The sequence below is a fragment of the Alkalihalobacterium sp. TH-98 genome, from assembly GCF_057473385.1.
This window is the reverse complement of the sequence record NZ_JBYCKM010000055.1, coordinates 1-41,228: the sequence shown is the minus strand read 5'-3', so window position 1 is coordinate 41,228 and position 41,228 is coordinate 1. Positions and strand designations below refer to the sequence as shown.

37 protein-coding genes are annotated in these 41,228 nt (G+C 36.9%); 10 read left to right on the top strand and 27 right to left on the bottom strand.

All coding sequences use genetic code 11. The features are described 5' to 3' along the window. Positions 1 to 256 precede the first annotated feature (256 nt). The 4 genes from ald to AC2VNP_RS21105 form a co-directional block, all read right to left on the bottom strand. Positions 257 to 1,375, bottom strand: coding sequence for an alanine dehydrogenase (gene ald / locus AC2VNP_RS21120; protein ID WP_486919274.1), 1,119 nt, complete (start codon positions 1,373 to 1,375; stop codon positions 257 to 259). A gap of 136 nt (positions 1,376 to 1,511) precedes the next feature. Next, the gene (locus AC2VNP_RS21115) at positions 1,512 to 1,886 is read right to left on the bottom strand and encodes a hypothetical protein (protein WP_486919272.1); all 375 of its coding nucleotides are present in this window, start codon (positions 1,884 to 1,886) and stop codon (positions 1,512 to 1,514) included. 166 nt (positions 1,887 to 2,052) lie between these two features. Next, entirely contained in the window at positions 2,053 to 2,817 is a 765-nt protein-coding gene (locus tag AC2VNP_RS21110; RefSeq protein WP_486919271.1) for an SDR family oxidoreductase, read from the bottom strand. 253 nt (positions 2,818 to 3,070) lie between these two features. Further along, positions 3,071 to 3,220 (bottom strand): hypothetical protein, encoded by a 150-nt coding sequence (locus AC2VNP_RS21105; RefSeq protein ID WP_486919270.1) that lies wholly within the window; start codon positions 3,218 to 3,220, stop codon positions 3,071 to 3,073. 179 nt (positions 3,221 to 3,399) lie between these two features. On the opposite strand from AC2VNP_RS21105, the gene AC2VNP_RS21100 reads away from it, so the two are divergent. Beyond that, positions 3,400 to 3,840 carry a universal stress protein gene (locus AC2VNP_RS21100; RefSeq protein ID WP_486919268.1) on the top strand — a complete coding sequence of 147 codons (441 nt, stop codon included), beginning with the start codon at positions 3,400 to 3,402 and terminating at the stop codon, positions 3,838 to 3,840. Positions 3,841 to 4,192: 352 nt separating this feature from the next. Beyond that, a complete protein-coding gene (locus tag AC2VNP_RS21095) occupies positions 4,193 to 4,990 on the top strand; it encodes an ATP-grasp domain-containing protein (protein WP_486919267.1) in 798 nt (265 codons plus the stop codon). A gap of 95 nt (positions 4,991 to 5,085) precedes the next feature. Here AC2VNP_RS21095 and AC2VNP_RS21090 read toward each other — a convergent pair whose 3' ends face one another. Then, a complete protein-coding gene (locus AC2VNP_RS21090; RefSeq protein WP_486919266.1) occupies positions 5,086 to 5,673 on the bottom strand; it encodes a DUF421 domain-containing protein in 588 nt (195 codons plus the stop codon). Between the two features lie 203 nt (positions 5,674 to 5,876). On the opposite strand from AC2VNP_RS21090, the gene AC2VNP_RS21085 reads away from it, so the two are divergent. Then, on the top strand, positions 5,877 to 6,077 hold the full coding sequence (locus AC2VNP_RS21085) for a hypothetical protein (RefSeq protein WP_486919265.1): 201 nt from the start codon (positions 5,877 to 5,879) through the stop codon (positions 6,075 to 6,077). An 81-nt stretch (positions 6,078 to 6,158) separates the two neighbouring features. On the opposite strand, the gene argH is transcribed toward AC2VNP_RS21085, so the two are convergent. Together argH and AC2VNP_RS21075 are read right to left on the bottom strand one after the other, a co-directional pair. Then, positions 6,159 to 7,538: an argininosuccinate lyase gene (gene argH / locus AC2VNP_RS21080; RefSeq protein WP_486919264.1), complete on the bottom strand. Its 1,380-nt coding sequence runs from the start codon at positions 7,536 to 7,538 to the stop codon at positions 6,159 to 6,161. Then, on the bottom strand, positions 7,535 to 8,758 hold the full coding sequence (locus AC2VNP_RS21075) for an argininosuccinate synthase (protein ID WP_275117359.1): 1,224 nt from the start codon (positions 8,756 to 8,758) through the stop codon (positions 7,535 to 7,537). Before AC2VNP_RS21075 ends, argH begins: the two co-directional genes overlap by 4 nt. 377 nt (positions 8,759 to 9,135) lie before the next feature. Between AC2VNP_RS21075 and AC2VNP_RS21070 the strand changes: the two genes are divergently transcribed. Continuing rightward, the gene (locus tag AC2VNP_RS21070; RefSeq protein ID WP_486919263.1) at positions 9,136 to 9,450 is read left to right on the top strand and encodes a hypothetical protein; all 315 of its coding nucleotides are present in this window, start codon (positions 9,136 to 9,138) and stop codon (positions 9,448 to 9,450) included. A 129-nt stretch (positions 9,451 to 9,579) separates the two neighbouring features. On the opposite strand, the gene AC2VNP_RS21065 is transcribed toward AC2VNP_RS21070, so the two are convergent. From AC2VNP_RS21065 to AC2VNP_RS21040, 6 genes are all read right to left on the bottom strand, one after another. Continuing rightward, on the bottom strand, positions 9,580 to 11,040 hold the full coding sequence (locus AC2VNP_RS21065; protein ID WP_486919261.1) for an NADP-dependent isocitrate dehydrogenase: 1,461 nt from the start codon (positions 11,038 to 11,040) through the stop codon (positions 9,580 to 9,582). Positions 11,041 to 11,262: 222 nt separating this feature from the next. Continuing rightward, positions 11,263 to 12,096 carry an EcsC family protein gene (locus tag AC2VNP_RS21060; RefSeq protein WP_486919260.1) on the bottom strand — a complete coding sequence of 278 codons (834 nt, stop codon included), beginning with the start codon at positions 12,094 to 12,096 and terminating at the stop codon, positions 11,263 to 11,265. Then, on the bottom strand, positions 12,087 to 14,540 hold the full coding sequence (locus tag AC2VNP_RS21055) for an AAA family ATPase (protein ID WP_486919259.1): 2,454 nt from the start codon (positions 14,538 to 14,540) through the stop codon (positions 12,087 to 12,089). Before AC2VNP_RS21055 ends, AC2VNP_RS21060 begins: the two co-directional genes overlap by 10 nt. Before the next feature lie 32 nt (positions 14,541 to 14,572). Beyond that, complete coding sequence (locus AC2VNP_RS21050) at positions 14,573 to 15,499, bottom strand: 3'-5' exoribonuclease YhaM family protein (protein WP_486919276.1); 927 nt, start codon at positions 15,497 to 15,499, stop codon at positions 14,573 to 14,575. Positions 15,500 to 15,845: 346 nt separating this feature from the next. Then, positions 15,846 to 17,033: an acetate kinase gene (locus tag AC2VNP_RS21045; protein WP_486919258.1), complete on the bottom strand. Its 1,188-nt coding sequence runs from the start codon at positions 17,031 to 17,033 to the stop codon at positions 15,846 to 15,848. A gap of 552 nt (positions 17,034 to 17,585) precedes the next feature. Then, positions 17,586 to 18,581: a class I SAM-dependent methyltransferase gene (locus AC2VNP_RS21040; RefSeq protein WP_486919257.1), complete on the bottom strand. Its 996-nt coding sequence runs from the start codon at positions 18,579 to 18,581 to the stop codon at positions 17,586 to 17,588. Between the two features lie 233 nt (positions 18,582 to 18,814). Here AC2VNP_RS21040 and AC2VNP_RS21035 point away from each other — a divergent pair, with 233 nt between their 5' ends. Further along, complete coding sequence (locus tag AC2VNP_RS21035) at positions 18,815 to 19,636, top strand: nuclease-related domain-containing protein (RefSeq protein WP_486919256.1); 822 nt, start codon at positions 18,815 to 18,817, stop codon at positions 19,634 to 19,636. Positions 19,637 to 20,049: 413 nt separating this feature from the next. Here the strand turns inward: AC2VNP_RS21035 and tpx are convergent, their stop codons facing one another. The 5 genes from tpx to sppA form a co-directional block, all read right to left on the bottom strand. Continuing rightward, a complete protein-coding gene (tpx, locus tag AC2VNP_RS21030) occupies positions 20,050 to 20,550 on the bottom strand; it encodes a thiol peroxidase (protein WP_486919255.1) in 501 nt (166 codons plus the stop codon). A gap of 218 nt (positions 20,551 to 20,768) precedes the next feature. Continuing rightward, on the bottom strand, positions 20,769 to 21,248 hold the full coding sequence (gene ytfJ, locus AC2VNP_RS21025; protein WP_486919253.1) for a GerW family sporulation protein: 480 nt from the start codon (positions 21,246 to 21,248) through the stop codon (positions 20,769 to 20,771). Between the two features lie 94 nt (positions 21,249 to 21,342). Continuing rightward, complete coding sequence (locus tag AC2VNP_RS21020) at positions 21,343 to 21,999, bottom strand: DUF2953 domain-containing protein (protein WP_486919252.1); 657 nt, start codon at positions 21,997 to 21,999, stop codon at positions 21,343 to 21,345. A gap of 92 nt (positions 22,000 to 22,091) precedes the next feature. Continuing rightward, on the bottom strand, positions 22,092 to 22,586 hold the full coding sequence (locus AC2VNP_RS21015) for an RDD family protein (RefSeq protein WP_486919251.1): 495 nt from the start codon (positions 22,584 to 22,586) through the stop codon (positions 22,092 to 22,094). Positions 22,587 to 22,596: 10 nt separating this feature from the next. After that, entirely contained in the window at positions 22,597 to 23,595 is a 999-nt protein-coding gene (gene sppA, locus AC2VNP_RS21010) for a signal peptide peptidase SppA (RefSeq protein ID WP_486919250.1), read from the bottom strand. A gap of 158 nt (positions 23,596 to 23,753) precedes the next feature. Here sppA and AC2VNP_RS21005 point away from each other — a divergent pair, with 158 nt between their 5' ends. Together AC2VNP_RS21005 and AC2VNP_RS21000 are read left to right on the top strand one after the other, a co-directional pair. After that, entirely contained in the window at positions 23,754 to 24,551 is a 798-nt protein-coding gene (locus AC2VNP_RS21005; RefSeq protein WP_486919248.1) for an NAD kinase, read from the top strand. 14 nt (positions 24,552 to 24,565) lie between these two features. Then, a complete protein-coding gene (locus tag AC2VNP_RS21000) occupies positions 24,566 to 24,724 on the top strand; it encodes a hypothetical protein (protein WP_486919247.1) in 159 nt (52 codons plus the stop codon). Between the two features lie 327 nt (positions 24,725 to 25,051). On the opposite strand, the gene AC2VNP_RS20995 is transcribed toward AC2VNP_RS21000, so the two are convergent. The 5 genes from AC2VNP_RS20995 to AC2VNP_RS20975 form a co-directional block, all read right to left on the bottom strand. Next, positions 25,052 to 26,695 (bottom strand): amidohydrolase, encoded by a 1,644-nt coding sequence (locus AC2VNP_RS20995; protein WP_486919246.1) that lies wholly within the window; start codon positions 26,693 to 26,695, stop codon positions 25,052 to 25,054. 234 nt (positions 26,696 to 26,929) lie between these two features. After that, a complete protein-coding gene (gene mbcS, locus AC2VNP_RS20990; protein ID WP_486919245.1) occupies positions 26,930 to 28,516 on the bottom strand; it encodes an acyl-CoA synthetase MbcS in 1,587 nt (528 codons plus the stop codon). Positions 28,517 to 28,659: 143 nt separating this feature from the next. After that, positions 28,660 to 28,872: an alpha/beta-type small acid-soluble spore protein gene (locus tag AC2VNP_RS20985; RefSeq protein WP_486919243.1), complete on the bottom strand. Its 213-nt coding sequence runs from the start codon at positions 28,870 to 28,872 to the stop codon at positions 28,660 to 28,662. A gap of 318 nt (positions 28,873 to 29,190) precedes the next feature. Beyond that, on the bottom strand, positions 29,191 to 30,405 hold the full coding sequence (gene thiI / locus AC2VNP_RS20980; protein WP_486919242.1) for a tRNA uracil 4-sulfurtransferase ThiI: 1,215 nt from the start codon (positions 30,403 to 30,405) through the stop codon (positions 29,191 to 29,193). 4 nt (positions 30,406 to 30,409) lie between these two features. Next, entirely contained in the window at positions 30,410 to 31,555 is a 1,146-nt protein-coding gene (locus AC2VNP_RS20975) for a cysteine desulfurase family protein (protein ID WP_486919241.1), read from the bottom strand. A 713-nt stretch (positions 31,556 to 32,268) separates the two neighbouring features. Between AC2VNP_RS20975 and brnQ the strand changes: the two genes are divergently transcribed. After that, complete coding sequence (gene brnQ / locus AC2VNP_RS20970) at positions 32,269 to 33,591, top strand: branched-chain amino acid transport system II carrier protein (protein WP_486919239.1); 1,323 nt, start codon at positions 32,269 to 32,271, stop codon at positions 33,589 to 33,591. Between the two features lie 76 nt (positions 33,592 to 33,667). Here the strand turns inward: brnQ and AC2VNP_RS20965 are convergent, their stop codons facing one another. Together AC2VNP_RS20965 and ezrA are read right to left on the bottom strand one after the other, a co-directional pair. After that, positions 33,668 to 33,961 (bottom strand): hypothetical protein, encoded by a 294-nt coding sequence (locus AC2VNP_RS20965; protein WP_486919238.1) that lies wholly within the window; start codon positions 33,959 to 33,961, stop codon positions 33,668 to 33,670. Positions 33,962 to 33,987: 26 nt separating this feature from the next. Then, entirely contained in the window at positions 33,988 to 35,688 is a 1,701-nt protein-coding gene (gene ezrA / locus AC2VNP_RS20960; protein ID WP_486919237.1) for a septation ring formation regulator EzrA, read from the bottom strand. A 186-nt stretch (positions 35,689 to 35,874) separates the two neighbouring features. On the opposite strand from ezrA, the gene hisJ reads away from it, so the two are divergent. Further along, positions 35,875 to 36,702 carry a histidinol-phosphatase HisJ gene (gene hisJ, locus AC2VNP_RS20955; RefSeq protein WP_486919236.1) on the top strand — a complete coding sequence of 276 codons (828 nt, stop codon included), beginning with the start codon at positions 35,875 to 35,877 and terminating at the stop codon, positions 36,700 to 36,702. Here the strand turns inward: hisJ and refZ are convergent. Both refZ and AC2VNP_RS20945 read right to left on the bottom strand, forming a co-directional pair. Beyond that, complete coding sequence (gene refZ, locus AC2VNP_RS20950) at positions 36,694 to 37,338, bottom strand: forespore capture DNA-binding protein RefZ (RefSeq protein WP_486919235.1); 645 nt, start codon at positions 37,336 to 37,338, stop codon at positions 36,694 to 36,696. The two genes, hisJ and refZ, sit on opposite strands and share 9 nt — an antisense overlap. A gap of 293 nt (positions 37,339 to 37,631) precedes the next feature. Further along, positions 37,632 to 39,929: a sensor domain-containing diguanylate cyclase gene (locus AC2VNP_RS20945; protein WP_486919234.1), complete on the bottom strand. Its 2,298-nt coding sequence runs from the start codon at positions 39,927 to 39,929 to the stop codon at positions 37,632 to 37,634. Positions 39,930 to 40,369: 440 nt separating this feature from the next. On the opposite strand from AC2VNP_RS20945, the gene rpsD reads away from it, so the two are divergent. Further along, positions 40,370 to 40,972, top strand: coding sequence for a 30S ribosomal protein S4 (gene rpsD, locus AC2VNP_RS20940; protein ID WP_486919233.1), 603 nt, complete (start codon positions 40,370 to 40,372; stop codon positions 40,970 to 40,972). The last annotated feature ends 256 nt before the right edge of the window (positions 40,973 to 41,228 follow it).

Here is a 41,228-nt window from a genome sequence, read left to right as displayed (position 1 = left end):
CACCCCAGACACCCTTGTCTTAAGCTAACTGTTACTACTGCCTTCACAGTTCGGGACTTGAACCCTAGAGAATGTGCGCATGCCTGGCGCACATAAAGAAAACTCGCCGTTTGGCGAGCCTTAGGCGCTGATAAAGGAGCAGTTGCCCTTATACTAAATTTTATGTCCAATACATTAAATCAACAGTCTCTCTTACAAGTTTGACCTAAAACAAAAAAAAGCTAAAGAATGTCCTCTTTAGCCTCTTTTAATATCATTATTGTTGAAGAAGTTCCTGTGCATTCTTGTATTCTACTCCTTGGGCTTCAGCAACAGCTTGATACGTTACATACCCATCTAGTGTGTTAATTCCTTTGAGTAGCGCTGAATTATCAATACAAGCTTGACGATATCCTTTATTCGCTATTTGTGCAGCGAACGGGATGGTAACGTTCGTTAAAGCAATCGTTGACGTTCGAGGTACAGCCCCTGGCATATTCGCCACTGCATAATGTAAAACACCATGCTTTTCATATGTTGGATCATCGTGAGTCGTAATACGATCTGTTGTTTCAAATATTCCACCTTGATCAATCGCCACGTCAACTACGACAGAACCAGGTTGCATCGATTTAATCATTTCTTCTGTAACTAGACGCGGTGCCTTAGCGCCTGGAATAAGGACCGCTCCGATTACTAAATCCGAATCGCGAACAGCATCAGCAATATTCATTGGGTTAGACATCATTGTGTTGATTTCTTTTCCGAAAATATCGTCAAGCTGTCTTAAACGATCTGGACTTAAATCAAGGATCGTAACATTGGCTCCTAGCCCAATTGCTATTTTCGCTGCGTTGGTTCCGACAATTCCTCCGCCAATAATGGTAACTTTTCCGCGGCTAACTCCTGGAACTCCTGATAAAAGCGTTCCTTTTCCACCGTTCGGTTTTTCTAGAAATTGGGCACCGATTTGCGACGCCATTCTACCTGCCACTTCACTCATCGGAATAAGTAGAGGAAGTGAACCATTTGGTGGCTGTACCGTTTCATAGGCTATACCAACGACTTTTCGATCCATTAATGCCTGAGTTAACTGTCGTTCAGGTGCTAAATGTAAATAAGTGAATAAGATCTGACCTTCATAAAAATAATCAAATTCCTCTGCAAGTGGTTCTTTGACTTTCATGACCATTTCTTGAGACCACGCTTCTTTTGCTGTATCAACGATTTTTGCCCCAGCATTTATATACTGTTCATCCGTAAAACCAGAGCCGTTTCCAGCACCTCTTTGGATATAAACCTCATGACCGAGATTGACGAGTGTGATCACACCAGCAGGCGTCATTGCTACCCGGTTTTCATTATTCTTTATTTCAGTCGGAACACCAATTCTCAAAGCTCACACCTCATTTGTATTAGTTAATCCTACTTAATCTTCTATGTCATCATTCTTCAGAAGCTACATTTTAGTCATTCCCAACTCTTTATTTCCCATTACGAATTGACCTCGATACGATTGAGCTCAAATTCGATTAATCTTTGTTCCATACCCACGTAAACAACTTTCCTTCACCGTTCATCATTCGTATATCGAGTCGCTCGATATCTTTGTAGCCATTTTCCTTTAATTGTTTGACCATAAACTCTACTTTTGTGTCTTCACGAAGTTGAATAAGGGAAATCATTGATTGTACCTCTTTTTCTGCCTCTTTCCCTCTTTTTATAACATTACCGGTTTCAAATTCGAATTTATCTGGGTTATCATACTCCCACTCATATATAATCCCATTTTCGATGACTGTAATGCGAATAGCAAATTTATCCATAAGCTCCGATGCTAATCCAGCCGATTGAAATGAGAATAAAACTGTTAGTAAAACCATTAATAAGAGTAGCCTTTTTTTCATGATTATCACCTCTAGTATTAAGGTGTTCAGTTTATGGAAAATAATACATATTTTCCGCTTAAAATTAACATCATTGCTACACAATAAGAACTTCTTTACGTGCAAATAAATCGAGGTGAAAATCACTAACGATTTTCACCTCGATCAATTACGATCACTTCTCTAACTATCTGTGGCTGTTAATGACATCAAGACCACCCGTGATCTCTAGTACTGTTCCAGTGATCATATCGGAATTATCTTGACAGAGGAAACTTATAGCTCTAGCAATATCTTCACCAGTCCCCGAACGACCAACTGGTGTCTTCTCGTCAAAAAATTGACGTGACTGTTCAATGGTTGCTTCTTTCATTTCCCCTAGTATATTGCCTGGACAAACCATATTTACAGTAATGCCGTGTTCCGCTTCTTCAATTGCTAACGTTTTCATCAATGATACGAGACCTACTTTTGCAGCTGCATAAGCTGAACGATAAATCCACCCTGGTGCATCGTTTGCTCCTTGAAATCCATAGGCAATAATTCGGCCAAACTTCTGTTGTCTCATTATTGGAATTACACCTTTTGCAATATGAAAAAAGGAGCTCAAGTTACCCTCTACCATTTCATACCACTCGTCATCTGTGTAATCTACAAGCTTTTTCCGCTCAAAAATGTAGGGGCCGGCATTATGTATAAATATATCTATCTTGTTGAATTTTTGTAATGAAGATTGGATGAGTTCGTCTAAATCCGCTTTATTCGTAACGTCAGCTCTTACAAACTGAAGCTGATCAGCTTTAGCTTCCCAGCGTTTTTTTAGCTTTTCTACTGCACTAACACCGCTGCGGTAACTAACCGTTACAGAGTACCCTTCTTCTAATAATTGTTCAGTAACTTTTAGGCCAAGCCCTTTCGTACCTGCAGTAACAATCGCGTGTCGCATAAACATCCCACCTTCCACCTATTGAAACTACCTCTTCTATACTATTGATCATACAATGAAAGGGACATGAAGTAAAAAAGATTGCACTCTGTTTATATTAAGTTTATGTAAAAATATATGCTATGTTGTTGCTCTTTACTTTTGACCGTAACTGAAGCGGATCTTTATCTCTTTTTTCAACTCACAGTTTGAAAAGATTAAACGACAAACAACAAGATAAAAAAAGGCTGACTTCTAATTGTCAGCCTCATCCCCAATCTTACCCTCTAAGTTCATCATTGTTACGCTGTTGTCCATTGGCTCGTTCATCTTCAGTTGTACCGACACGATAGGAATCCATGATTTGTTCTAGCACCATCGATTCGCCTTGCTCATCATAAATCGTACCCGTTAACTTATGTTCTTTCATACGAATACCCCCTTCTGGTCATTGAAACAAATTTATTATTTAACAATTCATGAACTTTTATTACCAGCTATATTATTATTAGAATGTTTTGATACAATGTTATTGTGGTAAACATAACAACAAGAGAAGCCACATGGTTAAATTGTAATTTCACAATTTATTTAGGGGAGTAGATATCAATGGAAAATAATTATACTAATGTATTAGTAGCGGTAGACGGTTCTGAAGAAGCAAAATTAGCTTTAAATAAAGCTTTTACTATTGCCAAAAAGGAAAATGCACATTTATTTATTGCACACGTAATTGACACTCGTACTTTTGCTACAGTAGAACAGTATGATCGTACAGTTGTCACTCGTGCGGAAAATTATGCAAAGGAACTTCTTGAAGAATATAAAGCAGAAGCTGAAAAAGCTGGAGTTGCAAACATTACAACAGTGCTTGATTTCGGCTCACCTAAAGTTAGAATTCCTAAAGATATCGCTACCAAACATGAAATCGACCTAATTATTACTGGAGCTACAGGTTTAAATGCTGTAGAACGTATTTTAATTGGAAGTGTTTCTGAGTCTATTACAAGAAATTCGAAATGTGATGTATTGATCGTAAGAAATCAATAGACCTAATTAAAAATTAAATCAAAGAGGATGGCTCCTTCGCCATCCTCTTTTTATGTAAACAGCCTCGTCTACAAGACTTATCTATACAATGAAGCAGGGAATAGTTAACATTAAAAAATTATCCTTTTTTTCCATTAAAAAAGTTGTTGAAATTCTTCTCCGAATCAGTAAAATTAGATTAGATAAATACGCTTTTTATTTTACTACCGTAACTTTAGACTTCCATACTCTTAACACAAAAACCTTTTTAGTTTTTTGAATATTGAAAATAATTATTCAAATGGTTTTTATTTACGTAATGATTTAAAAAAATTTTTACAACAGAATATTGTTTAGGGAGAGAACTGAAGAAATGAAACATATTACATTTAACCCTTATCGTACGATAGGTATTAAGAATACTACCTATTTAAAACCTGATTCTATGTTTCAACATATTAATCAAATCAAAGATTCTGATTGGGTTTTGTTTCCTGAGTATTGGCAAGTGAATTCACTCGTTTACGGTTTAAATAAAAAGATTTTTCCTAGCGTTAACTCATATCATTTAGGACATGACAAGATCGAAATGACACGTTCTTTACTATCTATTTGTCCACAAAATGTGCCTTATACACTTATCTTACCTAATAATGAGTCGGGGTTTGAAACCGCTCTTAATGAAATGCCATTTCCGTTTATCGCTAAAGAAGTTAGAAATTCAATGGGCAAAGGTGTATATCTGATTAATGATGTCAGTGAGTTCCGTGAGTATGCATCTATTAGTAATGTTTTATATGTACAAGAGCAACTCCCTATTGATCGTGATATGAGAATTGTCTATGTTGGTGATGATGTCGTAGCTGCTTATTGGCGTGTTGGGAATGGAGAGAGCCACTTAAACAACGTGGCTCAAGGTGGAGAAATTGTTTTGGAGCTTATCCCGCGAGAAGCTATTGATCTCGTAAAACATGTAGCTCAAACTTTAGGAATTAATCATGCTGGCTTTGATGTTGCGATGGTCGGTGATCAATTTTATATATTTGAATTTAATATTTTATTTGGAAACGTCGGATTTCAAAAATTAGATGTTTCGGTAGAAGATAAAATCGTAGAGTACATGCAAAAAGAAGATAGCAAATTAAATATAGATACGATGTTTGTTTCTTAAACATAAAGTAAAGGTTGTAAACTTCAAAAGTTTACAACCTTTTCATTTCGTTTTGAAAGCAGTCAAGGAATAGTAATTTCCCGTTTGCTTCCTATTTACTCTAAATCTTTAGGATGAGGTGTAGGGTGCTTTTTATTAATAACCTCATAAAAAAGGCTTCCATCGATGTCAGGCGATTGATTTTGTTGTTGAACCATTGCCCCCATTAACTTTTTAAATTCTCCAACTGTTAATGGTCTCGCATCAGGCTTTAGCTCATACCCTAGTTGACCATTGGCTTCAATTGTCGCATTTTTTATATCTGAAATATTCGAAATTCCATTTTGCCGAATTTGCATCTCCAGTTTATCGATCGTTAATCTGATCTTTTTTAAATTCTCTAAGTTGACTTGTCCATTTTCAATCACGGAAATCGCTTTTCCGGTAAACAGCTTTTCAAGTGCGTTATATTTTACTTGAAGAAATTCGATAAGAATGAGGACACCAATAAAAATACCAATCGATATTATCGTTTTTGAAACGCTATCTTCAATAATAGGCTGTACGATAATGGCACCGATTGAGATCATCACAATGGTGGTCGTAATGGTCATTTGCGCAATTGACTTTCTCCCTGATACCCTTAGAAATAAAAATCCCGTCAGAACTAACAATACCGACTTCCATATAAAATCAAGCTCCATAGCACATACTCCTTTTATAGGCTATCCCTTTATCCAATTTTCTCTATAGTTAGTATGTATGCCTCTACTGAACTTATTCAAAGCATGTTATTTGTTTTCCATAAACCATAATATAGCCCATTAAAATTACTACTTTTATCAAAATACTTTATGTAAAATGAAGGAAAATATAAGTTTATGGTATTTCTAGGAGGAGTAACAAAGTGATAATTTTAATGCAAGTAATTTATTATGGAATATTAATTTTCTTTGGAGCCCTAGCGTTACTTTTATTTAAAAAAGCAAAATTACTAAGTAATCAGGACAAAAGACTTTCATATATCATTCTTAGCATTGGAATAAATGTAATATTTCTTCCCTTAGCTTACTTTATTGGCACAATGGCTATGGCTCATAAAGTTTAAAGAAGCAAAAAATAATGTTAAAAGGTAACGGAAAATTTATTCCGTTACCTTTATTACGTCTATTATTAGATATAGCAGGTTTTATTTATTATTTAATAATGTTCCAGCTTTTTCTAGCGCAAGTTGAACTTGAGCAAAGCCTGTACCACCAGCACTATTTCTACGAGCAACTACTGTTTTTGGCTGCAGCACTTCATAGATATCTTCTTCAAATAGTGAACTTGCTTCTTTATAGTCCGCAAATGGCAAGTCTAACAGGAAATGCCCTTGCTGGATACAATGAAGAACAAGCTTTCCTACCACTTCATGAGCTTCACGGAATGGCATTCCTTTACTTGCTAAATAGTCAGCAAGCTCAGTAGCATTTGAGAAGTCAGAATGCGTTGCTTTTTCCATCACATCTGTATTTACAGTCATTGTCTCAATCATACCCGTAAAGATCTTTAGTGAACCTTTAACCGTTGTTACCGCATCAAACATGCCTTCTTTATCTTCTTGCATATCTTTGTTGTATGCAAGTGGCAAACCTTTTAAAATCGTTAACAAAGAGAATAAACTTCCGTAAACTCTTCCTGTTTTTCCACGAATTAGTTCTGCCATATCTGGATTTTTCTTTTGTGGCATAATGCTGCTTCCAGTTGCAAATGCATCATCTAGTTCGATAAAGCGAAACTCTTGTGATGACCAAAGTATGATTTCCTCACAAAGTCTGGATAAGTGCATCATTAAAATCGAAGAACTGCTTAAGAATTCTAAAATAAAATCACGATCACTCACTGCATCTAGACTATTTTCATAAATTCCATCGAATCCTAATAGTTCTGCACTGTAATGGCGGTCAATCGGAAACGTAGTACCAGCTAACGCCCCTGCACCAAGTGGCGAAATGTTGACCCGCTTCAGGCCATCTGCATAACGATTATAGTCTCGTTCCAACATCCAGAAATAAGCCATTAAGTGATGGGCAAACGATACAGGTTGCGCACGTTGCAAGTGTGTATAGCCTGGAATTAACGTCTCAACATGCTGTTTGCCTTGTTGAACTAACGCATTTTGCAGGTTTTTAATCTCTGAAAGAATGCCTTCTATTTGCTTACGTAAGTATAGATGCATATCTGTTGCTACTTGATCATTTCGACTTCTACCTGTATGAAGTTTCCCACCGACTGGACCGATCTCATCAATTAAGAACTTTTCCACATTTAAGTGAATGTCCTCATTTTGAACAGAATATTCAAGTTCACCGTTTTGAGCTTTTACTAAGATCTTCTGTAAACCTTCAGTAATTTTATCAACCTCGTCTTCTGCTAAAATTCCACACTTACCGAGCATTTTAACATGTGCAAGACTGCCTTCGATGTCTTCTTCTACGAGTAGTTGGTCGAAGCCGATAGAGGCGCCGAATTCATCGACCCACTCCTCGGCTGTTTTTGTAAATCGACCACCCCAAAGCTTACTCACAGTTTGACCCCCTTATTGCTGTTAACGTCCTTGTTTACTTTACTGCTTACTTTTGTTGGTAGGCCCCAAAGTTTAATAAATCCTACTGCTGCATTATGGTCAAACTCATCATCAGTAGAGTATGTTGCTAATTTCTCATCATATAAAGAGTACTCAGATTTACGTCCTTCGACAATAGCATGCCCTTTAAATAGTTTTACACGAACAACACCAGTAACATTCTTTTGAGTTTCAGCTAAGAATGCTTGAAGTGCTGGAGTTAATGAAGAGAACCATAATCCGTTGTAGATCAGTTCAGCTAGTTTTTGGCTGATCACTGGTTTAAAGTGTGCTACATCTTTAGTTAATGTTAAATCTTCTAACTCTTTATGGGCTTTAATAAGTGTCATTGCACCTGGGCACTCATACACTTCACGAGATTTAATTCCTACTAGGCGGTTTTCAACATGGTCGATACGTCCAACCCCATGTTTACCAGCGATTTCGTTTAATTTTAAAATAAGTTCGTGCAGTTCATACTTCGTTCCATCTAAAGAAACCGGTACACCTTGCTCAAAAGCAATTTCTAAGTACTCTGGTACATCAGGAGTTTTTTCAAGAGGTGCTGTCATTTCGTATGCACCTTCTGGTGGAGTTGCCCAAGGATCTTCTAGTACTCCACATTCGTTTGCACGTCCCCAAAGGTTTGCATCAACTGAATACGGATTATCTAAGTCAATTGGAATAGGAATGTTATTATTTTTTGCATATTCAATTTCTTCATCACGAGACCAGCCCCACTCACGAACTGGAGCAAGTACTTCTAAGTCTGGGTTTAAAGCTTGAATAGAAACTTCGAAACGAACTTGGTCGTTCCCCTTACCAGTACAACCGTGAGCAACTGCGTCTGCCCCTACTTGCTCCGCAATTTCCACTAACTTTTTGGAAATTAATGGACGTGATAACGCTGAAACAAGCGGATATTTTTGCTCATATAATGTATGAGCTTGAAGTGCTGGTAATACAAATTCTTCTGCAAATTCTTTCTTTGCATCTATTGTATATGACTGAATAGCTCCTACTTTAAGTGCCTTTTCTTTAATAAAATCTAAATCTTTACCTTCACCAACATCTAACCCAACTGCTACAACATCGTATCCTTGATCGCTTAACCATTTAATGGCTACGGATGTATCTAATCCTCCAGAATATGCTAACACCACTTTTTTCTTACTCATGATATTCCCTCCAATAATGTATGAATATAAATTCTCTGTTTATAATTTTTATGCATTGATGTTTTAAAAAATAAGAGGATCAATCTCCTCTGTTAAATGAATAAATTTAAATAAAAACTAATTATTATTCATTACTTTATCAACTATCTTCCTTTTTGGCAATAGGTTAATTTAAAAAAATGTATATTCTTTTTCCTCAGCTGTGTTCGTATATATTCAAAGCCTTTATGTTAATCGTGAGGAATCATACATTTGTCCGCTGAGGTATAAGAATAAGCACCATACTCTCTAGAAAAAGAGCCTTTTCTTTTTGCGTTTTCACTATCTATATGTTTAAATCTCAAAAAAGTTCATGTAAAATTACTATAGGGGGTGGAGAAGTGGAATATCAATTTATTTATGATGAGCGTTTAGGAATAAATCTTCCCGACTTTGATAAAGACTGGGATGAATATACATTTTCTACACAAACAGAAATTTTACTTCAATGGGAAAAAATACGTGGAAGTATACCTGATAGAATTGCTGATTTAGAAGTATTAATTAATAAGAAACAAGCTGCATTAAATAATGAAGAGAACTTCCAAAAGTCATGTGAGTTAAACAGTGAAATCTCAGAATTAGCTTCTATTATTAATGATTTATGGATTTGGTATCGTACCAATCAAAATATAAGTGATAAAATCCATCAATAAAGTGAAACTTCTTTTTCAGAGGGGGTTTTTTCATCCCCTCTGAAAATTAGTTGAATCTATCTGGGTGTTACCAGCGCTTCCTCAAAGGCTTGCAAGTGGAGTCTTAGCGCGAGTTAAACGCAAGAATCATTATTGACCTTGTCCTAAAGAGTATCCTTTTTCACCATTAAATGTATAAAGGTTTTCAGTTTTTATACAATGCAGCCCCGCATCATCTATCCGTTGTAATAAATTTAGGATTCCTTTATTTGTTTTATCAGCATTTGCTTTAAATTGAAAACGGCATCTCCAATGATCCGTTGTAAATGTTTCTGGAAACCCTCCTGGATAGACTTTAACTCCTCGATTTGTAATGACAATTAACTCCAAATCAGATCCAGCTAATGACTCTAATTGCTCACCTAACTCGTCTGAGGTATATGTATTATTTAGTACAAAAACATCTACCCCGTCTAATTCTTGGACAACATCAGCCCTTACACGTTCTTTTGCTAATGGCGAAATCTGCATTTTTACTTCATCCTCTTCATTTACTTTCTTATACATCACAGGAGCAAATGACGTTGGACTTTGACCTAATCGTTCAATAACAGATTCTGCAAACTCAACTGTACCCACAGATGGTCCACCTTTTGCAATGTCTGCTGTAAATACTCCGTCCTCTATTGTTTTTAACCAAGCATTGTGTATTTTCGTTGCTGCCTCGGCCTGACCGATATGAACTAACATCATAATAGCTCCGTGAAGTAAACCAGACGGATTAGCTATTCCTTTTCCTGTGATATCCGGAGCACTTCCGTGAATAGCTTCAAACATAGCTACGTGATCACCAATATTCGCTGACCCCGCAAGACCAACACTTCCAGTAATTTGAGCAGCTACATCGGAAGCAATATCACCGTACAGGTTCGGCATCACAATCACATCAAAGTCTTGCGGTGTATCGGCAATCTTTGCAATTCCAATATCAATAATCCAATGATCCGTTTCAATTTGTGGATACTCTTCAGCAATTTCATTAAATGTCTTGTGAAAAAGTCCATCCGTTAGCTTCATAATGTTGTCCTTGGTAAAGCAAGTTACTTTCTTACGGTTATTTTTAACCGCATATTCAAATGCATAGCGAATAATTTTTTCACAACCAGGTTTCGTAATTAACTTTAAACATTGGACAACTTCTGGTGTATGTTGATGCTCAATACCTGCATATAGATCTTCTTCATTTTCTCTAACGATGACAAGGTTTACGTCTGGATGTTTCGTTTTTACAAACGGATGATAAGAAATATTAGGACGAATATTAGCATATAATCCTAAAGTTTTCCGAATGGTCACATTCAAACTTTTGTAGCCTCCACCTTGTGGAGTCGTAATTGGAGCCTTTAAGAACACTTTTGTTCTGCGCAGCGACTCCCATGCTTCTTTACTAATTCCGGCTGTTTCGCCCGACAAATATACTTTTTCTCCAATATCAATAAATTCTGGTTCAATCATTGCTCCAGCAAATTCAAGGATTTTTAAGGTAACATCCATTATTTCAGGTCCTATTCCGTCTCCGCGAGCTATTGTAACCTGTCTTTTTTCACTCATAAAAACACTCCTTCATTGAATAAGCGTAAAGGTTGCTTCTAATAATTTGTGCCTAAACCTGAGGAATAATCATAGTAAAAGCGAAAACCTCACTCATAAAGTCTGAGGAAATGTTTTTGTCGCCTGCACGTGACTTTTCTTCAAAAAGAAAATAAAAAAAAGAGATCTACTATAATAAGTAAATCTCTTCACAATTAAGGTTGTTAAAAAACTAATTTAATTTTAATTTCTTTCAAGTAATAATCGTTTTTGATAAAAACGCTGCGCTACTTCTGTTACTTGTCTAGAAAACTGATAGTTCATCGTCGCTCCAAAAGCCATACCGATGAGTGGTACCCCTTGAATTAATTTTTTTCGCAGTAACATAATGACCATTACTTTTACTAATTGTCTTAATGGTTGCTGGATCCAAGAAATGTCTGCAATTTCCTCATTTCCTGTATAAAACCACTCATCATAGTCTGCTGTCTGCACTTCATCCCATAATGCATCCCATGCACCACCTTGTAAGTCTTTAGGTAGTGAGGCCACATGGAAAACTTTTAGCGCAATCATCATTTCGGATGGACGTTTTACATCATAACCGTACGATAAGGCAATAAGTTGAATCGCGCGCATATTTATAGCGATCATTGCTGGCAGGTCTATACCTAATAAAACAATTCCTCCCATACCAGAAACGCCGCCTTGCCCTAAAGACAATAAGCGCTGTTTAGCCATTTGCTGTTTGGCCATAAAGTTAAGCTTTTCAATTGATAACTGTCTGATATCTTGAATGTCTTCAATTTCTCCATCAAACACTTTGGCTTGATCTAAAATTCTCTCTCGTGCCTCTTCATGAAATCTAGAGTTTTGAATCATCGCATGTAAATGGAAAAGAAAATTATCAATCGTTTCTAAAACTTTCGAGCGTTTTTCTGTACCTAGTTGATCGAGACTAACATTCAGCCATTTTTGATACATCATTTCAAAATCTGTAGGATCATGTTCAAAAAAAGTTTGTTCCCAACGTTCTACTTCAAGTAACAAGCGTTCTTCCTGTACCTTTAAAGACACTCGCTTTGCCTCCTTTCGTTTGAACCGTTTTTGCGAAACCATTGGACCATTTCATTTAATCGTCCCTCAACGCGGTGATAGATCGTTCCTTCTGGATAGCCATGTATTGGATCGTATGCCCCTGCTTCATATCCCGTTAGAAGTTCAATGCCTTCTTGGATCGATTCAATTGCCCAAATGGAAAACTGACGATCTTTTACTGCCGTAACCACTTCTTCATCTAACATTAAGTTTTTTACATTTTGTATAGGGATGATGACACCTTGAGTTCCTGTTAAGCCTCTTAACTTACATGTGTAATAAAATCCTTCAATTTTCTCATTCACCCCACCAATTGGCTGGACTTCACCGAATTGGTTGACAGACCCTGTAACAGCAATTCCTTGGTTAATTGGTAGATCGGCCAAGGAAGATAGGATCCCATAAAGTTCTGTACTAGAAGCGCTGTCACCGTCTACCATATCATACGACTGTTCAAATGTAATGCTAGCAGCTAAAGGTAGCGGATGGTCTTTTGCAAATTCACCTTGCAAGTAACCTGATAAAATAAGTAGTCCTTTGGAGTGAATAGGCCCGCTCAAGTAAGACTCACGGTCAATATTAATAATTCCTTTTGACCCAATATACGTTCTAGCTGTTATTTTATTCGGTTGACCAAACGTATAATTCCCGGTGCTTAATACAGATAGGCCATTAATTTGGCCGACCTTCTCTCCTTCTGTTTCAATCATAATCGTTCCGTCTTCGATAGAGCTATTAATTTTTTCTTCAATTAAGTTTGAACGTTGCTTACGTTCTTTTAAAGCTTTATCGACATGAATTTCGGTCACATACTCAGCCTTTTCTAGTGTCGCCCAATAATTCGCCTCTACTAGCAACTCTGTGATTTCATGAAAACACGTAGTTAGTTTGTTTTGATTGTTACTTAATCGCGTACTATAATCAATGACTCTTCCAACAGCCTCTTTTGTATAATGTAATAAATTTTGAGTTTTACAATAAGTATGGATAAATGATGCATACTTCATACAATGCTCATCATTTCTTTCCATTTCCACATCAAAATCTACTTTTACTTTAAAGAACTTTTTAAAGTCTTCATCATAAGTAAAGAGAAGTCGGTAGATATCGATCGTCCCTATTAAAATTACCTTCATTTCAACGGGGATCGGCTCTGGTTTCAGCCCTGCAGAAACGACAGAATTACCGCTGTCTTCTAACAAATTCTCAATGCGCAATTCACCTGTTTTAAGCATGCGTTTTAATGCATTCCAAGAATACGGATTCGTGAGCAAATCGGATGCCTGAAGAATGATATATCCTCCATTGGCCAAATGAAACGCACCTGGCTTCATCATCGAAAAACTAGTCATCAATGATCCAAAGGCACTTTTAAAGTCAAACTTCCCAAATAAGTTCGTATATGTAGGGTTGTTTTCGTGGATTACCGGTGCCCCTTTTACCTCACTATTATCTATAAACACATTCACATGGTAGCGAGACTCGTCTTTCTTCTCATTTTTTTGTAATAAAGATGCAAACAAGTCTTCTTCTTCATCCATAGGTGAGTCAATCAAGTCCTGCCAGTTTTTGATAATATCTTTTTCTAAACTCATTATATATTCAGCCAGTTTTTCTTGGCCTGGATATTTTTTTACTAACAGTTCAATATAAGGGTGGATTGTCTCCAGGATCGTATTTTCTTCAAGGTCTTGAATACTTTTCTTTAAATCACGTTCTAATAGAGCTGTTCTTCGGTTAATCTCAGTCAAACGTTTATTAAGCTCTCTCGTCTTTTCAGCAATTTGTTGTTTTTGTTCATTCGAAAGATTGCGATAAGTTTCTTCCGTGTGTGCTTCTCTATTTTCATCTAATGGAATTGCCATCAGGCTCGAAGAATTTCGTTCAATCTGAAAATATTCATTGTAAGCTAAATCATCTAAGTCTTGCCACTGCAAGTTAATGGTTTCTTCGTAATATTGAATGATGTCTATTTTCGATTGCTCAAATTCTTTACTAGAAAGCACCTTTTCAATCTCTTGACGAACTTCCGTTATAAATTCAGAAATGTCTTGCTGAAAAACAACGCCTTGTCCTGGCGGTAGCGATATCGCAATCGGTTGATCCGAATGCGCAAAATTATAGACATAAATCCAGTCTGATGGAGTCGATTTCGTAGAAGCAACCTCTTTTACCTTTGATTTTGCAAACGTTGTTTTGCCAGTACCACTTGGTCCTACTAAAAATAAATTATAACCTTCTTGTTTAACGGTTAACCCAAAATCAATGGCTTGAACTGCTCTTTCTTGTCCGATCATTTCCCCTGTTAAACTGCCTGCATCTGCTGTCGTTTCGAATGGAAATTGGCTTGGATCCATACGATTCGTTAATTGATCATATGTTAGCTTTTTTTTCTCTATTTTTTCTAGCGATACTCGGTTCATCTCTTGGTTCCCCCTCAGTTGTCAATCCAACTTTACTTTCGATTGGTATACATTCTTCTCTTAAACATCGGTGAAAAGGTCCAATCTTCATTCGCTTCATTTCCTATCATAAAGAGAGCATTCAATTGATTATCTAGCTTATTAATATGTTGAAAAAATATAGCTTCTGCTGTTTTGCTGCTTAACCCGCTTTGCAGGCTGTCATTTACATGACTAGATAGGATACAATGCTTTACTGCTAAAACTTCGTGATCATCTGTCGAAATTCCTGCTTCTATGGCTCCTTCTAGTATCATTTCTATACTTAAAACAACATGACCAATTAATTCACCATTCGTTGTATAGTCTGGTACAACCGGATCAGTTAACGCTTTTGTTTTTCCGATATCATGTAAAATACAAACTGTCATAATGACATCTTTATTTAATTGCGGGTATACTTGCAAGAGTTGAGCTGAGACATGACATAGTGTAACAATATGTTCTAGCAACCCGGCATAATAGGCATGATGATACTGCTTCGCTGCAGGAATGGTTGTTAATTTTTCACGGATCTCTTTCTTCCTTAACAGTGTCTTTACTAATTCTCGAAGCGTTTCACTGTCAATGTCTTCGATAAACATTCGTAACTCTTGCCATAAATCTTCACGTGGAATGTTCGCATGGTTTAATAAATCATTAATTTCAATTGCATCTTCTTCCGTTACTAAGCGAACGCGCTGGATCGTTAATTGACACTGCCCGCGATAAAATGTAATCAGTCCATCGATTTTAATGAGCGCTCGTTTAAGCAACCATTCTTTTTCTTTTTCTGTTACATCCCATAATTTCGCTCGTATAATTCCATCCTTATTACTTAAAGTGAGAGATATATATTCGCTTCCATTCGTCGCAATACTCGTTTCACGTTCTCTCACGATGAAATAGTCGACGATACGTTCTCCTTCTTGTTTGTTCACCCAAGTCAATTATGAACACTCTCCCAATAATTCTAAGTTACTTCCATTGTATGCGATCTAATTCGGGAATAAAAGGGTTTTACGTTGGGATGTAGAGGGAGCCCATTGTAAGACGAGAGAGATTAAATGGTAGTCAAATATGAGGATTTATTTGGGTTTATTAGGTTTTAAAAAAGTATTTTTCGTATACTTTGTTGCATTTGTTACGTTTTCGCTTCACACAAGGCGTGAAGCGTTAAGCTTTTACTTGGCTCGATCCAGAAGCAAAGAGCAACATTCTTTAAGCAAACTGCAAAGTAAAAGAGGCTGACCATTTGGATAGGCCGCCTCTTTAAACTAAACAGTATTATTGTGCTAATCTTACCGTATCTCTTGCAATCATCACTTCTTCATTTGTCGGGATGATTAGTACTTTTACAGGAGAATGAGGATAATTAATAAACGCTTCTTTTCCTCGTACTTTATTTAATGTTGGATCCCAATACACACCCATGAACTCTAATCCACGAAGTACGCGTTCACGAATGACATCACTATTTTCACCGATACCTGCTGTAAAGATGATCGCATCAACGCCGTTCATACGCGCTGCATAAGAACCAATATATTTGTGAATTCGTGAAGTGAAAACTTCTAGAGCTAATTCTGCACGCTCATTACCGTTTTCCGCTTCAGTCTCAATATCACGAAGGTCACTTGAAAAACCAGAAACTCCAAGCATCCCACTGTTTTTATTTAATACGTCTAGCACTTCTTGAGCTGTCTTTCCTGTCTTCTCCATAATGTACGGAATTAAGGCAGGGTCAATATTACCAGAACGAGTTCCCATCGTTACCCCTGCTAGAGGTGTAAAGCCCATCGATGTATCAATTGATTTACCTCCGTCAATCGCAGCAATACTCGCTCCATTTCCTAAATGACAAGAGATCAAACGAATTTGTTCTAACGGACGGTCAAGTAATTCTGCTGCACGTTGAGATACATATTTATGGGATGTCCCGTGGAAACCGTATTTACGAATGCCGTATTCTTTGTAGTAATCGTAAGGCAAGCTATATAAAAACGATTTTTCCGGCATCGTTTGGTGGAAGGCTGTATCGAACACACCAACAGCAGGTACATTCGGTAACACTTCTTTAAAAGCTTTGACTCCAACAATGTTAGCTGGGTTATGTAATGGTGCAAGTTCAGAAACTTCCTCAATACCCGCTAATACTTCATCTGTTATTAAAACGGAGTCATTAAATTTTTCACCACCGTGAACAATACGGTGACCAATGCCTTCAATTTCATCTAATGACGAAATAATGCCAAGAGTTGTTAACTTATCAAGTAACATTTTTACGGCAAACGAATGGTCAGGGATATCTGTTGTTTCTTTTTTCTTATCACCGTCAACCTCAATTGTAAAAATACTATCACCCAAACCTATTCTCTCAACGATACCTTTCGTTAACACTGTCTCTTCTGGCATCTCTAATAATTGAAACTTTAGTGAGGAACTACCTGCATTGATTGCTATTATCTTTGCCATTATTATGAACCGCTCCTTCTTTATCGTACTGAGTTGATAAAAATATCACTCATATCTATAATCAAGTCTTATTCGTGGTCATGAAGTGCTACTGTAAAGCTAAATGATCATATGATGACCATACCTATTTAAACATTCAAATTCAGCAATTTCAACTATCTATAGTAAAGTCTTTAAATTCAGAAATGAATGCGCTTTAATACTGTTTTTATACAGTAACCCATCACTTAATGTAACCGAATGCCAATACTTTTATTTTCGATTTTAGTGGCTTTGTTAACTTTTTGGCTTGAACGTTACAGAATTTACTTTGATTCATTTACTTTTCCACGTTTGGTTGCGAAAAATAGGTTTGTTTTAGCATGATCTTCGTTGCAATTTTCTGTTGTGGAAGAATTCCTTTTTATACGAAAATAAAAAGGCCCCTTAAGATATTGTGGAATTAGAAACCATGAATTACTAATCACGGTTTCGTGAACATCAAATATCAAGGAAGCCTTTATTATTGCTTTTTCCAGAAATTCATTTTTGTAGGTAAAGTATTCGAGGGTCCTATGAGAGGTTTAATTCCTCTTTAAACCAACGATCAATTTGCTTTAACATATCTGCCAATGCGTCTTGGCGTGAAAAAGATGGCATTTCTGCGAGTAACGCTTGGCGTGGTTGAATTGCGTCTGGTCCTTTTTTCTGCAAGATTAAAATACTTTTTCCAGATTTTGAGTTTTTAAACATCGTCTGTGGCAATTGTAATAAGCCCAAGATGATTGATTTTTCTTTAAGGTATGCATTAAGTGCAGGTGCTTGATCACTTTCAAATAAAAAGTTAGGAATTAGAAAAATGAGATAGCCATTTTCTTTTGTCAACTCCAGTGATTTTTCAATCATTAAATGGTGAACAAACGACCGTCCTTCTTTCGCTCTCAACTCATAATTAGCTGCGATGTCATCGTTTGGATAATAACCCACTGGTAAATCCGAAATCATTACATCTACAGGAGCCAAGCTTAACGGACGAATGCTGTCCTGGTGATACAATTCAATTTCCTGTTTCTGTAAATTCGCACTCACAAACGCTAGATGTAGTAGTGTTTCATCCGCTTCTAATCCGTAGCTTTTTGATTTCTTCGGAAGCCCATTCATTACAGCCGTTAATAAGTTTCCTGTTCCAACAGCTGGATCTCCTATTGTCACTTCTTTCATGTTGCTGGTCACTTTATTAACTAAATAACTGATAAAAACAGCTACAGTATCCGGCGTTAAGGCATGATTCGGTTGGGTCGCTTCTTTCATGCCTTTTAGGACTGCTAGCTGGAGCGCTTTTCGTACTTCTTCTTTATGTAATGAATCTACATCGACTTGTTCTAAACGTTGTTCTAATTGCTTTTTAGTAGAAGAAGTGAGTTCCTGTACAACTTCCCCTTGAAAAAAGTTTTCACCTGCTTCCGCTAAAGCTTCTAGGTACGTAACGTCAAGCTCTTCTTTTAATAGTTCCGCACTCTCATCTAGTACTACGAAGAGTTTTTCTAAATTAGTTTTCGCTTCTAACACGATTTCTCCTCCGTTCTATTTTTTGTCCATTCGTATATTTTAGCAAAAACAATGAAATAATAAACCTTTTGTGGTGATTTTTTATTAGTTTAGCGTATTTGACAATATAATCAGCTTTACTAAATTATAAGATCTGATAAGTAGAATTCTTCTTTAAACTAAAATGTTAATTAATACTTGTCCTTATAGCGTATTTTTCTTAAGATTAACTTATTAGGAAAGGAGCCTCTGAAATGATTATTAAAACTCGTGATGAACCTGTAGAGTTGACCTTGTGGAAATATTTAAAGAGAAGGATGAATTTTTCTGAAAGCGATGAGAGTTACTACTTAAATATTCAAAGGGGGTTTATTGGAGAACAACAATTTGACACTTGGTTAAATGCTATTACTGTTGATTGTCTAATTTTGAATGATTTATTACTAGAATGTAATAATACAATTTTTCAAGTTGACAGCTTATTAATTACAGCAGAGACTATTTACCTTTTCGAAACAAAAAATTATGAGGGCGATTTCTTTATTTCTAACGATACTTGGTATACTTCCGCTAAAACAGAAATAAAAGACCCGCTACTCCAATTAAAAAGAAGTAATTTTTTATTTCACCGCTTACTGCTAGATCTTGGATTTAGCTCCTTGATACCTACTCTTAAAACTTACCTTATCTTCATCAACCCTCAGTTTCAACTTTACCAAACCCCTCTTAGCCTACCTGCAGTTTTTACAACTCAACTTAACCGCTTCATCAAAGATATTAATAAAAAGAATACATTAAAAATTAAAGATAGTCATACACGGTTAGCGAAACAATTGACAACCCTAAATATTAAAGAGTCTCCATACAAACGGCCACCGATATTTTCATATGAGCAATTAAAAAAAGGAATCCTCTGTAATTCATGTAAGTCAATTAATACTCAACTTGCTTCTAGAAAGTTAGTTTGTAAAGAATGCGACTCAAAAGAGGAAATTGAAACTGCAATTTTACGGTCCGTTGAGGAATTTAAGATTTTATTTCCTAATGAAAAAGTTTTCAACAAACATAATTCATGAATGGTGTAAAGTCGTCCATTCCAAGAAAACCATTCAACGCATCCTCTCGAAGAATTATGAAACGATTGGTCACGCAAGAGTCTCTTATTATGTTTAGCAACCGTTTTCTAATTCCATACTACTCCTCATGGTCCCAGTGTATATGTATACCGTTTTTTCCCGTTCTCTAGATTTTCGGGCGTCAACACCTTCTTTGATTACCGTTTTTTTCGGTTCTTCAGTTTTTCGGGCGTCAACTCCCTCTTTGACTACCGTTTTTTTCGGTTCTTCAGTTTTTCGGGCGTCAACTCCCTCTTTGACTACCTTTTTTCGGTATAATATTTTGCTGTCACCGTCTTGTTTAATTATTTTAACAGGAGTTTAGTTTATTGAAAAAAGAGGCTGAACGCTTCAGCCTCTTCTCATTATGTTATTTATTGAGCTGCTTTTACAGCTTCGATTGCTGCTTCGTAGTTAGGATGGTTTGTTGCTTCGGATACATATTCCACATACGTTACTTTATCGTTAGCATCAATGACAAACACTGCGCGAGCTAATAAACGAAGCTCTTCGATTGCTACACCAAATGCTTTACCGAAAGATAAATCACGGTGGTCAGAAACCGTTTGAAGGTTTTCGATACCAGCTGCTGCACACCAACGTTTTTGAGCGAATGGCAGGTCAACACTTACTGTTAAAACTTGTACATCACCTAGACCCGCTGCCTCTTCGTTAAAACGACGAGTTTGTTGGTCACAAACTCCAGTGTCCACAGACGGTACTACACTAATTAAACGTACTTTGCCTTTGCTGTCTGCAAGTGTTACTGGAGATAAGTCGTTAGCAAGTACTGTAAAATCTGGTGCTGTATCACCTACGTTTACTTCGTTACCTAATAATGTTACTGGATTACCTTTAAATGTTACGTTTGCCATAATTAATTTCCTCCCTTAGTTATTAACATATGTACAGTGTTAATCATAATTTTTTTTAGCAAAATTTTCAACCTATTTGTATTTCGTTATTTACTTAAAAATACCTGCTCAAATAATTTGAGTTCAAAATTAAATCATATTTAAACCCATCTTAACAACAAAGATTTGTTGCACAGAAAAAACGAAGGGTAAGATGGTACCCTTCGTTTTCTAACTTTTTAAGTTAAACGATCTGGATCAATATCTTCTAACGTTGATGTCGTTGAAGTTGTTGTAGTGATTTTTGTTTCCTCTTGGTTTTGATTTCCGCCACCACTGTTTACCATTTGCTGGATTTTTTCAACAACTTGTGGTGCAAAATCAAGAAGTTTTTCATAAAGGTGGGTATTGCTGTCTAAATGAACCATTTTAACACCTGTTGAACTTACAACTAAGAAAGCGATTGGTGTAATGGAAACACCGCCCCCGCTACCTCCACCAAAAGGATGCAACGTTTCAGTTGTACCTGTAGCTGTTTTATGGTCAACTACGAATTCACTACCACCCGCAGCAAATCCGAAGCCTACTTTTGAAATTGGCATAATGACACTGCCGTCAGGAGTTTCAACTGGGTCACCAACGATTGTATTTACATCAACCATTTCTTTTAAATTTTCCATAGCTGTTTTCATTAGACCTTGAATAGGATGATCTGACATAATAAATACCTCCTGTCATTTTTGTTATATTTCTATTGTCCCCAATTATCAACCTTTTATATCTTAAGTTTTGAATTATGTAGTTGAAATTGAGCTACGCCTTTTCTTCACTTGGTTTAAGTGATGCTGGCCGTCTTTTCCAGTGTCTTAATACAAGAAGGCCCGCGATGATAGAATGTCCGATTCTAAAGGAAATTATACATTTTAAATCGGTTTGAGACAGGGTTTGTTGAAAATGTGGATTAATCGTTAGCTTTGGCATATTTCTCATTCTTGTGTAATTCGCAATTAAGCCGACAATACCACCTTTTACAGACCAAGCCATTCCTGAAAGAAAGCCTGTTATAGCTGCATCAGATACTCCAACATTTGTCGTCCATCTTAAATCTTTAACAGAAACATGTTTTAGAAACCGGCGTACAATCTTATGGAACCCGACAACTTGCTGTAAAAAATCCTTTGCCCTTTCAAGTTCTCTCATGATCCTCTCAAATGTTATTTTTACTTTTTTCTCATCTTCTATTCCACCGATTTCTTGTTCTTCTTCCACAATTAATGATGGAGAATCTTTATCAATTTTAATTAACGGTGCCTTAAACGTATAAGAGAGCACTTTCCACATGCGGACACGAACCATTAATTCATCATCATCGCCATTATGATAATAACTGATAAAGATCGTTAATTTTGTTATACAAATAATAAATAAGAGCAAAAAAGTTATTAATACAACGAGAATGAAGATATTCATTCTAATCACCATTTCATTTTAAGATTATTAATAAGTCGTAACCTTTTCCATTATTGACCAATGTAAAAAAAATAAACCTGCCGAATGACAGGTTATCTTTCTTCATGTATGACATAGGTATCAGCAATTCGATCATGTAGCCCTTGTTTTGTTTGTGAAAAAGGGATGATCAAATAAAGCAACTTCAAAGGTAAAAAAGGATGGTGCAAATATCTGCCGATCACTTCTCGAAATACAGCCGTTTTCCATGAGAGACTTTCACCATTGGTTTGCACTACTTTTAGACCAAAGACTTGTTTCCCTAACGTTTGCGAAAACCACTTGGTCAACAGCGTGAAATATATAAATCCAACCAGCGTTGTTAAAGCCCCGGCAACTGAGAATAACCAAATCGTTTCCCTTGTAAGGTCTAACCATCTCAAAACAGGGGTAATTAAAATTCCGTTAATACTAAAAACGATAATACTGTCTAACAAAAACGCCCATAGCCGCATCCAAAATCCGGCATAGCGATATTCTCGTCCTGCATAGTTATCGGTCACGTCAATTTTTTCTTCTTCTTGTAATTCGTTATAGTTATTTTCCATAAACCTACTCCTACTTCGTATATAAATACATTAAGGACGGGGAATTTGTTTGTCGCAATAATTGTTGCAGTCCAAGTAAATCACCTTGATTTGTCGTTAACCTTTGTGCCGATAATTGAAGTAAATCATTAAAGCCTACAGATGTCTCATATCTGATCACTCGTAAGTTTCCAAAGCCTAAATCTTCAATTAATGCATCAACTGTTTCTTCATAACTTCCAATTTCATCAACTAGATCTAGTTGTTTCGCTTGAGCTCCGCTGTATATTCGACCGTCAGCAATATTTCTTACTTCAGCTTCAGTTAAATCTCTTCCTTCAACGATGACATTCACAAATTCATTATAGGCATCATCAATAATCGACTGGAGGATCTCTCTCTCATCTTCCGTCATATCTCTGGTCGGCGACATAATGTCTTTAAATTCACCGCTTTTAATGGTCTGTTCTTTAATACCAATTTGTTCAGCCAATTCAGAGACATTATACGACTGCATAATAACTCCTAAAGATCCTGTAATTGTTGAGGTATTTGCAAAGATTTTATCAGCAGGAGCAGCTATGTAATATCCACCAGAAGCGGCCATACTCCCCATTGAAACATAAACTTTCTTAAAGTATTCCTCTTGAATACTACGGATTTTATCATAGACCTCAGCACTTTCAACGACTCCACCACCTGGCGAATTCACACGAATAATAATTCCTTCTACATCCGGATCTTTCCCAGCATGCTCAAGCATTTGTAAAAAGGTTCGATGTCGGTATCCAGGAGTTTGAAATAGTAATGAGCTATCCTCTTGGTCTTGAATTACACCATTGACATCCAACACAACAATCTTTTCTTTTCTGTCTCCTTCACGTATTGTTCGTTCTACCCACTTACGATCTACGCCTGTAAAAACTTCATCCCAATTCGTTGTTGTAGTTGCTGTCCTAAAGTTAATCGTGGTGGAAAGGATAAATAGTACTACAACTGCTAATAGCGCAAGCCATCTTTTTTTACTCATATTCACAAACACTCCTATACATTAAATACATTGTTAAATTTTAGCATATTGTTTGAAATTATGAAACGAATGTACATTAAAAGAGATGACAATACTACGTATGAAAAAAATATTGTACTATAAGAAGGTAGTATATTTTTGAAAGGAAGTTACATATTATGCCCAATCGTAAAAATCTTTTTTTCTTTTATAAAAGGACCCCAGAAATGGAGGATAAAATCTCTTCTTTAAGAGATTTAGCTCATCAACACGATTTTGAAATCGTTGATGAAGTCGACAAAGCCAACATCATCGTTTCTGTCGGGGGTGACAATGCGTTTTTGCAAGCCTTACGAAAAACAAATTTCAAGGATGATTGCTTATACGTTGGAGTCAACACGGAAGACATTGGGTTTTATACCGATTTTACCATCCAAGAAGTAGATAAAATGATGGCTTCGATGAAAAGTGAAGAAGTGGAAGTAAGAAAATATTCAACTATTGAAGTAAAAATCGATGAAGAAACGCCATACTATTGTATTAATGAATGCAGTATTCGCTCCAACGTAATCAAAACATTAGTTATCGAAGTATATATTGATAATGAGCACTTTGAAACATTTCGTGGTGACGGAATTATCGTTTCCACTCCCACAGGTAGTACAGCTTATAACAAGTCAGTTCGCGGAGCCATCGTAGATCCACGTCTACCTTCAATGCAAGTAAGTGAAATTGCTTCTATTAATAATAACGACTATCGAACACTCGGAACCTCATTTTTATTGAGTAATACTCGTACGTTAAAGCTTGAAATTGTTCAGGATGGGAATGACTTTCCGATTATCGGCTTAGATAACGAAGCGATGAGCATTCGTCACGCAAAACAATTAGAGATAAAAGTATCACCACGTCAAATTAAAGTATTAAAGTTAAAAAACAATTCATTCTGGGAAAAAGTACAGCGCAAGTTTCTTTAAATAATAAAAAAGGAATGCGGAAAGTGCCGCTGATCAGTGACAAGAGCTGGAGGTCCATCAAAAGTGTTCGAGTCTTTGGACACAGTGGATGGACTGAAGCGACCTCGAGCCGATGGACAGCGGAAGGTACCGTTTTAGGAATAAGTGGAGCATCTATCCACCAAATCGTTTAAATAAGCGGACTGAGAGGCCCTTATTTTAACAAAAACACTGCTTTTTAGCTTTTAACGGACTCAGGAGCCCTTATTTGCTTAAAATTTCTGAGAAACAACATGAAAATTAGCAAATAACGGCCTCTCAGACCATTAAACTTCAAACAGAACCCCCTCTGAAGAAAATAAAGGCCTGTGAGTCCGCTAATTTCCATTCACTATTTTAATGGTTGATTCCGGTCTGCTACATATTTTTAGCAACATTCAACACGCTCGAATTCCTCTAGACGCTGCCCCGAGAAAACCAGTTTCATCCTGTTTTCGTTTTATATTAAGGCTGACATTGCGTCAGCCTTTTCCTTGTTCATACATGACTGTCTCATCAACGACGGTCATGATTGGATTGGCATCAATAATATCATTTCCTTTTAACGTAAAAAGATCTTTTTCTAAAATGGTGAAATCAGCAGCAAATCCTTCTTTAATGAGTCCAAAACGATCTTGTTTATTGATTGCAGCCGCACTTCCTAATGTATATAACTGTATCGCTTCAAACATGGTTAACTTTTGATCTGGCAAATATCCTTCATGATCCTCAAATAGTTTTCTTCTCGTTACAGCAGCATGAATTCCTACTAATGGATTTACACTTTCAATTGGTGCATCTGACCCACCCGCACATACGAATCCATGATTTAATAGCGCCTTCCACGCAAAGGCTAGAGGTAGTCTATCATATCCAAGCCTTTCTTCTACCCATGGAAAATCGGCAGCAACGAAAGATGGTTGAATGTCTAATATAAGTGGTAGCTTTTGCATTCGCTCGACTAGCTCAGGTCTTAATACTTGTACATGGATTAATCGGTCTGGCAAGTCACCAATAAGCGGATATTTCTCTATAGCATTCAATGCATACTCTACGGCTAAATCACCGATTGTATGGATGGCAACAGGTCTTTTTATAGATCTGGCAAACTTAATGATTTCACCTAACTCCTCCTCAGAATGAATCGCGACACCATTTGTTTCAGGTGCATCATTGTATGGAGAGCTAAGTAATGCGGTCCGTCCGCCTAATGCCCCGTCAGCAAAAATTTTTACAGCGCCTAATTCGATATAGGGATGTTCAGAAAATTTCTTAGCAAACTCTTGTTCAACGGTTTTGGCTACTTGATGATGGACGAGTAGATGGGCTCTAAACTTTCTTTCCTGGCCATCGACAACCTCTTCAAATGCTTGAAGCGGCCGGTCTGGAGAACCGTAATAAGATAAGTCTTCTGTATGCCCGCCAACTAATCCAAGTTGAAGCATGTCATCGACCGATTTCGTTAATGCTTTATGTAAATATTTCCTGCTGTCTTCTGGTACAGCTTGCTTGATTAATTCTTGCGCTTCATCAAGAAAATATCCTGTCGGTAAACCATCCGTATCACGAACGATCACACCGCCTTGTGGATCGGGGGTTTCTGCTTGAACATTAGCGAGTTCCATCGCTTTACTATTGGCTAATAAAGCATGACGACAAATTCTTTTCAATAACATCGGATGACCAGGTGCGATTTCGTCTAATTCAGTAAAATGAAAGATTTTTCGATCAGAAAAATTATTTTCATTCCAACCTTCCCCAATGATCCAGTCCCCTTCTCCTGCTTCTCTCACTTTTTCCAGCAATAACTCTTTCATTCTCATTGCAGAATCGACTTCTGATAAGTCAAGACGTATTAAGCGTTCACCGTGGCCAATCATATGTAAATGGCTGTCAACGAAACCTGGATAAGCAAATCCACCTTTTATATTCACCTTATTAGTAATGCCACTCCCAAAAGTTTGTTCCAATTCAGAAACATTCCCAAGCGCTTTAATGAACCCGTTTTCCGTTACAACTGCCTCGACTTTTTCCCCTTCTCTATTCATCGTATAGAAGGTACCGCCAAACCATAATGTCGCCATTGTATCACTCACTTTCTGTTTCGTTTCCATCACTTCCAACATCTTCACAAAACTCCGCATAAATTGCAAGGGGTAGACTAATACTCTTATACATAAAAGAAAACGCACCGATTAGCAAGCCCTTACGCGTAGTTGCACTTATCATAATTCTTAAAAGCGAGCCCTACGTCAAATGAACTTGGTGCTACGCTTTATACTTTCTTAACCTGAAACAAAAGGTAGGAGACGGATCTCCTACCTTTTAATAAACGAGCGCTCGCTCATTTTATACTATATTTATGCGTACATTTCCTTTTCACGTTGACGTAACTCAACACGACGAATTTTTCCTGAAGTTGTTTTAGGTAAGTCTTGAACGAACTCAATACGTCTTGGATACTTATATGGTGCTGTTAACGTTTTAACGTGATCTTGTAAGCTAGCAATTAAGTTTTCATCTTTTTCATCTTCTGGATTTCTTAAGACGATAAATGCTTTTACTACACTTCCGCGAATTTCGTCTGGGCTTCCTACTACTGCACATTCCTTTACAGCAGGGTGTTTAGTAAGTGCATCTTCAACTTCAAATGGCCCAATCGTATAACCAGAACTAATGATGATATCATCGCTACGACCTTCGAACCAGAAGTAACCATCTTCATCTTTTTTCGCTTGGTCACCAGTAATGTACCAATCGCCACGGAATGCCATAGCTGTACGCTCAGGATCCTTATAATACTCTTGGAATAAAGCAGGTGTACTACGGTGAACCGCGATGTCTCCTACTTCACCTGGCTTTACAGGATTTCCATCTTCATCAATAACTTCTACTTGGTTTCCTGGTGTAGGTTTACCCATTGAGCCTGGTTTAATTTCCATTCCCATTAAAGTACCAACTAATAATGTGTTTTCAGTTTGACCATAGCCATCACGAACTTCTACATTAAAGTGTTTCTTAAATGTATCGATAACTTGACGGTTTAATGGCTCACCCGCTGATACCGTACTGCGTAAAGCTGGTAATGAATACTCTTCAATGTTATCTACTTTTGCCATCAAGCGGTATTCAGTTGGTGTACAACATAATACGTTGATTTCATGGTCTTGAAGTAATTGTAAGAATGTATTTGGACTAAATTTACCGTGGTATACAAAAGCCGTTGCTCCCATACCAATTGTCGATAAGAATGGACTCCAAATCCATTTCTGCCATCCTGGAGCAGCAGTTGCCCAAACCGAATCTCCTTCTTGAACACCTAACCATTTTTTAGATGCTGTTTGTAAATGCGCATATGCCCATCCGTGTGTATGCACAACCGCTTTAGGGTTTCCTGTTGTTCCTGATGTATATGGTAAGAATGCCATTTCATCGCGTTTCGTTTTAGCGCCCTCGTATACATCACTTGAATCAGCAGCCAATGCATCAAGAGAGATCCAGCCCTCTTCTTCAGCACCAACGACAAACTTATGCGTTAATGATGGCATTTCTTCTTGAATAAGATTCACTTCAGTAGTGAATTGATAATATGCTATAACTGCCTTTGCTTCCGCATGATTAATACGGTAGATTAAATCTTTCGCACGCAGCATTTCTGAACATGGAATAATGACTAAGCCTGCTTTTAGACAAGCTAGATAAGTAAAATAGGCCTCTGGTAATCTTGGCAGAAGTAATAATACTCGATCACCCTGTTTTAACCCTTGGCTAACGAAAGCGTTTGCAATCTTATTTACATTTTTTACTAATTCTGCATAAGAAACATTACGAGTTTCCCCTGCTTCGCTTAACCACTTGATTGCTAATAAGTCCTCATTCTGCGCAAATTTCTCTACTTCTTGTGATAAATTGTAATACTCTGGTGCAATTAAATCTTCGCGTTTCATGTAGTTTCCCCCTCATCAAAAGTATCGGACAATTCTATTATAACAGAATTCGACTATTTTTTTGAATATTTTTTTAAATAAAAAAATAAAGGGTACGGTATAAACCGTACCCTCATCAGCCATGATATAAATGGTAATTTAGATTATTGTTGTTGATAACCACCCATTTGTTGCTCTGCCATTTGTACTAAACGTTTAGTGATTTCACCACCGACAGAACCGTTAGCACGAGAAGTTGCATCTGGACCAAGTTGAACACCGAACTCAGAAGCGATTTCGTATTTCATTTGGTCTAATGCTTGTTGTACTCCAGGTACTAGTAATTGGTTTGAGTTGTTGCTGTTGTTGTTTGCCATGTGTCTCACCTCCTTTGTTAACTATAGACTGTGTCAGATGAGGTGTTTTAATGCAAATTTCTCACTGGTAATTGTTACATTTAACTTGACAATCTGATTTTAGTTAAGTAAAGGACGGTATTATCCAAAAGCTACAACGACGATAAAACGCAAAGAAAACTCGCCGATTGGCGAGCCTTAGGGGCCTAGACAGCGTTGCCCTTATATTTTGTACTTTAAAATTTTCACCCTCATCGAGTACCATTATGCTAAAATTTTATACTTTCCTCATGTGCAAAAAGACCGCCATTCGGCGGCCTTTTTTGATAAATAGTGAAATTAAAATAAGTCATCTACACTTTGTTCTTCTTTAGTTGGTTGATTACGAATAGTGATCACTTCTGTTTCAGCTACTGCTTTATCAACTAATGATGTAAAATCAAAGTTACCTTCAAATTTATTTGCTAATTCTCTTCTAGGCCTTGTCTTAGAATTAGGAGGCAAGAAGATAGTACAGCAATCTTCAAAAGGTAAAATCGACGTTTCGTACGTACCAATTTTTTTGGCGATTTCAATAACTTCTAACTTATCCATCGTAACTAATGGACGTATGACTGGTAAATTTGTAACTTCATTTATTGCATTCATACTATGGAGTGTTTGACTCGCTACTTGTCCTAAACTTTCCCCTGTAGTAATAGCCAACGCTTCTTGTTTTTGATTATTTGCAATCTTTTCACTGATTCGCATCATCATTCTTCTCATAATCGTCATCGCATAGTCACCAGGTACTTTTTCATGGATGGTCGTTTGCATTTCTGTAAATGGAACAAGGTGCAATTGGATCGTTCCACAATATTTCGTTAAAATTCTGACCAAATCTTTTACCTTTTCTTTTGCACGTTCATTTGTATAAGGCGGGCTGTGAAAATGAATAGCGTTTATTTTCACCCCGCGCTTCATTGTTAAATAACCAGCGACCGGACTATCAATTCCACCAGATAACATAAGCATTACTTTCCCGCCTGTACCAACCGGCAACCCACCAGCGCCAGGAATGTTTCCACATGTAATATAAGTTGCCTGTTCACGAACTTCGACTCTTATTTCTACATCTGGTTCATGAACGTTAACTGTTATATCGTCCGTATTTTGTAATACATATCCACCGATCAAAGGATTTAATGATTGTGAACCAATTGGAAAATTTTTATTCGGTCGCTTTGCTGTTACTTTAAAAGTACGAACGGGTTGATTTCTACTATCCATAAGCGCGGCAAGTGCACCTTTTTGGATCGCTTCTAATTCGTTTTCAACTTTTAAAGCTAAGCTAAATGAATGAATACCAAATACATCTTTTAATTTCTCAATAATTTCTTCTTCGCGTGCATCATGTAATTCAATCATAATTCTTCCAAACATTCTATGCACTTTTATATCATAGCCCTTTAAAACAACATTAATATTACTTGCCAGTGCTTTTTCAAATACTGAACGGTTTTTTCCTTTTAATGCCAGTTCACCGACACGAACTAATATATGATCATATTTCATTTTTCTACCTCATCACTTGTAATAATTTTGGGACTTCCTTTTTCATCACTTGAATAAATGCTTCAACTTCTTGATCTTTCGTTTCATAAGAAAAACTTATGCGAATCGCACTCTCAGCTCGCTTTTGACCTAAGCCCATTTCTAATAAAATTCGACTTGGTGAAGATAATTTCGACGAGCATGCGGATTTAGTTGAAACATATATTTGTTGATGCGATAACGCTTGAATGACCACTTCAGGTTTTGCACCGGGAATCGAGAAATTTACAATATGCGGCGCATGACCATCACCAGATCCACTATTAAGGACTATACCATTGATTTCTTTTAATCCGGCAATCGCTTTTTGTTGTAGTTGCATCAGGTTTAATTTTCTTTCTTCTGCCTTTTCAATCGTCATTCGAAGAGCTTTTGCTAAAGCCGCAATACCAGGTACATTTTCTGTTCCAGCTCTCAACCTCGCTTCTTGAACACCACCATGCAACATTGGACTTAGAGTAATTCCCTCTCTTACATATAATGCACCAGTTCCTTTTACCCCATGAAATTTATGACCCGATATCGTACAAAGATCGATATGATTTGCTTTAAAATGAACTGGAACTTTTGTTACTCCTTGTACATGATCCACATGAAAAAATACTTTTGGATAATCTTTAAGTACTTCTCCAATTTCTTGAATGGGCTGGACAGCCCCTGTTTCATTGTTGACATGGATAAGGGATACTAAAATCGTATCTGAACGAATAGCTTGTTTGAGATCGTCAAGCGAAACGTGTCCTGATTGATTGACCGGTAAATACGTCACATCAAAGCCTTTATTTTCTAATTCGGCAAAGGTTTCATATGTTGATGCGTGCTCTATTACCGATGTAATGATATGTTTCCCCCTAGATTGATGCTCTAAAGAGACTCCTTTTATAGCTAAATTATTTCCTTCTGTTCCCCCAGAAGTAAAAATAACTTCTTTAGCTTTGACACCTAACAATTTGGCTATTACCTCTCGAGAACGTGTTAACACTTTCTCCGCTTCTAATCCTAGTGTATGAAGAGAAGACGGATTACCAAAATATTGCTCAGAAACAGTCAAATACGTCTCAAGAACTTCTTTATAGGGTTTTGTTGTAGCACTGTTGTCTAAATAAATCATACACAATTACCCCTTCTAAACGACTTCATTTTACAACTAATTATCATAACACATAAAAAAGCAGAATGGTAATAAGAAAAGCGAAAGGCGCCTGCTTATTGGCGACAAGCGCTGGAGGGCCAGCAACTTGTGTCTTGGTTTTGGACACAATTGATGGACCGAAACGACCTAGAGCCGATGGCGCCTGCAGCTAGACAATAAGAAAAGCGGAAGCGTCCGTTTAGCGGCGTATGGACTGGAGCACCCCGTATGAGATGAAAGATACTCGGCAAGTGCTAACGAGCCGATGTTGACTTATCGTAAGGAGGGGAGCGAAGTACACCAGCCGCTGGATGCTGCAGCTAGACAATAAGAAAAGCGAAAGGCGCCTGCTTATTGGCGACAAGCGCTGGAGCGCCAACAACTTGTGTCTTGGTTTTGGACACAATTGATGGACCGAAGCGACCTCGAGCCGATGGCGCCTGCAGCTAGACAATAAGAAAAGCGAAAGGCGCCTGCTTATCGGCGACATGCGCTGGAGGGCCAACAATAAGTGTCCTGGTTTTGGACAGTTCTTTTACTTGATATATATTAATACGAGCATTGCAATACTTTTTTGAAATTAGAGAATAATTTTAATTTTAGATCTTGTTTTATGCTGATATAATTTTTAAAAAATTATGATAGTATGGGTTACAGATATAAAGAAAACGTTTTCACCGGAGGTTAACGATATGAATACACTCTCAACAAAAGAAACGGTCGCCATAGGCTTAATGACGTTTGCGTTATTTTTAGGTGCCGGAAATTTAATCTTCCCACCAGCTATGGGTCAAGCAGCGGGAGAAAATGTGTGGGTAAGTACACTAGGATTTTTAATTACGGGAGTCGGGTTGCCACTACTTGCCATTATTGCGATAGCTCGAGCAGGAGGAAATTTACAATCTCTTTCAAATCGCGTTCATCCGATCTTTGGCGTGATTTTTACATTGACGATGTATTTAGCAATTGGACCTTTTTTCGGCATTCCTAGAACAGGTACGGTAGCTTATGAAATTGGGGCAGTTCCATTCTTAAGCCCATCGGTATTAACTTCTAGTATGCCCTTATTTTTATACACAGTTATCTTTTTCGGACTTACGTTTTGGTTAGCGCTCAACCCAACAAAACTGGTTGATCGAGTAGGAAAACTTTTAACGCCTATCTTATTATTAATTATTACAGTACTTGCAGTAAAAGGTATTATCACTCCACTTGGATCGATTGAAGGTGTGGCACAAGAGTATGAAGCCGCTCCATTTTTTAAAGGTTTTCTTGATGGTTATTTAACCATGGATACAATTGCAGCTCTCGTATTTGGAATTGTTATTGTATCACGGATTACCGAGCGTGGAGTTACTGATAAAAATGTGATTACTTCTATAACGGTCAAAGCCAGTTTAATTGCAGGAACAGGATTAGCCTTAGTCTATTTAGCTCTAGCGTACCTGGGTGCAACCAGCGTCTCTACTCTTGGCATGTTAGACAATGGTGGAGCTATACTTTCTGGAACCGCAAATGAACTGTTTGGAGTTCTTGGAACTGTGTTATTAGCAGTAGTCATTACAGTTGCTTGTTTAACAACGTCTGTTGGATTGGTATCCGCTTGTGGTGAATATTTCGTTAAATTGATGCCGAGATTGTCTTATCCTATGATTGTTGCCATTCTTTCTGTTTTTAGTTTAACTATGGCGAACATGGGGTTAGCCCAACTAATTTCATTCTCTTTACCGGTATTAATTGCGATTTATCCAATTGCGATTGTTTTAATTGTTCTATCATTTTTACACAAAGCATTTAAAGGAATGCCTCAGGTTTACGGCGGTTCCTTAATTGGTGCAGGAGTTATTAGTATCGTGGATGGATTAAATGCAACATCACTACAGTTAGGTTTTATCAATTCCGTATACAGTCACATCCCGTTGTTCGCAGAAGGGGTAGGTTGGTTGCTTCCTGCAATCATCGGTGGAATTATCGGGTATATATACGGTAGCACGAAAAGGAATCCTACAAATTAAAGTTCTAGCTATCATACTGCTTGCTATATGAGGGACAAAAATAAGAGGCTGACATTTTATTTTAAATGTCAGCCTCTTATTCATTTATTATTTCAAGTAACTCATCTACAGATATCACTAGGTGCGGGGCTAATTCTTTTGCCTTTTGCAAAGTAATTCCATTTTCTTTTTGTAGATCCGTGATACTGACACTAATTTGAGGTTGTTCTCCCTCCTCATCAGCTAACAGTGGTTTATACTCTACAATTTGATGATCTTCTTCGTTTAACTCTTCTGATGCTAGAGGTGAATGAAGGAGAGTAAATACGACAGTCGTCCAAACCACAATACATAATAACGAAGCTACTGTGAGTAGTATGTACTTTTTCATATTAACCCTCCTTATTCTATTAATTATTATACAGACACCGTATTCTTTTCTTCTTTTTCAGAAAGCTTTTCAAGTATGTTAGGTTCATACTTTTGAATTGCAGTTGAGGCAAGTTCAATTGCATCGTCATAATAAAAACTTCGAAAAGCCATTTCAGCTTCACTAAGTTGTATACTCGTCTCCTCTGACTTTCTGCGATAGCGGTTTCCATATTGTATTAATCGTTCAGCTAACTGAGATTTTTCTACGGTTTCCTCAATCAGGGTATAGACATTATTAACTGCAATTGCAGCTTGTTCGACAATATGAATAACACCAGTCATATCCAATGGTATTTCTTCTAACTTTTGGATAGAGGTTAAAAGTTTTTCTTCCCCTTCTGCCAATTCACTATTGATATAAGACGGTAAACCGGGGATATTGCTCTTTTGAACAATTCGCTTACCTTCTAACAATTTAAACTTCAACTCTTTTAAGGTTTCTTTTGCTTTCAGTTCATCTTTACGAAGAGTATCTAATGCAAGCCGAGATGCCTCAAGAGCTGCTTCTAAGTTTTCATAATTACTATTGAAGTCCTCTACCATTTTTTGCAATGTCGTAAAAGATTGCGTATTGTTAATCGCTGCATCCTCTATTACACTCAACTGAGTAGTCAACTCTTTTAATTGTTTATTAATTTTTTGGTGGTTTTTTAAATCTTCTTCAGCGACACGATAGCTCTGTTGTACTAATTGTGCATCTTCATTTAATTCTTCTATTTTTTCATCGGTTTGAATAAACTTATCAGCGATTTGATCCAAATACGTTTGAACTTTCTGCTTGCATACCGCTTCGGTTTCTAGTGCTTCGTAAATCGTATCGACTTTTTCATTTAATTGAGCTATTTTTTCTTCCATCTCTTCTAACTCTAATTTATGAACAGAAGAAATTAATGCTGTACTCGTGTCTTTAATCATCTCAATATCTTTTTCAAAACTAAAGTGTTCTAGATTAAATCCAGCTTCTTCCATATCTTTCAGTCCAAAGTACAAATTTTTCAATTCACTTGGAATATTCGTCTGTAACTGAACGAGATACTTAGGGATAGTTTCCATTACTGAGGATTCCGTTTCAATTTCTTCGTTTATTAAAACAAGTACTTCGCGTGCTTGAATATAGTTCCCTGATTTGGTTGCTTCATCAAATAAAGAAAACTTTTCGTAAATGCCCTCAATTCGTTTTTCAACTAATTCAGTAGCTTTTCCGAATGAAGAACGATGTGTTGAAAAGTGCTTTTTTAAATCTTGATATAGCTTTTTTATGTCACCAATTTCCGTACGATTTTGTTCTGCACTTTTTACTAATACATCGATATCGTCTAGCATTTCTTTCAATTGGTCTTCGACTTCCATTAAACGTTCTTCAATAACTTTATTCTTTTCTTTAGCCTTTTTAAAACGGTACTTGTTCGCTAATTCTTCAACATCAAACAGATCTTCTTCTATATCAGGAAGGACAACATCGACTACGCCATCCCAGTCTTTACGCCATGTTTCAAACTTTTCCTCTGTTTCTCCAGACATTGTCAGCCCTTTAACCTTCGCAATTTCATCAGTAATTGGCCTATTCATTATATCCATTTTCCACTCTTCTAATTGGTCCACCTGTTTGTATATACTTTTCCTCGTCCAAGCTCCGTATCCAAAAAACAGTATGACAACAGCAATTGTTATATATAAATAAACCATTTGAGGGTCTCCCTTCCGTCCTAACAAGTCGTATATCCTATGTATTTATTATCCGTATTTAAAAGTATTGTATATTTCTACAGATTTTTATGTTTTCTGATAGATTCTGATACATATTATGATACCATGTAACAAAGGATTTGGGTTGACTTTTTTAGGAAAAATTAAAGAAAAGGAGTGTTTTTCATGATAATACACGATGGACACGTTCATACACCTTTTTGCCCCCACGGTTCTAAGGATCGTTTAGAATCTTATATTAAAAAAGCAATAGAGCTTAATATAAAAGGAATTACTTTTACAGAGCACGCTCCACTACCACTAGATTTTGCAGATCCAGTACCTGAAAAAGATAGTGCTATGACTTGGGAAAATCTCACTCCCTACATTGATGAAATTCAACAATTAAAAGAAAAGTACAAAGGAAAATTAACGATATTGTTAGGGCTCGAAGTGGATTTTATTGAGGGGTATGAAGATCAAACTCGAAAGATATTAGATGAAACAGGACCCTATTTAGACGACGCTATTTTATCTGTCCATTTTTTAAAACATAATAACAGTTACTTTTGCCTAGACTATAGCCCTGAAATGTTTGAAACGATGATTGGTGTGTTTGGATCTATTGAAGCCATATATGACACGTACTTTACAACAGTACAAAAATCAATTGATGCGAATTTAGGAGCATATAAACCAAAAAGAATTGGCCACATTTCTCTAGTTAGAAAGTTTCATCAAAGATTTTCGCCGACAAAAAAGTATGATGCTGCCTTTCATCAATTGTTAGACTCTATAAAAGAAAAAGGTTTGGCATTAGATTATAATGGTGCCGGTGTTGTAAAACCATTATGTGGTGAACCGTACCCTCCTGAAAGTGTTATAAAAGGCGCATTAGAAAGAAAAATACCCCTTATCTATGGCTCTGATGCTCACAGTGTTAAGGGGTTATCACAAGGGATTGAAAAACTTTATACAGGCGCAACATTTAGTGTTCCTGAGCGCTTATCCTGAAGCTTTTGTTACAAAAAGATTTGGTTCTTGGCTTAAGTAGCTATCCATCCACATCGATAAATAACTAATATAATGTTTTAAAAAGTAGCGCTCGTGCGGAATTAAATGATGAACTTCACGAATGTATTGCGGATGTAAAAACGGCATGATCAGCATTCCTCTTAGTTGGATAATAATAAAATCGATCGGTTGCCGTTTGAACTCTTGGCGATCCATACCATTCTTAATCATTTGGTAGTACATATGTTTTTCTTTCATCAAATACGTACTCATTACTTCACGCACGAGCATTGTATCTAACGTAATTTCACGATGCACGAAACGAGCTAAATGATGGTTTTCTTGTTGATATACAAGTACATTTTCTAATGCAATTAACAAACAATCTCTTGATGGCCTTTTGTTCAAATATTGAACGCCCTCATCTAATGCTCCAATAAACCCTTCGAAAAAAGTAGCCATTAATTCTTCTAGTAAACCCTTTTTGTTTCCAAAGTAATATGAAATCAACGCAACATTAACGTTAGCACGCTCAGCAATCATTCGAACCGATGTACCACTAAATCCTTGTACATTAAATAAAGAAATCGCCGCATCCATAATCTTTAGCTTCGTACTTTCCTTTTCGCTTATCATTGCCCGTTCCCCCTTAAAAACTATGTACTAATATATTTCTTGGTCCTTTTAGCATGCCCTTCGTAAACCTCTCGACAAACCAGAAGAATGTTTCTACATGATTTCCTATAATGACATGATTTCCGAGTTAAAGAATCGAGACATGTTATACAAACCGTCGAATTATACTAGAGAACGTTCCTTTTGAGATAATTAAGTCGTATCAACACTAAAGCTCCCGTTCATTACATCTAGAGTTAGGAAACCCGACAGATTCAAAAAGAGACTAACTTTGCGTTAGCCTCTCCTAATTTTTAAAGATGGGTTTGGTCAATGACTTGGTTTTTCCCTGACTTTTTAGCGATATATAAACATTCATCTGCCATGTTAAATAGTAGTTTAAGTGATTTTTTCTCCTCCGTTTGAGCCCAATAGGATACCCCGCATGAGATTGTAACTCTAGGGCTCGTTTCAATAGCAACATTTTTCACTATTCGTTCCGCTATCTTTTTACCTGTTTGCAACTGAACTTTCGGCAGATAAATAGCCAGCTCTTCCCCACCCCATCTCGCTGCAATATCGTTATCGCGAATATTCTTCTTCATTACATTCGCTACTTGAATTATGATATCATCGCCGACTTGATGACCGTACGTGTCATTAATCATTTTAAAGTTATCAATATCGATTAATATAAAGCATCCGTATGCATCACTAAACATCGATTCTTGTATTTTTTGATCAAGATAATTACGTGAATACAACCGAGTTAAATGATCAGTAATAACAAGACGTTCCATTTCTTCGTGTAAAATTGAATTCGTAAAGGCTAACGTCGAATGATGAATGAGTGATTGTAACAACTTGAAGTTTTCAAACGTGAAGTGATACGGGTTTTTATGAAGAACGACGACCATTCCTTTTAACTCGCCACTTTGTATCATCGGAACAGCTAACAGGGACTGATAGGGATCTATTTCATAAATACCATCGGCTTTTGCATCTCCTACAAATAACGATTCTTTCTCAACTTTAATTTTTTGACTTAAAGTTGCTAAAGGAGCTTGAGCATTATCTGTGAAGTAATATTCAGTACTTCCTTCTAAAACATTTAATTCACCGCTGGTAAACATAATATAGCCGACTTGTTCAGCACTAAATGATCGAAGGATTTGATCTGTCATAAAGCGGATTGTATCTGATAATCGCAAATTTGAATTTAGTTGATGTGACGTTTGATTGATTAATTGTAAGTCATTGATTAGTTGTTGTGACTGCTGATAGAGCTCGGCATTTTCTAATGCATTCCCACCGATATCAGCTAACGTTTCAATAAATTCTATTTCATGTTTAGGAAATACCATTGAATTGGTCGTTTGTATTTGCATCACACCGTATACGCCCTGTTTTCCTCGTAATGGTGCATAAAGTCTGGAACATTGATCTTTTTTTACGTCTTCAATTTGAATATCTCCTGTTAAAAATGCAGTTTCCCCTACACCGTATGATTCAATGCCATAATTAAACTGCTTCACAGGCAGGTTTTCACTTACTTTCCAGTCCCTAGATAATAATAAGTTCACTGTAAACGATGGATACATTTCCCCCACCGCATAAATCATTTCACCTAATACTTCTCCTACGTCCATGGATGAGTGAAATTTTTTTGTAACTTGAAGCAAGAGTGCCTTCCTCTTTAGTTCGACACTTGCTCTATCATTTTTATGTGCTTGTAATAAGATTGGTTTTACTTCTTGAAGAAAGCACTTAAACTCTTCATAGTTATTCTCATCTACTTGTTCGTCTTTCAACAGGATAACAAGAACAGTTAACGGGTTGACTGTTTCAGTACAAGTAGGAACAATTAGTGCTTTGTCGTACTGAAAATCACAGGACATCCACATATTTTCAGTTATTTCTGAATGTGTGTATATACCCCATTCTTTTTGAATGGAGTTTCTGTGTAAATAGCATTGATTAGGGCTTGCCTCTATTAGGTTTGTAGTTGAAACAACTAAACTCAGCAGTTCATCATCTACCCTTTCAAAGAGAAGTATATCCTTTACGAATGGATCAAATGATGTTTGAATTAACTCTAATATTGGGTTAGCAATGGTCGTCATGTTTATATCGTAGTTCGACTCTTTTAGGATTGTTTGCAGTGAATTTGCAGCTTCCTCCATACCCTTTTCAGTCTTTTCATGACGATAGTTCTGTAAATAATAAGACAAATGAAGAGCGTTACGAAGTCCTTCTAGGAAACTTTTTATCGAGATGTCTTTTTCCGTTTCGCTACTACTTGCAATCATTCCAAGGTAACCGTCCCAAGCCTTCTCTGGTAATGAAATGCTAATTATATCCGCAAAGCATCCATTTAGATCAAATGGATATTCTTTCTCTAGCATACTATCTTTTAATTGGTACAATACTTCAATCATTTTGGTGTTTAGTCCACCAATTTCTCTGATGGTAACTATCTTCCCTTCTTGATCAGCAACAAATAAGACAGCAGATCGAAAGCATTTATCAAACGAAACACTGTCTGTGACTGACAACTGTAAAAGTTTAGACACATCTATTGAATTAACTTCGTTAGCATTAAGTTGATTCATGTTCTAGCACCACCGTTACATACTTGAGACAGCTTTCGATACTTTGATAATAGGAAAATAAAACTATATTTATTGATTTTTTTTCCAACAATAATAATTCTTTGTTTCATTATACCTGATTTATTATTGTATTACTATAAATATATGTAAGGACTATTTTCTTTTAATTAGATAGTTATCGTGCACTGTAAAGGGCTATTGTTGACATCGGTATTGTAAAGTAATATAATAGCATTTGTGTGAAATAAGACAGCCAAGGTAAACTTGATTTGGACCCTCTCATTTTGTTCCTCAATTCAGCGGCTGCTGAATGTGTTGAGGTGCATCGCGTAACTTCACGCTGTCGAAGCGAAGGTGCATGAAAGCAAAATGACCATTTCAGGAGATTGCCATAACTGTTGTTGTTTTGCTCAAACAAAATAACAAAGGAGGAGTCATTCATGGCTCGTTATACAGGTCCATCTTGGAAATTATCTCGTCGTTTAGGTATCTCATTAAGCGGTACTGGTAAAGAATTAGAAAAACGTCCTTACGCACCAGGACAACACGGTCCTAACCAACGTAAGAAAATCTCAGAGTACGGTTTACAACTACAAGAAAAGCAAAAGCTTCGTCACATGTTCGGAGTAAATGAGCGTCAATTCCGTCGTATTTTCGACGATGCTGGTAAAATGCCTGGTATCCACGGTGAAAACTTCATGATCTTACTTGAGTCTCGCCTTGATAACTTAGTTTACCGCATGGGTCTTGCTCGTACTCGTCGTGCAGCTCGTCAGCTAGTAAACCACGGTCACGTAATGGTTGATGGAGGACGTGTTGATATTCCTTCATACCGCGTAAAGCCTGGTCAAACGATTTCTCTTCGTGAAAAATCTCAAAACTTATCAGCTGTTAAAGAAGCTATTGAAGTGAACAACTTCGTTCCTGGATATATCTCTTTCGACGCTGAAAAGTTAGAAGGAACTTTCACTCGTTTACCAGAACGTTCTGAGCTTCCTGCTGAAATTACAGAAGCGCTAATCGTAGAGTTCTACTCTCGTTAATAACAAGAAGAACGATTGGATTTATTCCAATCGTTCTTTTTTTACCCTCTCTTGTAATTAAGTTGTGCTAATTTAATTTTTCTTTATTTGCTTTCGACTTTTCCATTATCTCGATTATTGACAACTAGTTAACAAATCCCCTTACACAACTTTTCTAAAAATCGAGTAGGAGGGGGTGACTAACCCCCGACCTCTCACACCACCGTACGTACGGTTCCGTATACGGCGGTTTCATTTAAGTCCAACGCTTTGTTTG

Bases quoted from the DNA above. Each gene is read 5' to 3' on its own strand.
- AC2VNP_RS21115 (WP_486919272.1), bottom strand. From the start codon at position 1,886: ATGAAAAAAAGGCTACTCTTATTAATGGTTTTACTAACAGTTTTATTC.
- AC2VNP_RS21110 (WP_486919271.1), bottom strand. From the start codon at position 2,817: ATGTTTATGCGACACGCGATTGTTACTGCAGGTACGAAAGGGCTTGGC.
- AC2VNP_RS21105 (WP_486919270.1), bottom strand. From the start codon at position 3,220: ATGAAAGAACATAAGTTAACGGGTACGATTTATGATGAGCAAGGCGAA.
- AC2VNP_RS21100 (WP_486919268.1), top strand. From the start codon at position 3,400: ATGGAAAATAATTATACTAATGTATTAGTAGCGGTAGACGGTTCTGAA.
- AC2VNP_RS21095 (WP_486919267.1), top strand. From the start codon at position 4,193: ATGAAACATATTACATTTAACCCTTATCGTACGATAGGTATTAAGAAT.
- AC2VNP_RS21090 (WP_486919266.1), bottom strand. From the start codon at position 5,673: ATGGAGCTTGATTTTATATGGAAGTCGGTATTGTTAGTTCTGACGGGA.
- AC2VNP_RS21065 (WP_486919261.1), bottom strand. From the start codon at position 11,040: ATGAGTGAAAAAAGACAGGTTACAATAGCTCGCGGAGACGGAATAGGA.
- AC2VNP_RS21055 (WP_486919259.1), bottom strand. From the start codon at position 14,540: ATGAACCGAGTATCGCTAGAAAAAATAGAGAAAAAAAAGCTAACATAT.
- AC2VNP_RS21045 (WP_486919258.1), bottom strand. From the start codon at position 17,033: ATGGCAAAGATAATAGCAATCAATGCAGGTAGTTCCTCACTAAAGTTT.
- AC2VNP_RS21035 (WP_486919256.1), top strand. From the start codon at position 18,815: ATGATTATTAAAACTCGTGATGAACCTGTAGAGTTGACCTTGTGGAAA.
- tpx (WP_486919255.1), bottom strand. From the start codon at position 20,550: ATGGCAAACGTAACATTTAAAGGTAATCCAGTAACATTATTAGGTAAC.
- ytfJ (WP_486919253.1), bottom strand. From the start codon at position 21,248: ATGTCAGATCATCCTATTCAAGGTCTAATGAAAACAGCTATGGAAAAT.
- AC2VNP_RS21020 (WP_486919252.1), bottom strand. From the start codon at position 21,999: ATGAATATCTTCATTCTCGTTGTATTAATAACTTTTTTGCTCTTATTT.
- AC2VNP_RS21015 (WP_486919251.1), bottom strand. From the start codon at position 22,586: ATGGAAAATAACTATAACGAATTACAAGAAGAAGAAAAAATTGACGTG.
- sppA (WP_486919250.1), bottom strand. From the start codon at position 23,595: ATGAGTAAAAAAAGATGGCTTGCGCTATTAGCAGTTGTAGTACTATTT.
- AC2VNP_RS21005 (WP_486919248.1), top strand. From the start codon at position 23,754: ATGCCCAATCGTAAAAATCTTTTTTTCTTTTATAAAAGGACCCCAGAA.
- AC2VNP_RS21000 (WP_486919247.1), top strand. From the start codon at position 24,566: ATGCGGAAAGTGCCGCTGATCAGTGACAAGAGCTGGAGGTCCATCAAA.
- AC2VNP_RS20995 (WP_486919246.1), bottom strand. From the start codon at position 26,695: ATGTTGGAAGTGATGGAAACGAAACAGAAAGTGAGTGATACAATGGCG.
- mbcS (WP_486919245.1), bottom strand. From the start codon at position 28,516: ATGAAACGCGAAGATTTAATTGCACCAGAGTATTACAATTTATCACAA.
- AC2VNP_RS20985 (WP_486919243.1), bottom strand. From the start codon at position 28,872: ATGGCAAACAACAACAGCAACAACTCAAACCAATTACTAGTACCTGGA.
- thiI (WP_486919242.1), bottom strand. From the start codon at position 30,405: ATGAAATATGATCATATATTAGTTCGTGTCGGTGAACTGGCATTAAAA.
- AC2VNP_RS20975 (WP_486919241.1), bottom strand. From the start codon at position 31,555: ATGATTTATTTAGACAACAGTGCTACAACAAAACCCTATAAAGAAGTT.
- brnQ (WP_486919239.1), top strand. From the start codon at position 32,269: ATGAATACACTCTCAACAAAAGAAACGGTCGCCATAGGCTTAATGACG.
- AC2VNP_RS20965 (WP_486919238.1), bottom strand. From the start codon at position 33,961: ATGAAAAAGTACATACTACTCACAGTAGCTTCGTTATTATGTATTGTG.
- ezrA (WP_486919237.1), bottom strand. From the start codon at position 35,688: ATGGTTTATTTATATATAACAATTGCTGTTGTCATACTGTTTTTTGGA.
- hisJ (WP_486919236.1), top strand. From the start codon at position 35,875: ATGATAATACACGATGGACACGTTCATACACCTTTTTGCCCCCACGGT.
- refZ (WP_486919235.1), bottom strand. From the start codon at position 37,338: ATGATAAGCGAAAAGGAAAGTACGAAGCTAAAGATTATGGATGCGGCG.
- AC2VNP_RS20945 (WP_486919234.1), bottom strand. From the start codon at position 39,929: ATGAATCAACTTAATGCTAACGAAGTTAATTCAATAGATGTGTCTAAA.
- rpsD (WP_486919233.1), top strand. From the start codon at position 40,370: ATGGCTCGTTATACAGGTCCATCTTGGAAATTATCTCGTCGTTTAGGT.